This is a genomic window from Clostridium sp. NSJ-145, from assembly GCF_021044725.1.
Classification (GTDB): Bacteria; Bacillota; Clostridia; order Clostridiales; family Clostridiaceae; genus Clostridium; species Clostridium disporicum_B.
This window is the reverse complement of record NZ_JAJNOS010000001.1, coordinates 57,672-115,342: the sequence shown is the minus strand read 5'-3', so window position 1 is coordinate 115,342 and position 57,671 is coordinate 57,672. Positions and strand designations below refer to the sequence as shown.

The 57,671-nt window shown below is 28.6% G+C and carries 52 protein-coding genes and 1 other annotated feature (2 of these 53 cut by a window edge); of the genes, 46 read left to right on the top strand and 6 right to left on the bottom strand.

Going from position 1 to position 57,671, the window contains the following annotated elements; translation table 11 throughout:
* The 6 genes from ytxC to pheT all read left to right on the top strand — a co-directional run.
* Positions 1 to 101 carry the 3' portion of a putative sporulation protein YtxC gene (gene ytxC / locus LQE93_RS00610; RefSeq protein ID WP_231071626.1) on the top strand. Its footprint begins 790 nt before the window's first position, so 101 of the gene's 891 nt are visible here — the last part of the coding sequence; its start codon lies beyond the left edge, outside the window; the stop codon is at positions 99 to 101.
* 248 nt (positions 102 to 349) lie between these two features.
* Complete coding sequence (locus LQE93_RS00605) at positions 350 to 1,696, top strand: TrkH family potassium uptake protein (RefSeq protein ID WP_055265956.1); 1,347 nt, start codon at positions 350 to 352, stop codon at positions 1,694 to 1,696.
* Between the two features lie 10 nt (positions 1,697 to 1,706).
* Positions 1,707 to 2,378 (top strand): potassium channel family protein, encoded by a 672-nt coding sequence (locus LQE93_RS00600; RefSeq protein WP_055265954.1) that lies wholly within the window; start codon positions 1,707 to 1,709, stop codon positions 2,376 to 2,378.
* Positions 2,379 to 2,389: 11 nt separating this feature from the next.
* Entirely contained in the window at positions 2,390 to 3,172 is a 783-nt protein-coding gene (locus LQE93_RS00595; RefSeq protein ID WP_055265952.1) for a TrmH family RNA methyltransferase, read from the top strand.
* A 61-nt stretch (positions 3,173 to 3,233) separates the two neighbouring features.
* Positions 3,234 to 3,454, top strand: a binding site (T-box leader).
* A gap of 70 nt (positions 3,455 to 3,524) precedes the next feature.
* Positions 3,525 to 4,544, top strand: coding sequence for a phenylalanine--tRNA ligase subunit alpha (gene pheS, locus LQE93_RS00590; protein WP_055265949.1), 1,020 nt, complete (start codon positions 3,525 to 3,527; stop codon positions 4,542 to 4,544).
* A 17-nt stretch (positions 4,545 to 4,561) separates the two neighbouring features.
* On the top strand, positions 4,562 to 6,940 hold the full coding sequence (gene pheT / locus LQE93_RS00585; RefSeq protein WP_055265947.1) for a phenylalanine--tRNA ligase subunit beta: 2,379 nt from the start codon (positions 4,562 to 4,564) through the stop codon (positions 6,938 to 6,940).
* Between the two features lie 276 nt (positions 6,941 to 7,216).
* On the opposite strand, the gene LQE93_RS00580 is transcribed toward pheT, so the two are convergent.
* The gene (locus tag LQE93_RS00580; RefSeq protein WP_055265946.1) at positions 7,217 to 8,098 is read right to left on the bottom strand and encodes a DUF2156 domain-containing protein; all 882 of its coding nucleotides are present in this window, start codon (positions 8,096 to 8,098) and stop codon (positions 7,217 to 7,219) included.
* A 201-nt stretch (positions 8,099 to 8,299) separates the two neighbouring features.
* Between LQE93_RS00580 and LQE93_RS00575 the strand changes: the two genes are divergently transcribed.
* Positions 8,300 to 8,836, top strand: a complete 537-nt coding sequence (locus LQE93_RS00575) for a hypothetical protein (RefSeq protein WP_055265944.1) — start codon at positions 8,300 to 8,302, stop codon at positions 8,834 to 8,836.
* A gap of 79 nt (positions 8,837 to 8,915) precedes the next feature.
* Here the strand turns inward: LQE93_RS00575 and LQE93_RS00570 are convergent, their stop codons facing one another.
* Positions 8,916 to 9,833 carry a radical SAM protein gene (locus LQE93_RS00570; protein ID WP_055265942.1) on the bottom strand — a complete coding sequence of 306 codons (918 nt, stop codon included), beginning with the start codon at positions 9,831 to 9,833 and terminating at the stop codon, positions 8,916 to 8,918.
* Between the two features lie 144 nt (positions 9,834 to 9,977).
* On the opposite strand from LQE93_RS00570, the gene zapA reads away from it, so the two are divergent.
* From zapA to LQE93_RS00540, 6 genes are all read left to right on the top strand, one after another.
* Positions 9,978 to 10,868: a cell division protein ZapA gene (gene zapA / locus LQE93_RS00565; protein ID WP_055265940.1), complete on the top strand. Its 891-nt coding sequence runs from the start codon at positions 9,978 to 9,980 to the stop codon at positions 10,866 to 10,868.
* Positions 10,869 to 11,007: 139 nt separating this feature from the next.
* Entirely contained in the window at positions 11,008 to 13,362 is a 2,355-nt protein-coding gene (locus LQE93_RS00560; RefSeq protein WP_055265938.1) for a DUF3656 domain-containing U32 family peptidase, read from the top strand.
* A gap of 11 nt (positions 13,363 to 13,373) precedes the next feature.
* On the top strand, positions 13,374 to 13,715 hold the full coding sequence (locus LQE93_RS00555) for a hypothetical protein (RefSeq protein ID WP_055265936.1): 342 nt from the start codon (positions 13,374 to 13,376) through the stop codon (positions 13,713 to 13,715).
* Between the two features lie 18 nt (positions 13,716 to 13,733).
* A complete protein-coding gene (locus LQE93_RS00550) occupies positions 13,734 to 16,091 on the top strand; it encodes an endonuclease MutS2 (RefSeq protein ID WP_231071625.1) in 2,358 nt (785 codons plus the stop codon).
* A gap of 122 nt (positions 16,092 to 16,213) precedes the next feature.
* Positions 16,214 to 16,663: a DUF523 domain-containing protein gene (locus LQE93_RS00545; protein ID WP_055265932.1), complete on the top strand. Its 450-nt coding sequence runs from the start codon at positions 16,214 to 16,216 to the stop codon at positions 16,661 to 16,663.
* Positions 16,664 to 17,680, top strand: coding sequence for a hypothetical protein (locus LQE93_RS00540; RefSeq protein WP_055265931.1), 1,017 nt, complete (start codon positions 16,664 to 16,666; stop codon positions 17,678 to 17,680). It begins immediately after the preceding gene.
* 48 nt (positions 17,681 to 17,728) lie between these two features.
* Here the strand turns inward: LQE93_RS00540 and LQE93_RS00535 are convergent, their stop codons facing one another.
* On the bottom strand, positions 17,729 to 17,893 hold the full coding sequence (locus LQE93_RS00535; protein ID WP_172675755.1) for a hypothetical protein: 165 nt from the start codon (positions 17,891 to 17,893) through the stop codon (positions 17,729 to 17,731).
* A 22-nt stretch (positions 17,894 to 17,915) separates the two neighbouring features.
* Positions 17,916 to 19,742, bottom strand: a complete 1,827-nt coding sequence (glmS, locus tag LQE93_RS00530; RefSeq protein WP_055265929.1) for a glutamine--fructose-6-phosphate transaminase (isomerizing) — start codon at positions 19,740 to 19,742, stop codon at positions 17,916 to 17,918.
* 960 nt (positions 19,743 to 20,702) lie between these two features.
* Between glmS and LQE93_RS00525 the strand changes: the two genes are divergently transcribed.
* The 9 genes from LQE93_RS00525 to LQE93_RS00485 all read left to right on the top strand — a co-directional run bounded on the left by LQE93_RS00525 (position 20,703) and on the right by LQE93_RS00485 (position 30,633).
* Positions 20,703 to 21,290 carry a 50S ribosomal protein L25 gene (locus LQE93_RS00525; protein ID WP_055265927.1) on the top strand — a complete coding sequence of 196 codons (588 nt, stop codon included), beginning with the start codon at positions 20,703 to 20,705 and terminating at the stop codon, positions 21,288 to 21,290.
* A 111-nt stretch (positions 21,291 to 21,401) separates the two neighbouring features.
* Entirely contained in the window at positions 21,402 to 23,129 is a 1,728-nt protein-coding gene (locus LQE93_RS00520) for a phospho-sugar mutase (protein ID WP_055265924.1), read from the top strand.
* Positions 23,130 to 23,368: 239 nt separating this feature from the next.
* A complete protein-coding gene (locus tag LQE93_RS00515; RefSeq protein ID WP_055265923.1) occupies positions 23,369 to 24,460 on the top strand; it encodes a tetratricopeptide repeat protein in 1,092 nt (363 codons plus the stop codon).
* Between the two features lie 18 nt (positions 24,461 to 24,478).
* Positions 24,479 to 25,225, top strand: coding sequence for a WecB/TagA/CpsF family glycosyltransferase (locus tag LQE93_RS00510; RefSeq protein ID WP_055265922.1), 747 nt, complete (start codon positions 24,479 to 24,481; stop codon positions 25,223 to 25,225).
* A complete protein-coding gene (gene murJ / locus LQE93_RS00505) occupies positions 25,212 to 26,750 on the top strand; it encodes a murein biosynthesis integral membrane protein MurJ (protein ID WP_055265920.1) in 1,539 nt (512 codons plus the stop codon). Before LQE93_RS00510 ends, murJ begins: the two co-directional genes overlap by 14 nt.
* A gap of 3 nt (positions 26,751 to 26,753) precedes the next feature.
* The gene (locus tag LQE93_RS00500; RefSeq protein ID WP_055265918.1) at positions 26,754 to 28,028 is read left to right on the top strand and encodes a glycosyltransferase; all 1,275 of its coding nucleotides are present in this window, start codon (positions 26,754 to 26,756) and stop codon (positions 28,026 to 28,028) included.
* 5 nt (positions 28,029 to 28,033) lie between these two features.
* A complete protein-coding gene (locus LQE93_RS00495) occupies positions 28,034 to 29,191 on the top strand; it encodes a glycosyltransferase (RefSeq protein WP_055265916.1) in 1,158 nt (385 codons plus the stop codon).
* Between the two features lie 2 nt (positions 29,192 to 29,193).
* Positions 29,194 to 29,826 carry a cyclodeaminase/cyclohydrolase family protein gene (locus LQE93_RS00490; protein WP_055265914.1) on the top strand — a complete coding sequence of 211 codons (633 nt, stop codon included), beginning with the start codon at positions 29,194 to 29,196 and terminating at the stop codon, positions 29,824 to 29,826.
* A gap of 24 nt (positions 29,827 to 29,850) precedes the next feature.
* The gene (locus tag LQE93_RS00485; protein WP_055265912.1) at positions 29,851 to 30,633 is read left to right on the top strand and encodes a hypothetical protein; all 783 of its coding nucleotides are present in this window, start codon (positions 29,851 to 29,853) and stop codon (positions 30,631 to 30,633) included.
* Positions 30,634 to 30,702: 69 nt separating this feature from the next.
* Here LQE93_RS00485 and pdaA read toward each other — a convergent pair whose 3' ends face one another.
* On the bottom strand, positions 30,703 to 31,446 hold the full coding sequence (gene pdaA / locus LQE93_RS00480; protein WP_231071846.1) for a delta-lactam-biosynthetic de-N-acetylase: 744 nt from the start codon (positions 31,444 to 31,446) through the stop codon (positions 30,703 to 30,705).
* Positions 31,447 to 31,923: 477 nt separating this feature from the next.
* Between pdaA and LQE93_RS00475 the strand changes: the two genes are divergently transcribed.
* The 22 genes from LQE93_RS00475 to LQE93_RS00370 all read left to right on the top strand — a co-directional run bounded on the left by LQE93_RS00475 (position 31,924) and on the right by LQE93_RS00370 (position 54,539).
* A complete protein-coding gene (locus LQE93_RS00475; RefSeq protein WP_055265908.1) occupies positions 31,924 to 33,660 on the top strand; it encodes an ABC transporter ATP-binding protein in 1,737 nt (578 codons plus the stop codon).
* Between the two features lies 1 nt (position 33,661).
* Positions 33,662 to 35,449: an ABC transporter ATP-binding protein gene (locus tag LQE93_RS00470; protein WP_231071623.1), complete on the top strand. Its 1,788-nt coding sequence runs from the start codon at positions 33,662 to 33,664 to the stop codon at positions 35,447 to 35,449.
* Between the two features lie 292 nt (positions 35,450 to 35,741).
* Complete coding sequence (gene ychF, locus LQE93_RS00465; protein WP_055265905.1) at positions 35,742 to 36,839, top strand: redox-regulated ATPase YchF; 1,098 nt, start codon at positions 35,742 to 35,744, stop codon at positions 36,837 to 36,839.
* Positions 36,840 to 37,126: 287 nt separating this feature from the next.
* Positions 37,127 to 37,555, top strand: coding sequence for a division/cell wall cluster transcriptional repressor MraZ (mraZ, locus tag LQE93_RS00460; protein ID WP_055265903.1), 429 nt, complete (start codon positions 37,127 to 37,129; stop codon positions 37,553 to 37,555).
* 12 nt (positions 37,556 to 37,567) lie between these two features.
* Positions 37,568 to 38,500, top strand: coding sequence for a 16S rRNA (cytosine(1402)-N(4))-methyltransferase RsmH (gene rsmH / locus LQE93_RS00455; protein WP_055265901.1), 933 nt, complete (start codon positions 37,568 to 37,570; stop codon positions 38,498 to 38,500).
* A 35-nt stretch (positions 38,501 to 38,535) separates the two neighbouring features.
* Positions 38,536 to 39,006 carry a hypothetical protein gene (locus LQE93_RS00450; protein ID WP_055265900.1) on the top strand — a complete coding sequence of 157 codons (471 nt, stop codon included), beginning with the start codon at positions 38,536 to 38,538 and terminating at the stop codon, positions 39,004 to 39,006.
* Positions 39,007 to 39,128: 122 nt separating this feature from the next.
* Positions 39,129 to 41,324: a stage V sporulation protein D gene (locus LQE93_RS00445; protein WP_055265898.1), complete on the top strand. Its 2,196-nt coding sequence runs from the start codon at positions 39,129 to 39,131 to the stop codon at positions 41,322 to 41,324.
* Between the two features lie 85 nt (positions 41,325 to 41,409).
* Positions 41,410 to 42,855, top strand: a complete 1,446-nt coding sequence (locus LQE93_RS00440; RefSeq protein ID WP_055265896.1) for a UDP-N-acetylmuramoyl-L-alanyl-D-glutamate--2,6-diaminopimelate ligase — start codon at positions 41,410 to 41,412, stop codon at positions 42,853 to 42,855.
* Positions 42,856 to 42,869: 14 nt separating this feature from the next.
* The gene (locus LQE93_RS00435; RefSeq protein ID WP_231071621.1) at positions 42,870 to 44,237 is read left to right on the top strand and encodes a UDP-N-acetylmuramoyl-tripeptide--D-alanyl-D-alanine ligase; all 1,368 of its coding nucleotides are present in this window, start codon (positions 42,870 to 42,872) and stop codon (positions 44,235 to 44,237) included.
* 41 nt (positions 44,238 to 44,278) lie between these two features.
* Positions 44,279 to 45,241 (top strand): phospho-N-acetylmuramoyl-pentapeptide-transferase, encoded by a 963-nt coding sequence (gene mraY / locus LQE93_RS00430; protein ID WP_231071619.1) that lies wholly within the window; start codon positions 44,279 to 44,281, stop codon positions 45,239 to 45,241.
* Positions 45,242 to 45,264: 23 nt separating this feature from the next.
* Positions 45,265 to 46,389 (top strand): stage V sporulation protein E, encoded by a 1,125-nt coding sequence (gene spoVE / locus LQE93_RS00425; RefSeq protein ID WP_055265889.1) that lies wholly within the window; start codon positions 45,265 to 45,267, stop codon positions 46,387 to 46,389.
* Between the two features lie 144 nt (positions 46,390 to 46,533).
* The gene (locus LQE93_RS00420) at positions 46,534 to 47,307 is read left to right on the top strand and encodes a cell division protein FtsQ/DivIB (protein WP_055265887.1); all 774 of its coding nucleotides are present in this window, start codon (positions 46,534 to 46,536) and stop codon (positions 47,305 to 47,307) included.
* Positions 47,308 to 47,318: 11 nt separating this feature from the next.
* Positions 47,319 to 48,038, top strand: coding sequence for a DUF881 domain-containing protein (locus tag LQE93_RS00415; protein WP_055265885.1), 720 nt, complete (start codon positions 47,319 to 47,321; stop codon positions 48,036 to 48,038).
* Between the two features lie 15 nt (positions 48,039 to 48,053).
* Positions 48,054 to 48,404, top strand: coding sequence for a small basic family protein (locus tag LQE93_RS00410; protein WP_055265883.1), 351 nt, complete (start codon positions 48,054 to 48,056; stop codon positions 48,402 to 48,404).
* Complete coding sequence (locus tag LQE93_RS00405; RefSeq protein ID WP_055265881.1) at positions 48,405 to 49,139, top strand: DUF881 domain-containing protein; 735 nt, start codon at positions 48,405 to 48,407, stop codon at positions 49,137 to 49,139. It abuts the gene before it with no gap.
* A gap of 126 nt (positions 49,140 to 49,265) precedes the next feature.
* Entirely contained in the window at positions 49,266 to 49,916 is a 651-nt protein-coding gene (locus LQE93_RS00400; protein WP_231071845.1) for a YggS family pyridoxal phosphate-dependent enzyme, read from the top strand.
* An 18-nt stretch (positions 49,917 to 49,934) separates the two neighbouring features.
* Positions 49,935 to 50,375 carry a cell division protein SepF gene (locus tag LQE93_RS00395; protein WP_442870527.1) on the top strand — a complete coding sequence of 147 codons (441 nt, stop codon included), beginning with the start codon at positions 49,935 to 49,937 and terminating at the stop codon, positions 50,373 to 50,375.
* An 18-nt stretch (positions 50,376 to 50,393) separates the two neighbouring features.
* A complete protein-coding gene (locus tag LQE93_RS00390) occupies positions 50,394 to 51,161 on the top strand; it encodes a YlmH family RNA-binding protein (RefSeq protein WP_055265877.1) in 768 nt (255 codons plus the stop codon).
* A 19-nt stretch (positions 51,162 to 51,180) separates the two neighbouring features.
* A complete protein-coding gene (locus LQE93_RS00385) occupies positions 51,181 to 51,783 on the top strand; it encodes a DivIVA domain-containing protein (RefSeq protein ID WP_055265875.1) in 603 nt (200 codons plus the stop codon).
* A gap of 126 nt (positions 51,784 to 51,909) precedes the next feature.
* The gene (locus tag LQE93_RS00380) at positions 51,910 to 52,818 is read left to right on the top strand and encodes an RluA family pseudouridine synthase (RefSeq protein ID WP_055265873.1); all 909 of its coding nucleotides are present in this window, start codon (positions 51,910 to 51,912) and stop codon (positions 52,816 to 52,818) included.
* An 11-nt stretch (positions 52,819 to 52,829) separates the two neighbouring features.
* Positions 52,830 to 53,366: a bifunctional pyr operon transcriptional regulator/uracil phosphoribosyltransferase PyrR gene (gene pyrR, locus LQE93_RS00375; RefSeq protein WP_055265871.1), complete on the top strand. Its 537-nt coding sequence runs from the start codon at positions 52,830 to 52,832 to the stop codon at positions 53,364 to 53,366.
* A gap of 15 nt (positions 53,367 to 53,381) precedes the next feature.
* Complete coding sequence (locus tag LQE93_RS00370; protein WP_055265870.1) at positions 53,382 to 54,539, top strand: THUMP domain-containing class I SAM-dependent RNA methyltransferase; 1,158 nt, start codon at positions 53,382 to 53,384, stop codon at positions 54,537 to 54,539.
* Between the two features lie 135 nt (positions 54,540 to 54,674).
* Here the strand turns inward: LQE93_RS00370 and LQE93_RS00365 are convergent, their stop codons facing one another.
* Positions 54,675 to 56,411: an Rqc2 family fibronectin-binding protein gene (locus LQE93_RS00365; protein WP_055265868.1), complete on the bottom strand. Its 1,737-nt coding sequence runs from the start codon at positions 56,409 to 56,411 to the stop codon at positions 54,675 to 54,677.
* Between the two features lie 166 nt (positions 56,412 to 56,577).
* Between LQE93_RS00365 and LQE93_RS00360 the strand changes: the two genes are divergently transcribed.
* Positions 56,578 to 57,579 (top strand): hypothetical protein, encoded by a 1,002-nt coding sequence (locus LQE93_RS00360; RefSeq protein ID WP_055265866.1) that lies wholly within the window; start codon positions 56,578 to 56,580, stop codon positions 57,577 to 57,579.
* A gap of 78 nt (positions 57,580 to 57,657) precedes the next feature.
* Positions 57,658 to 57,671: the start of a GspE/PulE family protein gene (locus LQE93_RS00355; RefSeq protein WP_231071617.1), read on the top strand. Its footprint extends 1,408 nt past the window's final position; only the first 14 of its 1,422 coding nucleotides appear in the window; it begins with the start codon at positions 57,658 to 57,660; the stop codon falls past the right edge of the window.

Sequence of the window (57,671 nt, the reverse complement as noted above, 5' to 3'; positions counted from 1 at the left end):
ATAATAAAGAGTTCATAAATACAATAATTAATGTCTTTGGCGAAAGAGCATATTGTTGTAAAGGATGCAGTGAGTGCAAAATAGTTAAGACAAAAATCTAGTTATGTTATTATTAAGAAAAATATAGTTTCTAATTTTTAGATTTAGGAATTATTAAAATAGATTATTTTAAGGCGACTAGGATAGTCGCCTTTATTATATTACTAATAAAATTTTATACAGTACTATGAAAATAAATGTAAAGATGGTAAAATACATGGAGGACAAATATTACTACCCAACAAATAAAAATAATATATGTAGAGCAAAATAATAAAAGTAGTTAAAATGAAACCTACGAGGTGAGGATATGCAATTTAATTTAAGAAAAAGTAATAAACTTAAAGGAGTACAGATTTTAGCATTAGGTTTCTTAGTAGTGATATTAATAGGTGCTATAATTTTAACGTTACCGATATCATCTGCTACTAGACAATATACTAATTTTTTAGATGCACTATTTACATCAACATCAGCTGTTTGCGTAACAGGGTTAGTAACGCTAGATACTGGAACTCATTGGAGTATGTTTGGTCAAACAATTATTATGCTTTTAATTGAAATCGGTGGCTTAGGATTTATGTCTTTTACAACACTGATAGCAATTATATTAGGTAAAAAAATAACATTAAGAGATAGGTTGATATTACAAGATGCTATGAATACATTTAATATTCAGGGACTTGTAAAGATGGTTCAATATGTATTAACATTTACTATAACTGTTCAACTATCAGGGGCACTTTTATTTTCAACACAGTTTATTCCTAAATATGGAATAGGTAAAGGGATGTTCTATAGTTTATTCCATTCTATTTCAGCTTTTTGTAATGCTGGATTTGACTTGTTTGGTAACTTTTCAAGCTTAACAAGTTATAGTAGTAATTGGGTAGTTATATTAGTAGCTAGTGCTCTAATTATTATTGGGGGTATTGGTTTTGCTGTTTGGATTGAAGTATATAACTTTAAAAGTATGAAAAAACTTTCTATACATTCTAAAATGGTTATTTTAGTTACTGCTATTTTGGTTGTAGGAGGAACAATACTTATGTTTATTTTCGAACATAATAATCCAAATACATTGGCAAATATGAATATAGGAGATAAGCTTGTAAATTCATTTTTTGCAGCTGTAACTCCAAGAACTGCAGGATTTAATTCTATTTCTACAGATGGAATGACAAATGCAGGTAATTTATTAACAATTATACTTATGTTTATAGGTGGATCTCCAGGATCAACAGCTGGAGGAATTAAAACAACTACAATAGGAGTATTAATAGTAACTGTTATTTGTGTTATTAGAGGTCGTGAGGATGCAGAAGCATTTAAAAAAAGATTTCCTAAAGAGTTAGTATATAAGGCTTTTACATTATTTTTTATAGGTGGAGTTTTAGTGATGAGTGCTACTATGCTTTTATCATATACAGAACAAGGAGCATCATTCCTTTCACTTTTATATGAAACTACATCAGCTTTTGCAACAGTAGGATTAACTGTAGGATTAACTCAACAGCTTACTGAAGTAGGTAAGGTTTTAATAATGATAATGATGTATTTAGGTAGAGTTGGCCCATTAACAGTAGTTCTATCATTAATGAGAAACAAAAAAAATAATGGTGTAAAATATCCAGAAGGAAAAATTCTAATAGGTTAGGAGAGTAATTATGTCAAAAAATAAACAATTCGTAGTTATAGGGTTAGGGAGATTTGGAGAGTCTGTTGCAAAGACACTTTATGGATTAGGCCATGATGTATTAGCTATAGATATGGATGAAGATATGGTTCAAGAGATTTCAGACTCTGTAACACATGCAGTACAAATGGATGCAACTGATGAGTCAGCTCTTAGAACGTTAGGGCTAAGAAATTTTGACGTTGCAGTAGTAACAATAGGTTCAAATATACAAGCTAGTGTTATGGTAACACTTCTAGTTAAAGATCTAGGAGTTAAATATATAATAGCAAAAGGACAAAGTGATTTACATGCTAAGGTATTATATAAAATAGGTGCAGATAGAGTAGTATTACCAGAAAAGGATATGGGAGTGAGAGTAGCTCATAATCTTGTATCTGCAAGTATTTTAGATTATATAGAACTTTCACCTGATTATAGTATAATGGAAATGAAAGCTTTAGAAGAGTGGAATGGAAAGAATCTTACAGAGTTAAAGCTTAGAAGTAGGTATGGAATTAACGTAATGGCTATAAAGAAAGATGATGATATAAATATTTCTCCAAGTGCTGATGAAGTTATTTCTTCAGATGATATAATAGTAGCTATTGGATCAGCAGAAGACTTAGCTAAAATAGAAGAAATTATGGCTAAACAAAAATAGAGGTGTATAAGTTGATATCAATAGAAAGTAAAGAAAATGCTTTTTTTAAATTAGCTAAAAAGTTAAAAGATAGAAAAGGTAGAAGTAAAGAACAAAAATATATAATCGAAGGTTTTAGGTTGATACAAGAAGCATTTAAAGCAGGATGCAAAGTAGATTCTATTGTTGTAAATAATGATGGTGCAAAGAAAATAAATCAATATTTAGAACAGTATATAGACTGCGTAAAAGTATATTTAATGGAAGATAGCCTTTTTTCGCAGCTTACTTCAACTGAGAATCCACAAGGTATAATTGCATTATTAGAAATTGAAGATAACAGAGAAAATTTAAATGGTGATTTTTATCTTCTATGCGATAAAGTTCAAGATCCTGGTAATTTAGGAACTATAATTAGAACTGCTCATGCAGCAGGAGTAACTGGAATAATATTAACAAAAGGTACTGTAGATATATATAACGATAAGGTTATTAGATCTACTATGGGTTCTATATTTTATGTTCCAATAATACATGATAATGATTTAACTTTTTTAAAAGGACTAAAAGATGATGGATTTAGCTTAGTTGCTACATCTCTTCAAGAATCTAAGGATTTCTTTAGAGAGGACTTAAGTGGAAAGATAATTCTTTCAGTAGGAAATGAAGGAAATGGTATCAGTGATGAAATATTTGAAATGGCAGATATCAAAGTGAAAATACCAATGCCAGGTGGAGCAGAGTCATTAAATGTAGCTATAGCAACATCAATAATTTTATTTGAAAGAGTTAGACAAAATATATCAAATAAATAAATTTACATAAAACTATTGAAAATATTGTCTTTTAGATGTATAATCAGTTGTAATTTAATATAAAAATACTATGATTGAGAGAGTAGATATAAAGACTTTTTCAGGGAGAAAAGGTCATGACTGTAAGCCTTTTTATTAGAATTTATATTGAAGTTCGCTCAGGAGTACTAGCTGTGAAACAAAGTAGTAGCTAGCGGTTTTTGCCGTTATTAAAATTAAGTTGGATATTTGTTTTATAATAAATATCAATTAGGGTGGTAACGCGGATATTCCGTCCCTTTGTAGGGGGCTGAATATCCTTTTTTTATTGAAAAAAATACCATAATTTAATTCGTTAGAAGGGAGAATACAAATGCAAGAAAAATTATTAGCAATTAAAGAAGCTGCTTTTGATGAAATATCTGCTGCAGAAAATAGTGGAGCATTAGAAGAAATAAGAGTTAAATACCTTGGGAAAAAAGGGGAACTTACTACTATTCTTAGAAGTATGGGAGCTTTATCAAAAGAAGAAAGACCAGTAGTTGGGAAGTTAGTTAATGAAGCTAAAAATGAAGTAGAAGAAAGATTAGAAGAGGTTAGCAAAAAGATTAAAGAAAAAGAAAAGAATGCTAAACTTGCTAGTGAAGTTATAGATATATCGTTACCTGGTAAAAGAAATGTTATAGGGAAAAGACACCCATTAGATTTAACATTAGAAAGTATGAAAGAAATATTTATTTCAATGGGATTTACTGTAGAAGAAGGTCCAGAAGTTGAATTAGATCATTACAACTTTGAAGCATTAAATATACCTAAAGACCATCCAGCGAGAAGTGAACAAGATACTTTTTATATAAACGATAATATAGTACTTAGAACTCAAACTTCTCCAGTTCAAATTAGAACTATGGAAAAACAAGAACCTCCTATAAAGATGATATCTCCAGGGAAGGTTTATAGATCAGATGCTGTAGATGCTACTCACTCACCAATATTCTATCAAATGGAAGGTTTAGTAATTGATAAGGGAGTTACTTTTGCAGATTTAAAAGGAACTTTAGAATTATTTGCTAAAAAGATGTTTGGAGATAAGGTAGTAACTAAATTTAGACCACATCACTTCCCATTTACAGAGCCATCAGCAGAAATGGATGCAACTTGTTTTGTATGTGGTGGTGAAGGTTGTAGAGTATGTAAAGGAAGCGGATGGATTGAAATACTAGGATGTGGAATGGTTCATCCTGAAGTATTAAGAAATTGCGGAGTAGACCCAGAAGTTTATAGTGGATTTGCCTTCGGATTTGGTGTAGATAGAATGGTTATGCTTAAATACGGAATAGATGATATCAGATTATTATACGAAAGTGATATGAGATTTTTAAATCAATTTTAATTAGGAGGTAAAGTGAGATGAAAGTACCATATAATTGGTTAAAAGATTATGCAGAAGTAAATGTAGATGCAGTTACATTAGGTGATAAATTAACTCTTTCAGGTTCAGCTGTAGAAGAGGTTATTATACAAGGTGACAATATAAAAAATGTTGTGACGGGTAAAATTACTAAGATTGAAAAGCATCCAGACGCTGATAGATTAAGTGTATGTCAAGTAAATATTGGGGCTGAAGAAGAAATACAAATAGTTACAGCAGCAACTAATATGAAAGAAGATGATGTAGTTCCAGTTGCTCTTCATAAATCAATTTTAGCTGATGGAACTGAAATTAAAAAAGGTAAGATGAGAGGTGTAGTATCTAACGGAATGTTCTGTTCTGAAGAAGAATTAGGAATTGCTGGAGATGAACCAGTTCATGGATTAATGATATTACCACAAGATGCACCTCTTGGAATGGATATAAAAGAATATTTAGGATTAAATAAAGCTATATTAGATTTTGAAATTACTTCAAATAGACCTGACTGTTTAAGTATAGTTGGTATGGCTAGAGAAACAGCAGCAACGTTAAGAACTTCTTATAAGATGCCAAATATGAGCTATGAAGTTAAGTCATCAGCTAATATTAATGATGAATTAAAAGTTGAAGTTAGAGATGATTTATGTAGAAGATACATGGCTAGAGGTGTTAAAAATGTAAAGGTAATGCCATCGCCAGGTTGGATGCAAGAAAGACTTTTAGAAGCAGGGGTTAGACCTATTAATAACATAGTTGATATAACTAATTTTGTTATGTTAGAGATTGGTCAACCAATGCACGCTTTTGATGCTAGACAAATAGAAAGCGGTAAAATAGTTGTTGAAAAAGCTAAAGATGGAGAAAAGTTCACTACTTTAGATGAAGTTGAAAGAGAATTAACTTCAGATTTCTTAATGATTAAAGATGGAGAAAAGTCTGTTGCTATAGCTGGAATTATGGGTGGATTAAACTCAGAAATTCAAGATGATACAACAGAAGTTATTTTTGAATCAGCAAACTTTGAAGGAACTAATATAAGAGTTAGCTCTAAGAAGTTAAACTTAAGATCTGAAAGTTCTTCAAGATTTGATAAAGATATAGATCCAAACTTAGCTAAACTTGCAATAGATAGAGCTTGTGCACTTATTTGCGAACTAGGTTGCGGAAAAGTTATGGAAGGAACTATAGATGTTTATAATCAAGTTAAAGAAGAAGGTTCTATAACTGTAGACTCAGCTTGGATTAATAAGTTCTTAGGAACAGAGATATCTAAGGAAGAAATGAAAGAAGCTTTAGATTCTCTAGATTTAAAAACAGAGATTAACGGTGAAATGTTAGTAATAACTATACCAACATTTAGAATAGATATAGCTATAAAAGAAGATATTGCTGAAGAAGTAGCAAGAATTTATGGATATGATAAGATTCCAACAACAGTATTTAAGGTATCAACTGAGAGAGAACCTAAATATAAGAATGAATTACTAACTGATAAAGTTGTAGATATAATGATTGGTAGTGGTGTAAATCAATCTATTAGCTACTCATTTGTATCACCTAAGGTATTTGATAAAGTTAATATACCTGAAGATAGTGAACTTAGAAATGTTGTAAAGATAAAGAATCCATTAGGTGAAGATTACAGTGTAATGAGAACTACTACTTTACCATCAATAATGGAATGTTTAGCTAGAAACTACTCTAGAAATAATGATTATGTTAGATTATTTGAAATAGGAAGAGTATATATTCCTAATGAAGTAGAAACTGAGCTACCAACAGAAAAGAATATTTTAACTATAGGTATATATGGAGATTGCGATTACCTTGATCTTAAAGGTATAGTTGAAAATGTAATCGAAGGATTAGGGATAGATAAAGCTAAATATGCTCGTGAAAGTGAAAATCCAAGCTACCATCCAGGAAAAACTGCTGCATTAATGGTTAGAAATAAGAAAGCAGGAGTATTTGGAGAAGTTCACCCAGATGTAACTGAAAATTATGGTATAGATGTAGATTGTTATGTTGCAGAATTAGATTTAGATATGTTATTCCAAGCAGCAACAACTGTAAAGGCATATAAACCATTACCAAAGTTCCCAGCTGTAACTAGAGATATTGCACTTTTATGTGATGACTCTATATTAGTTGCAGATATAGAAGATTGTATAAGAAGAGCTGGTGGAAACTTAGTAGAGAAAGTACAATTATTTGATATCTATAAGGGAGCACAAATACCAGAAGGTAAAAAGTCAATTGCTTACGCTATAGCTTACAGAGATGAAAAGAAAACTTTAGAAGATAAAGATATATCTAAAGTTCACGATAAAATTCTAAAAGCATTAGAACACAAACTAGGAGCTGTGTTAAGATAAGTAAGCCTCCAAATCTTAGATTTGGCAAGGCGAACTTACTCCTTCGACCTAAGGAGAAGGAGTTTCTCATAAAAAATTAAATCACAGATTTAGCTAGTGAAAGTTATACAGAGTATAAATGACGATCCAAATCTTGAAGTTGGATATCGGAATTTATGCATAGCTAAGTAAGCCTCCAAATCTTAGATTTGGCAAGGTGAACTTACTCCTACGAACGTATGTGAGTAGGAGTTTCCTTTTAACTTAAAAACAAAGTAGTAATTCGCTTTTGAATTACTACTTTATTTTTATAAAATATTTATTTAAAACTTTATAAGGGTGATAAGATTCTTTTGATTTTTGCAAACCTTCATGACCACAATCTTCTTCTCTATTTACGTAGATAGTATCACTAAAGCTTGTTTTTAAAAATTCATTATTAATAAAAGCATATACACCACGATAGTTTGCATTACATTTTTCGATATGGATTATTGCTGAATCTTTAAATTTTTCTCCAATTGAAAAACCAACTAACTTGTTATCAACATATAATGCTATAGATTTCAAAGATAAATCATCAAGTGAATATAAAATATTTTTTACAGCTATAGGTTCTATCAATAGCTCTTTAGAGCAAATACATTTTTTATTTTCCCATTTATTTAGAAGATCTAAGCAGTCTTCAATAATTTTTTCATTATTAATAGACGAATAATTGTAGTTGTATAAATTAATAAAATTATTGTAATGATTTCTTTTTTTATGATACTTCTTCCCTTTAAGGTTTATCAAATCACTAGTAAGATAGATATATTCAAATGATTTTTTATTTTCAAGTATTTCTAAGTCATAATTGTTTTTTAGTAGCTCAATATGATCACTATCAATATCACCTAATAGATATTGATAATTTTCATAGTTTGATTTTAAATAATCTAAAGTTTTATATAATGATTCTACATTTTTATAATAAGGCATCATGAAGAAAAAGCCTTTTTCATCATCATATTTTTGAATTACTAAGGTATCGTAAATAGTAGTTAAATTAGTTTTACAAAGGTCTTTCCATAAATATAGTGAATTAAAAGAATATTCATATGAAGATGTATTTATAAAATTAGAATAGTAGTTTATCAAGTTTTTATCTTTATAAGAAATTGGATGTAAATCTAACAAAACTGTCCTCTCCTTTGTGAAAAAATATATATAGTTTATAATATTTTTTTAGAAAAGAGATGGTGATAATTATAATGATATTTAGAAAGATAAATAGAAACTTGTAATTATATATGAATATATGTAAAATATAAAAGAAAAACTATTAAGTATTAATTAATAAATTTCTATTATGAAGAAATAGACATTAAGGAGTAGACAATGAGTAGTATAAATAATAAAGTTTTAGAAGAAAAAATTGGACAACTTAAAAAAGCTATTGAGATAGTTGGTGGACAAGAAGAAATAATAGATAAGTGGAGTAATAATGACAAAATAATGAATTATATTATTACTAAACTTTTTGAAGAAGGTAAAGTAACATTTAATGTTTGTAATAAAGAATACTCTATAAATGAATTATTAGGTATAAAATTAGATTATGAGAAATATTTCTTAAAAAATAAAAATAAAACTATTGAGAATATAATTTATAAGATTAAAAAGTATGATACTAGTCTTGATTCATTAATAAGAAAATATAAAAAGACAAGAGGAATTGAAGAATATAATAAAATGTTCTCTACATTAGAAAAGACGTATAGAAGAGATATTAATATGATAATTTTAAGAGAAGTTGATAATGTTGCAGTAGAAGCATTGTTTGCTGGTGAAGAAGAAAAGTACTATGGGGAATACTTAAATCAAAAAAAGAAAGCATTACTAGATGGAGTTATCAGTAAGATGGGAATAGTTTAATTAATAATTAAGAATTAGTAAACAAGAATTTATTTATAAAAGTCAGCGAAAGCTGACTTTTTATATTAATTATTAATCTTTAACTATCTATAGATTTTACTCCTTCATTTTTAAAGCTAGGAACGTAACTTTCGGAACTAGTACCTTCCTCTTGGATAAATCCGTTTTTTACACCTATACTTATTGCATAATTTACAAGTGAATCATAAATTTTAGGATTTATAGATTTATTTATTTCCGGAAAGTTCTTAGCATTATGTAAAGGAGTGTATTGATTCATAAAAGATATATATATATCATCTCCGAAGTTGTTATAAAGTGTATCTATAACCTTCTTAGAATCAAACAAAAGACCAGGTAGTAATAAATGCCTTACTATAACTCCTTTTTGAATTATATCATCTTTGAATTGTGGCTTACCTACTTGTGAAACCATTTCTTTTATGATTTCTAATGTATTTTTGCTATAACCTTGAGCCTTTGAATATTTAATTGCATATTTATCATCAAAGTATTTAAAATCTGGTAGATAAACATCTATATATCCATTAAGCATTTTTATAGTTTCTAATGAATCAAATGAATTAGTGTTATAAAGTATAGGAATATTAAGTCCTTTGCTTTTTGAGATTTTTAAAGCTTCAATTATTTGAGGTACATAATGTGTTGGTGTAACTAAGTTAATATTATGGGCTCCTTGAAGTTGAAGTTCTAAAAATATTTCTGACAATCTTTCTATAGATATTTCTAAGCCATTTCCTTCTTGTGATATAGAGTGATTTTGGCAAAATACACATTTTAAGTTACAATTAGAGAAGAAAACTGTACCAGATCCGTTATTTCCAGAAATACATGGCTCTTCCCAATAATGAAGTTTAGCTCTTGCTATTTTTAATGAAGCAGTAGAATTACAAACACCTATTTGGCCATTAAGCCTATTTACATTACAGTTTCTTACACAAAGAGTACATTTTTCTAATAAAAAATTATAGTTCAATATAAACACCTCTATGAAAGTATATCAAGGTTAAGAAAATTTATCAAATAATCTCCTAAACTGTGGTATTAACTAAGGAAGGTATAGTTATTTAAAGCTTAATATGGTATAATATAAGTAATTATAGTAAACGAGGGGTGTAACATGAACACGGTAACGGTTAAGATAAATGGTGTGGAATATAATTTAAAAGGCAAAGAAAATGAAAAATATCTGTTAGCAGTAGCAGAGTATGTTGATGGTAAGTTCAAAGAAATATCAGCAAATAATAATAAGCTAAGTACCACAGCTGTTGCTGTATTATCAGCCTTAAATATTGCTGATGAATATTTTAAGTGTGAACTAGATAATGAAGAATTAGTTAAAAGAAAAAATTCTTTAGAAGAAAAGTGTATGGCTCTAAAAGAAAGACTTAAAGAAGTTAAGGTAGATTCTGAAGAGTATAACAAAACAAAGAACAATGAGATTGATAATTTAAAAAGTATTATTTGTTCTATGGAAGAGAAAATTAAAGAAGTTGATAATTTATATAGTACAATAGATAATTTGCATAAAGAATTAGAAGAAACAAAGCAAAAGTTACAAGCTGAAAAGGAAGAATTAGAAAAGAATTTTGTAACAAAAACAGAAGAGTTAAAACAAAATTTTGCTTATGAAAAAGATAGTTTAACAGACTCTTATGATAGAAAAGTAGAAGAATTAAAGAATGCTTTAGAAGGTAAAAAACAAGAACTTACTTTACTTAATTTAAAAAATGAAGAGTTGAAAAAAGCAGAGGTTTCTTTAAAAGATGAAGTAATATTAAAGGAAAAAGAAATTGAAGAGTGTAAATATAATAGTGATGAAATTAAAAAACTAAAGAGTAGAATAAATAGTATAGAAAATGAAAAAGAAGTTCTTAAAAAGAGTAATAAAGAGTTGAAGTTCAAATTGCAAAATTCAAGATATAAATTATTAGACTTAGAGAAAAAATTAAATGATGCAAATTTTAACCTTGCAATAGAGAAAAAAATAAAAAATCCATTGTTAAAATAAGAGTCTGTCCTATTGCGGACAGGCTTTTCTTTTAGAAATATGGTTAAGTTAAGATGGAAAAGTAAATATATTTATGATATAACAAAATAAGTACAAAATAAACAAAAGAGTAAATTTAAATTATATAGGAGAGATTCTTATGAAAAGAGTGGAAGTTTTAGCTCCGGCTGGTAGCATGGAAAGTCTTTATGCTGCGATAAATAAAGGTGCTGATGCAGTATATCTTGGAGGAAATAAGTTTTCAGCAAGAGCATATGCATCAAATTTTGATAATGATAATATGATTAAAGCTATAGATTATGCTCATAGTTATGACGTTAAGGTATATGTAACATTAAATACTATTCTTAAGGAAAATGAAATAGATGAGGCTGTAAAATATGTAGGATTCTTATATGAAATAGGAGTAGATGCTTTAATAATACAAGATGTAGGCTTGCTAAAGAGGATAAGAGAAGATTTTAAAGATTTTGAATTGCATGCATCAACTCAATTAACAGTACACAATGGAGAAGCAGCTTTATATTTTAAAGACAAGGGGTTTCATAGAATAGTTTTATCAAGAGAATTAAGTTTAGATGAAATTAAATATATATCTAAAGATTTAGCTATAGAGACAGAAATGTTTGTTCATGGAGCATTATGTATAAGTTATTCTGGACAATGTTTAATGAGTTCTATTATAGGTGGAAGAAGTGGTAATAGAGGTAGATGTGCTCAACCGTGTAGAATGGAATACACTTTAAAGGGTGAAAAGTCTGGTGAAAAAAGAGGATATCTATTAAGTCCTAAAGATATGTGTACTATAGAAGATGTAAATGAAGTTATAAATACTGGTACGTATTCATTAAAGATTGAAGGTAGAATGAAGAGAGCTGAATATGTGGCAGGTGTAGTTGATAACTATAGAAAAGCAGTAGATAAAGCTTTATTTAACTCAAAATATGATAGTCAAGCTGGAAAGAGACAGTTACTTCAATTATTTAATAGAAGTGGATTTACAAAAGCATTCTTACAAAAAGATACAGGCAAGGATATGATGAGCTATAATTCACCTAAAAATGCAGGAATTCCATTAGGAAAGGTTGATAATAATGGTGAAGTAGTGCTGAAAGAGGATATTAAGCTTGGTGATGGAATTAGATATAGAGATAAAGGATTTACATTAAGTAAGATGCTTTTAAATGGTAATGAGATTAAAGAAGGTAAAAGAGGAGATAAAGTAAAAATATTTCCAATAGATTATAAAAAAGGTGATGAATTATTTAAAAGCTTAAATAAAGAGTTATTTGATGAATTAGAAGGATATTTAAAACCATTTTATAAGAAGATACCATTAAAAGCTAATGTAAGATTTGAGATTGATAAACCTTTTTCTTTAGAAGTTACTTACAATGGAAAAGACTACAAATTCTTAGGAGAAGTCGTTCAAAGGGCTGAAAAAAGACCATTAGATAAAGAGAGAATAGAAGATGCTTTAAAAAAATCAGGAGATGTTCCTTTTAAATTTGAAGAAGTAGTTTTTGAAAATTTTGAAGATGGATTTTTAAGAGTAGCTGATTTAAATAATTTAAGAAGAGATGCGTTAGAATCTATAGCTAAAAGCATAAGTAAGAGTTATAGAAGAAGAAGACCTGATAAGATAATATATAAAGATAATATAATTAATAAGGAAAATATAAATGAAGTATTTAGCTGTATTACAAAAGAACAGGCAAATGCATTAATAGAATGTGGAGCTAAGGATATAGCATTTGATTTATTTAGTAGAGAATTAAATGCTTTGAGATCAAAGGATTTAATAGAGCTTAGTGAGAAATATAAAGGTGATATTAGATTTTATGTAAAGACATCTACTATAGTTAAAGGTGAATTTAACTCTGTATGTGAAACTATAAATAAGGTTAAACCTTATATTAAAGGTATAGTTAGTTCTAATGTAGGGATAATAAATGTATTTAAGGATGAGTTATATATAATTGGTGATTATAAATTAAATATAATGAATTCAGAAAGCTTAAAATTTTATCAAAAGGATATAGAGTTACCTACTTTAAGCTTAGAACTTAATAGAGGAGAAATAAAAGCTCTTGCTAAAAAAGCAAAAGGAAATATGGCTATGATAGTTTATGGCAAACCAGAGCTAATGATAAGTGAATATTGTCCTATAGGAAGTACTTTTGGTGGAAAAAATTCAGAACAGAAGTGTAATATTGCATGTTCAAAGGATAAATTTACACTTATTGATAGAGTTAATGAAAGATTAAGAGTTATGACTGATCTTTATTGTAGAAGTTATATATTAAATCCTGTTCCATTAAACTTATTTGATGAAATAGATTCTATAAAAGAATTTGGAATAACATCATTCAGATTTGATTTTAGAGATGAAAGCTATGATGAAGTTAAGAAAGTTTATAATATTTATAAAAATAATTTAGACTTTGAAAGTAAAGATTATACAAAAGGACAATTTAGAAGAGGAATAGAGTAAGAGGGATGGTCATGAAAATAATTGCTATATTATTACTTTTTATAGGATGTATCTTTAGTATATATGAAATGATAGATTCTAATAAATTAATAAGATATGAGTGGTTTAAAAGTCTTGATAGAAGTAAAAAAATTAATGCCACAGCATTGTTAAAAAATTTTTGGAAGAAAAATATAATTTTAATAGCATTGATGCTGGGAATGATTTTAATAGTATTATCTACTTTTAGCAAGATTGGGAATAGATACGAAAATATTATAAGTATAATATCAATAATTTTTGCTGTGCTTTTTATAATCTTTAGTATTTTAAGTAGAATAAAATATGATAATAAGATAAACGAATTTAAGTAGGTAAATAAGGAGAGAGTTATGAAAGAAAAAACTCTAAGAGTGCTAGAATTTAATAAAATTAAACATAAATTAAGATCATATGCAATAACAGAGAGTGGTAAGAGATTAGTTGACGAACTTGCGCCATATAAGTCTATATTTGAAGTGAAGAATAAATTAGAAGAAAGCAATGAGGCTTTAGATATACTTATAAGAAAAGGAGCACCGCCATTTGAAGGGTTATTTGATACAAGAGAAGCTTTAGAAAGAGCGGGAAAAGGTGGAGTTTTAACAGCTGGTCAACTTTTAAGAATTGGTGGAATGCTTAGATGTTCTAGGAGATTTAAAGAGTATATTGAAAGAAAAGAAGATGAGATATCATATAAGCATTTAGAAGACTTGGCATATATTCTTACACCGATAAGAAAGTTGGAGAGTGATATTGAAAATGCTATAGTTTCTGAAGAGGAAATAAGTGATAAGGCAAGTGGAACTTTATATGGAATAAGACGAAGTTTAAAAGAGAAAAATTCATCTGTAAGGGAAAAGATTAATTCTATAGTTAGAGCTAATTCTAAGTATTTACAAGATTCTATTTATACAATGAGAGGAGATAGATATGTAATACCTGTTAAGGCAGAATATAAAGGTGCCGTTCCAGGATTAGTACATGATCAAAGCTCTACCGGAGCTACTTTGTTTATTGAACCAATGAGCTTAGTTAATTTAAATAATGAAATAAAAGAACTTATGCTTAAAGAAAAGGCGGAAATAGAAAGAATATTATCTGAACTTTCTTCAAAAGTATATGATAATATCGAAGAAGTAAGGAACAATTATAAAATTTTAACAGAGCTAGATTTTATTTTTGCGAAAGGTAAATACGCATCAAATCTAAATGCAGTAATACCTACTGTTAGAGAGGATAGAAGCTTTGATATAATTGGAGGAAAACATCCTCTTATTGACCCGAAGGTAGTTGTTCCTTCGGATATATATTTAGGGGAAGAATTCACAACACTTATGATTACTGGTCCTAATACTGGTGGTAAAACAGTAACTTTAAAGACTGTTGGACTTTTACACCTTATGGCATTAAGTGGATTGTTAATACCAGCAAGAGATGGATCAGCAGTAGGTTTCTTTAAAGAAATATTTGCAGATATTGGTGATGAGCAAAGCATAGAGCAATCTTTATCAACTTTTTCATCTCATATGACTAATATAGTATCAATTTTAGAAGATGCTGATGAAGATTCATTGGTGTTATTTGATGAATTAGGTTCAGGTACAGATCCAACTGAAGGGGCTGCTTTGGCTGTAGCGGTAATTGAAACACTTAAAAATAGAGGTACTAGACTTATAGCAACAACTCACTATAGTGAGTTAAAAGGTTATGCGCTTAGAACAGTAGGAGTTGAGAATTCATCTGTAGAGTTTGACGTTGAGACTTTAAAGCCTACATATAGGTTGTTAATTGGTATTCCAGGAAAGTCAAATGCATTTGAAATTTCTAAAAGACTTGGATTAGGTGAAGATATAATTGTAAAAGCTAAAGATTATATGTCTAAAGAAAATCTTCAATTTGAAGATCTTATTAGAGATTTACAAGAAAAGAGCATAATTGCTAATAAAGATGCAAGAGAAGCAAAGAGAATAAAAGAAGAAGCAGAAGAGCTTAAAAAGAAATACGAAGAAAAACTTCAAAAGTTAGATAAAGTTAGAGATAAGGCATATGAAGAAGCAAGAAGAGAAGCTAAAGATATAATAAGCAGAGCTAAAGATGAAGCCGATGAAATAGTTAAGGCTATGCGAGAACTTGAGAAAATGGGAATTGCAGAAGGTGGAAGAAATAGGCTTGAAGCAGAAAGAAGAAAGCTTAAGGAAAGTCTTGAGGAAAAAGAAGCTGCAATGATTAAAGTAAGAGAAAACAATGGAGAGCCTTTAAAAAATGTTACACTAGGAATGGAAGCATTTTTACCTTCTTTAAATCAACGAGTTATTGTAATTTCAATGCCTGACAATAAAGGTGAAGTACAAGTTGAAGCAGGTATAATGAAAATAAATGTTAAACTAAAGGATTTAAGAAAAGTTGAAGTTACTCCAGTAAAGAAAGAAAAGAAAAAAAGAGAGGTAAAGTTAAATTTAAAATCTGTTGAGAGTAGAATAGATTTGAGAGGAATGGATGCTGAGGAAGCGTGTTATAGAACTGATAAATATTTAGATGAAGCATATATGGCTAATTTAGGAGAAGTTACTGTTGTTCATGGAAAAGGTACTGGAATTCTTAGAAAAGCTATAAATGATATGTTAAAAAGACATCCTCATGTTAAATCATATAGACTAGGTGTATATGGTGAAGGTGGAGATGGAGTAACTATAGTTGAGTTAAAATAGATACTAGTTGGGGTAAAGATTTTATATATCTTTGCTCCAATTTTTATGGATAAATTAATTGTTATGTAATTTAAAAGATAAATAGACTATGCTATAATTGTAGTATATTGGAGGGATATTGTATGTATTTAATTAGTGCTTGTTTATGTGGTGTAAATTGTAAATATAATGGTGGTAATAATTATTCTAAATATTGCGATGATTTATTTAAAAGTGGTAAGGCAATACTTATTTGTCCTGAACAATTAGGGGGATTACCTACTCCTAGAGTTCCTAGTGAAATGAATAATGAAGCTGAGGAAATATTAAAAAGAAGAGGTAAAATATTAACTAAAGATGGAAGGGATGTTACAGAAGAATTTGTAAAAGGCGCAAAAGAAGTTGAAGAAATTGCTAAAAAGCTTAATATAGAAGGTGCTATATTAAAAGATGGTAGTCCTTCGTGTGGTGTTAATTATATTTATGATGGGACTTTTAAGGGAAATAAAATAAAAGGTAGAGGTATTACTGCAGAAATTTTAGTTCAAAACGGAATTTCTGTTATAAGTGAAAATGATATAGGAGGAAAATAGATGGGGATATTTGATTTTTTCAAAAATAAAGAACATAAAAGAGTAGAAGATGAAGAAAAAATAGAATATATAAATGAAGAAGATAGTTATGGGGAAAATGAAGAAATAAAAACAATAGAAAGCATCCAATATAATTTTAAAATAGAGGAAAGTTTTGATGAAATAAAATCTAAAGAGGTAGAGCAGAACTTTGAAGAAATGTCTCCAGAGAGATTAGATTATATAATCACTGAAGAAATTTTAAAAGTAATTGAAAACTATACAGATTTTGATTCTGTACAAAACACTGTTAAAGAAGCTACAAGAGCCATTGGTGTAAGAAACGTTGAGCATGTTAAAGATTATTTAAAGGGAAGAGTATCAAAACCACAAAGATGGAAGATGAAATATGAAGAATTAGGACAATGGGGTAGGACGGTTGAAAATGCGGTTCTAACCATTTTATATGGATTTGGTGAGGATGGTGTTGATGAGTTATTAAAGATATCTGTAATGCCGTCAGAAGTAAGCTTTAAAGCTATTAATTTGCTTTGTAAGCTTGCAGCAAGAGATATTGAAAGACAAAAAATTATTGATTCAATAATATATATTATGAAACCATTAAGAGAAGATGAAATTATTAGAGTTTTAACTTTCTTATCTCAAATTAAGAATAGTGCAAAAGTAGATAGACTATTAGAGTTATATTATAAAAAATATTTATTAGATAATAATTTAGAATATGCTTATGATACTGTAATTAATAGAATTAATTTAAGAGGAAGTTATATAGAAGATGAGCTTATATTTTTTAAAGTGTTAGCTCTTTATGATGGAAAATTAGACGCAGATTTAATACTAAAAGGTGAAAAAGGCATTATAGATTTTACTAATGTGCCAGACGATATTAGAGTTAAAGCAGCTGTAAGTTATTATTCATTAAATAAAGATGATAATGAAATAAATTATAGATTATTGTACTTAAAAGATAACTCTTTAGATTTAGAATTACGAAAGTTTTTATCAACTGTAATTTAATAAAGAAATATGAAAATAGCTAGAGATTTTATCTCTAGCTATTTTTATCTATTTAGATAAAGTTAATAAACTTTCTAAGTCAGCAATTATTGTTTTAATTAAATCTATTTTACCTTGAGCATAATCTTTTTCATCTAGAAGATTAATATATTGGTTCATTAATGCTTCGGTTTCTTTATATTGGTTTAAAAGTCTCAATACCTCTTCGTGCATTTTAATACCTCCAACAAAACAACTACTCAACTGTTACAGACTTAGCTAAATTTCTTGGTTTATCAACATCGCAACCTTTTTGTTTAGCTATATAGTATGCAATAAGTTGAAGTGGAACTACACTTACAAGCGGTGTTAATAAGTCTATAGTTTTTGGAATATAAACTAAATCATCACAAACTTCTTTAGCTATAGTATCACCTTCATTAACGACAGCAAATATATTACCACCTCTAGTAGATACTTCTCTAACATTACTAATCATCTTATCTTTTAAGAATTCTTGTGTTAAAAGAGTAATAACAGCAGTATCTTTTTCTATTAATGCTATAGGACCATGTTTTAATTCTCCAGCAGCATATGCATCACAATGAATGTAAGATATCTCTTTTAACTTTAATGAACCTTCCATTGCAACTGCATAATCTAACCCTCTACCTAAGAAATACATATCTTTATGGTTATAGTGTGATGATGCAAATTTTTGTAATGAATCTTTCATAGTAAGAGCTTTTTCTATTTTATCAGGAATTTGTAATAATTCAGACTTAATAGTTTCAATCTCTTCATCACTTAAAGTGTTTTTTAATGATGCAAAATATAATCCAAGAATATAGAAAGCTGCTAATTGAGTTACATATGCTTTTGTTGAGGCAACTGCGATTTCAGGTCCAGCTAAAGTATAGAATACATCATCAGCCTCTCTTGAAACAGATGAACCAACAACATTAGTTATTGCTAATATTCTTGCACCTTGTTTTTTCCCATCTCTTAATACTGCAAGTGTATCAGCAGTTTCACCAGATTGAGAAACTACAATTATTAAAGTTTTATCTGTAATCATAGGATCTCTATATCTAAATTCTGAAGCTATATCTACTTCTACAGGGATTTTTGCCAGTTTTTCAATAACTGTTTTACCAACTACACCAGCATGGTAAGCAGTACCACAAGCTACTATATATATTTTATCAAAGTTTTCAAGATCTTCTTTAGTGAAGGTTATATTATCAAGAGTAATCTCTTTATTTAATGATATTTTACCTAATAAAGTATCTTTAACAGCTCTTGGTTGTTCATGAATTTCTTTTAACATAAAGTCTTCATATCCACCTTTTTCAGCTGCATCTACATTCCAAGTAACATGATAAATTTCTTTATCTATCTTTTCGCCTTCCTCAGTTTTAAGCTCTACACCATCTTTTGTTAAAATAACAAATTCCTTATCCTCTAAAAGATAGACATTTCTAGTGTAATTTAAAACAGCAGGAATATCTGAAGCTATAAAGAATTCATCTTCACCTAAACCAACTATTAATGGACTATCTTTTCTTACTGCGATAAGTTTATCAGGTTCATTTTTATTTATAACACCTATGGCAAAGCTTCCTTCTAATTTTGAAGTTGCTTTAACAACAGCATCAAATAAATCACCATCATAATAAAAATCTATTAAATTTGGTATTACTTCTGTATCTGTTTCAGAGAAAAAAGTATATCCTTTAGAAATTAGCCACTCTCTTAATTTAATATAATTTTCTATTATTCCATTATGAACAACACTTAAAGTTACATTAGCATTAGAGTGTGGATGAGAATTAACATCAGATGGTTCTCCGTGTGTAGCCCATCTTGTATGACCGATTCCAATATTACCGTTTATAGGCTTTTCATTTAAACTATTTGCAAGATTTTGAAGACGACCTTTAAACTTTCTAACTTCTATTTCTCCATCGTTAATTACTGCAATACCTGCAGAGTCATATCCTCTATATTCTAATTTTGATAAACCTTCTACTAAGACAGAAGAAGCCTGTCTTTTTCCTACATATCCAACTATTCCGCACATAAATTTAATCTTCCTTCCTATTCTCTTATAATAATTAAGTTATAACTATTGTTTTCAAAAAGGGTATAAAATCCCTATAAATCCAAAACCAATAGGTGGTTTTAACACCAAGTTAGTGTTGTCCTACAAATCACTTCATAGATTTACTAACTGTTAACGGTAGTGCGATACCGTGGGGCACCCGCCGAAGAATTCGATACTCCCCATCCTCGTCAACTTAAGTGAGATCCTAAATCTTTGATTTAGTTGGTGGAACTTACTCCTACTGTATAGGAGTTTCTCACAACCTAAATAAATCTCTGATTTGGTTAGGCGAACTTACTCCTACACAGTAGGAGTTTCCTATTCAATCTAACAAATCTTTAATTAGTTAGATGAACTTACCTGATTTTTAGCTGAAATTTTTATATGAAAATCTTAGATTCAGTTCGCCTATATCACTCGGCATAAGCTGAGCGGCTTAAAAAATCCAAATCTACGATTTTTCATCTTACTAATTTTATTTATTAGTAAGGATTATCACACTTAAGTTCTGGCGCTTTTTATTTTTGTGATAAAAATTAAACTCTATAATATTGTCCTCCTTTCTTTGAAAAATTATTTAACGACTTAATTCTATCATAAAAATTATTTTTGTCTAGAATAAATATTTCAAAAATTGGAATCTTAATTATAATATAGTACAAAATTTGCAAGTTGTTACATGAAAAAAATGATGAAAAAACTCAATAAAAATATCATTATATTTTATAAATAGTTTTTTATAAAAAATTTTCAGTTTATTAATGTTTATATGGATTGATTAGATAAAACTTTAAATGAATGGAATGAAGTTCAGTAATTAGAGGAATTTATTCATAGAAATATATTGTTTTTTTGGATAAACGTAAAAGAAATGAATAAAAGATAGATTTTTTGTTAAGAATATTCAAGAGAGTTTTATTGATAGGAGGAATTATTTTGTCAAGTTTAGAATTGAAAATAAGAGATAAAAATATACCAAATAGTGCAAAAAAATCTAGAAAGAATGGGAATATTCCTGGAGTGCTATATGGAAAAGCAATAAATAATTTAATGTTTGAGGTTGGAGACTTAGAATTTATACATGAAATATCTTCAACTGGTGAGCATGGAATAATTGATGTACTTTTAAATGGAGAAAATCATAAAGCTTTAATTAAAGAGATACAAAGAGACCCTGCAACAAATAAAATTATTCATTTAGATTTAGAAGAGTTAAAAGGTAAAGATAAAATTGTTTCATCTGTACCAATACACTATGTTGGAGAAGAATATATAAATCGCAGAGGAACAGTATTACAAAAGGAAAAAGATAGCGTAAAAATCGAATGCAATGTAGATTCTTTACCAAAATTTATAAATCTAAATGTTGGTGATGGAACAGTAGGTTCTGTATATAAGCTTGGAGATTTAGAAGTTGCATCAGAAATATCAATTTTAGATGATTTAAATTCAGTTGTAGCAGCAGTTAGTTATGAAAGAAAAACTGTTTCAGATGATATGGATGCAGTAGAAGAAGCAGAATAAAATTATGGAGTATGAGCTATAGCAATAATTGCTAAAAAAGCTCATACTTTTTATTTGAAAATTTCCAAAAATGTTATATAATATACAAGATAACATTTAGGAGGTATAAGTATGGGATACAAAGAAAAGTATAATTTATGGTTAAACTCAAAAGACATAAATGAAGAAATTAAGGAAGAACTAAGAAGTGTTACTAATGAAAAAGAAATTGAAGATAGATTTTATAAAGATTTAGATTTTGGTACTGGTGGATTGAGAGGGATTATAGGAGCTGGTACTAATAGAATGAATGTTCATACAGTGTCTAAAGCAACACAAGGATTTGCAAATTATTTAAATAATTCATTTGAAAATCCATCTGTAGCAATAGCATATGATTCAAGAAATATGTCAAAGGAATTTGCTGAATCTGCAGCATTAACACTTTGTGCTAATAATATAAAGGTATATTTATTTGAAAGTTTAAGACCTACACCAATGCTTTCATATACAGTTAGACATTTAGAGTGTAAGGGTGGAATAGTTATAACTGCTTCTCACAATCCAAAAATATATAATGGATATAAAGTTTATGACGAATTTGGTGGACAAGTAACTGATGAGAAGGCTAACATAATAATAAATGAAGTAAACAATGTTTCAGATTTTAGTCAAATCAAGATAATTACTAACGAGGAAGCAGTTAATAGTGGACTTTTAGTATATATAGGAGAAGAAGTTGATAAGGCTTATATAGAAGAAGTTAAATCATTAACTATAAGAAAAGATTTAGTAGCTAGCAAAGCGAAAGATTTAAAAGTTATATATACTCCAATACATGGTAGTGGAAATATGCCTGTAAGAAGAGTTTTAAAAGAGCTTGGATATGAAAATGTTGAAATTGTTAAAGAGCAAGAGATGCCAGATGGAAACTTCCCAACAGCACCATATCCAAATCCAGAAGATCCAAAGGTGTTTAAATTAGCTTTAGATATGGCAAAAGAATCTAATCCAGATATAATCTTTGGAACTGACCCAGATTGTGATAGAATAGGTGTAGTTGTTAAAGATAGTAAAGGTGAATACCAAGTATTAACTGGGAACCAAACAGGATTATTATTAAGTAACTATATATTATCAGCATTAAAAGAAGAAAATAGACTTCCTGAAAATGGAGTTATTATAAAGACAATAGTTACTTCTGAAGGAGTAAAAGAAATAGCTAAAGCTTATGATATTGAAGTGATGGATGTACTTACAGGATTTAAGTATATTGGTGAAAAGATAAGAGAATTCCAAGAATCAGGAGATAAAAAATATATTTTTGGATTTGAAGAAAGCTATGGATATTTAGCAGGTGAATTTGTAAGAGATAAAGATGCAGTAATAGCTTCTATGTTAATTGCAGAAATGACTCTTTATTATAAAGAAAAGGGAATGAGTCTTTATGATGCCCTAATAGATTTATATAAAGAATTTGGATTCTTTAAAGAAGATTTAATTTCTATAGAACTTAAAGGTAAAGAAGGTCAAGAAAAGATTGCTGCATGCATAGATTCTTTAAGAAACTCAACATTAACTGAGGTTGACGGAGTTAAGGTAAACACTAAACTAGACTATAGATTAAGCAAAGAAGATGATTTAGTTAATAATACAGAAAAAGTAATCAACTTACCAAAATCTAATGTTCTTAAGTTTATACTAGAGAATGGTTCATGGTTTGTTGTAAGACCTTCAGGTACAGAACCAAAAATGAAAATATATCTAGCTATTAAAGGTAATGGATTAGAAGATTCTGCTGAAAAATTAACTAGATTTAAAGAAAGTGTTATGACTATAGTTAATGAAAAGTTAGTTTAAGTTGAAAACTGAATTTTTATATTAGTTATTTAAAAATAATTAGAAGTTAAAAATAAAAGCTACTGGGAAACCGGTAGCTTTTATTTAATTTAAGAAATAAGACTGTTAACTATATTGGGGATAATTAAGAGAGGTTAATAAATAAAAGAACAAAAGATTCACTTTATGGTTTTATTTGAAAGTTTTATAGGAATAATGTATTATGATAAAAGAAATAATCTACTAGAGGAGTGTAATATATGGATTATAATGCAATGATTAAAGAAAAATTAGGTAAACTTTTATTTTTAGAGATAAATATTAAAGGATTTAAAGAAAATATAGGTATCCCTGAATATGTTACATTGAAAAATAATGAATTATATATGCCAATAGATTCAAAATATATAAGTTCAAATATACAAAATGAAATAAAATTAAAGAATATTCCTATATATTGTTTTATTGAAGGTATGTTTACTGCTATAGGCTGTGATGAAAACTTAAGATTTAATGATGACTATGAACTAATTTTAGATTACATAAAAGATACAGAAACTTGTATAAAATCTTTAATAAGCAAAGCTATAGAAAAGGATGAGCTTTTAGAGGGATATCTTTTACTAAAAGGTTATTATAGATATTCAAAGGATTTAGATGTTTATAAAAAGCTTTTATTAGTAGGAGAAGCAATAAGAGAAAAGGATAGCTCATTTAGTGAAATACTTATGGGGGATATAGAGTATGCAGAAGAAAGGCTTTTAAAGATAACAGAAGGTTACTTATATAAAGCTATGATATTAAAGGAAAAAGGTGAATTTGAAGCAGCGAGAGTAGCATTAAATGAGTATTTTAATAAAGGTGGAAAAGAGACTGAAGAAATAAAGATTTTAAATCAAGATATTAATAATATTGCTGATTATGAAAAAGCTATAGCTTTACTAGAAAATAATCCAACTAAATCTATAGAGATTTTACTTAGCTTATGCAATGAGTTTGATGAGAATCCATTGATTTACTACTATTTAGGAATAGGATTCAGAAAGCTAGAAAATTATGACAAAGCGATTTATTACTTAGAAGAGAGCATAAGAAGAGAAAGTGGTATTTTAGAGGTGGTAGTAGAACTTGGTCTTAACTATGCTTGTATTGGAGATTATGAAAAGGCTATTGGATTATTTAAAAAAGCTTTTGAAGCATCAAGGGATGTAGAAATTTGTACAAATATAATAATGTGTTACTTAAATATAGGAGATATGGAAAATGCTAATCTTCATTTAGAAATTGCTAAGAAGCTTAATCCTGAAGATGAAATAGTTAAACAAATAGAGAACATTATAAAAAATAAGTAATTTAAAGAGGAATGTTATATGATAGAAAATAGAGAGGGATATATAGAGATTTTAGGGTATAAAATTTTTTCTGGAACTAAAAAAGAATGTTTAGATAAGGTCTTTTCCTATGAGAAAGTTCATGTTATATCTGGTAATCCAGAGGTGCTATACACAGGACTTAGAAATGAAAAGTTATTAGAAAATTTTAAGTCAAATAAAGTACTTATTATTCCAGATGGGGTAGGAACACAAATTTCAGGACGGATTTTGAAAACACCAGTAAAAGAAAAAATTGCTGGAATAGAATTAATGAAAGAAATAATTAAAAGATGTAATGAGAATGGTGAAGGAATTTATCTTTTAGGAGCTTCACAGGATAGCTTAGATGCTTGTAAAGATAAACTTTTAGAAGAGTACCCACAGGTAAAAATAGTTGGTGCTAGAAATGGATTTTTTGATATTGAAAATGCAGATGAAATTATAAATGATATAAAAGATAAAAAGCCATTAGCATTATTTGTTGCTATGGGATGTCCAAGACAAGAGAATTTTATAGTTAAGTATATGGATGAGCTTCCAGTGAAGATTTTTATGGGTGTAGGTGGAAGTTTTGATGTAATAGGTGACAAAGTAAAAAGGGCACCGAGGTGGATGATTAATATAGGGATGGAATGGGCATATAGAGTTATAAAAGAGCCTTTTAGAATTAAAAGGCTTGGAAGTATTCCTAAGTTCTTATGGCTTGTTGTGAAAGATAGAGGAACAAGTTATGAAGGGAAATAAAATTTTTAAAGCAACCTTTGTTGTTATGATTGTTACTTTACTTAGTAGAGTTTTAGGGATGGTTAGAGATATCTTGGTTGCATCTAATTTTGGAGCTGGAGTGTATACTGATGCATATAAAGCGGCTGTTTCTATTCCTGATAATCTATTTACTATTATAGGGCTAGCAATATCAACTGTATTTATACCGATGATAAGTAAAGTTAAATACGAAAAAGGTAAGGAGGAAATGTTTAAATTCTCTAATAATATAATAAGCATTCTCTCAGCTATTTCGGTATTGCTTTTAGTATTTGGACTTATATTTACAAAAGATTTAGTTAAGATTGTAGCAACAGGTTTTGATCAAGAAAGAATGGATTTAGCGATTACATTAACGAAGATTAGCTTAATCAATTTATTATTTTTATCGATAAATGTTTGTTTTCTTTCTATGCTTCAGGTTTGTGAAAAGTTTATTTTACCTTCGATTTTAGGATTATTTTTAAATTTACCTATGATAATTTATTTAGTTTTATTTAAGGATATAAGTATATTAGGGTTAACTGTAGCTAATGTAATAGGAAATGCCTTACGTGTAGTAGTTCAAATTCCAGCCCTTTACAAGGAAGGCTATAGAATTATTCCTCATATAAATTTAAAAGATGAGAGGATAAAAAGAGTACTGATATTAGTTGTGCCAGTAATTATTGGAGCTGGAGCTAATTCGTTAAATATGATAGTTGATTTAAATATATCTTCAACTTTAGATGTAGGGTCTATGTCAGCTTTAGATTATGCTCAAAAGATTATAGTATTTATTAATACGGCCATTACAACGTCGATCGTATCTGTATTATATCCTGTTATGAGCAATAAATTAAACGAAGGTGATAATGAAGGATTTTTAACATATTTATGCAAATCAATAGTTATAATATCTCTATTATTAATTCCAATTGCTTTTGCAATAATACTGTTAAATAAAGAAATAGTTACAGCTTTTTATGGAAGAAATCAGTTTGGAGCTAGTGCGATTACATTAACATCTATAGCTCTTTTAGGTTATTCAATGCAAATCCCATTTTTAGGAGTACGTGATATATTAAATTCATCACTATTTTCAATGCAAAAAACGAAGATAACGACTATAAATGGTGTTATAGGAGTTGTAGTTAATATAGTTTTAAGTATAACATTATCGAGAAAAATTGGACTTTTAGGAGTAGCTATAGCATCTTCTATTGCGTCAGCTGTAACTGCAATTTTACTATTCTATTCCACTAAGAAGGTTATAGGAAACATTGATTTAAGAGATATGTTAAAAAGCTTATCTAAGATTACTATATCTGCATTTATTATGATATTTATAGTGAAGATAGTTAATGATTTCTTAGGTATTAGTAATCCTTTTATGGTCTTAATTATAGATGGTGCTATTGGTAGTATAGTCTTCTTTACAGGATGTATTGTACTAAGGGTTAAAGAGTTAAAAGAAATATTAGATATGCTGCTTAAGAAGTTTATAAGAAAAGAGGTTAGATAGGATATGAAGATATTATTTATTGCTTGTTATTCTCCTTTGATAAATAATTCTGCGTCTATAGAAACATTACAATATTTGAATAACTTAGCTAAAGATAATGAAATTGATTTATTAACAGTAAATTTTCCTGAAAATTCGATTTATTATGATGAGTATATTTTAAATATGCTAGATAAGAAAGTTAATCTTCATATTATATCTGGAGGTAAGATTTTCGAAAAGATAATGCCTAAAAAAACTCTTAATAAAGATGAAGATAATAATGGCTCAAATAAAAGTAGTTTTTTAAAGAAGAATTTAAAAAAGGCAAAAGCTATAGTTGCTGTACCTGATATGTACTTAAATTGGGCTAGGAGAGCATCAAAGTATGGAATTGAATTAGTGAAGAAGAATAATTATGATGTTATTTTTTCGATGCATGAACCACCATCAAGCCATATATGTGCTTTAAAAATAAAAGAAAAGTTTAAAGATATACCATGGGTTACATATTGGAGCGATCCTTGGCTTAAAGATTCTACAAGAGAAGGTATTGGAAGTATAAGAAAGAGCATCGAAGGACGTTGGGAAAAGAGAGTGGTTGAGCTTTCAGATAGGTTTATTTTTGTAACTAAAGCTAATAGAGATGATTATGTTAAAACATATAATATACCAATAGAAAAAACTTACATACTTACTAGAGGGTATGATAGTAATTCTTATAGAGATATTAAAGCTTTAGGAATTCCAGAGAAAATAGATAATTTTAAAGTAAATTTTGTTTATGCGGGTGAAATTTTTAGTAAATTAAGAGATGTAAATCCATTTATAGATGCTGTAAATCAAATTAAAGAAAAAGATATTGAATTATTTAACAGTCTTAATATTTTATTCTTTGGGAATATAGATGACAAATCAGTAGAGAGTAAATTAAAATCTGTAGAAAATGTAAATGTATCACCGAGAATTCCTTATAAAGAAGCTTTATCTTATATGTTAAATAGTGAAGTGTTACTTTTATTTGGAAATAAGAATTCTAAACAAATACCAGCAAAAATTTACGATTATTTTGGAGCAGAAGGTAGAATATTTGTAATACTAGGAGACGAAAATGATCCTATAAAAGATGTAGTATTAAATAATGATAAATGTATAGTTGTAAATAACAATGAAGATGAAATCATAGAAGGTATAAATAAAATTATTGAGTTGGTTAAGGAAAATAAATTAACTAAACCACTAAAAGAATATGAGTGGGCAAATATTTCAGAAAGATTAAATAAAATATTAAGGGGGTAGACAATATGCATATAATGTTTATACCTTCTTGGTATGCAAATGAAAGAAATAAGGTTCATGGCAGTTTTTTTAAAGAACAAGCATTAGCACTACAAAGTAAAGGTGTTAAAATAACAGTAGCTTATAATGAGATATGGCCACTTACATTAATAAATAAGGTTAAAGAAAAAAGTGGATTATATTTTAATATAGAGGATAACTTAAGGACGTACAGATATAAGAATTATAATTTTATTCCTAAAAGTCCATTGATGTTTAAAGTATTCAATAAAAGAATGGAAAAATTGTTTAAAGAGATTGAAAAAAAAGAAGGAAAAATTGATATAATTCATGCACAATCATCATTATGGGGTGGTATTAGTGCTGCATATTTATCGAAAAAGTTTAATGTCCCTTTAGTTATAACAGAACATTCATCTGTTGAAAGAGGTCCTTATATAAGAAAAAGCTATATTCCATGTATTGTTGATTCTTATAATACTGCGAAAGAATTAATAGCAGTTGGAAATGGGCTGAAGAGAGAATTAGAAGAATTAACTAAACGTGATGATATTAAAGTTATAGGTAATTTAATTCATTTTTCTGATTTTCAATTAAAAGATAGAAAACCAAATGATAAGTTTATATTTTTTTCCTTAGCTTTTCTTGAAGGTGAAAAAGGATTTGATACTTTAATAAAAAGTTTTAGTAAAGCATTTAAAGACACAAATAACTGTGAATTAGTTATAGGTGGAGATGGTAGTCAAAGAGAGTGGTTAGAATTGTTAGCTAATAAAGAGGGAGTTAGTAATAAAGTAACATTTCTAGGTGCATTATCAAGACATGATGTGTCTAAGTGGATGAAGCAGGCTGATGCTTTTGTATTACCATCTAGATATGAAACTTTTGGTGTTGTGTATATAGAAGCTTTAGCAAGTGGAACCCCTGTTATTGGAACCTTTAATGGTGGAGCAGAGGATATAATAACTAAAGATAATGGGTATATAGTTAATGTTGATGATATTAATGCTTTAGCTAATGCTATGGAGAAAATGGCTATGAATAAAGATAAATTTATCCCAGAAAAATTAAGAGAAGATTGTTTTAATAGATTTAATCCAGATGTTATTGCAGATAAGATAATATCTGTGTATAAGAATATCATAAAAGAAAGTGAGTTTTAGCTATGGATTTTAAACAATATAAAATAGATGAGTTTATAGGGGATTTAGCAAGTGATTTATCATCACCAGGAGGGGGAAGTGTTGCTGCTTTAGTAACAGCTTTAGCTTCTGCATTAAATTCTATGGTGTATTCATTTACTATAGATAAAAAAACTTTTGAAAGTCTTAATCAAGAAGAGAAGAAAAAAATGATAGAGCTATCAGAAGAAAGTAAAAAACTTATACAAGAGTCGTTAACTTATATGGATAAGGACAGAGAAGCTTTTACAAACCTTATGGATTGTTATAAGTTGCCTAAAGAAACAGAAGAAGATAGAGATATAAGAGGTAAAAAGATATTAGATAATACGATATTATCTATGAACGTTCCCTTAGAACTTGCTGAGAAAGCTATAAAATTTTATGATAATATAGAATTTGCTATAAAATATGGAAATAAAAACTTGATATCAGATGGAATTGTTGCAGCGATTCTTTTACATAGTTCTATTGAATCTGCTATAGTTAATGTAAAGGTCAATTATTTTAGTATAAAGAATAAAGAATCTGTAAGTTTTGTTCTAGATAGGTGCAAAGAACTTATGAATGAATCTTTAGAAAGAAAAAATAAAATAGTTGAGAGTTTTGAAGGCTAAACTAAGGTTTTTAGGAGAGAAGATATGAGTTTACTAATAAAGGTTGAAAAGGCTGTAGATCTTTTAAAAACTAAGTGTTTGATGAAGTTCAAACAAAGGATATATAGTGGTAAGAAATATAATATTAAATACCTATTTGAAGAAAAAAAAGGCTCAAAAGATTTATTGATTGGTTTTACGGCTTGTACAAAAGTTGGTCAAAAGGCAAGATATAATTATATTAAGACTTTAGAGGAATTTAAATGTAATAAACTTTTTATTTTGGATGATTTTGGGTTTGATGAAAGAGGAGCTTATTATTTAGGAAAAGATAGAGATTTCGCTATAGAAAAAGATGTGGAATCTTTAATTAATGATATTTGTAAGAAAATAGAACCTAAAAAAGAGTTTTATATTGGGTCAAGCAAAGGTGGATATGCTGCACTTTACTTTGGAGTTAGAAGAAAAGATACTTATATTGTAGTTGGTGCTCCACAGTATAACTTAGGTAATTATTTAAATTTACCTGGGCATACAGAAATTCTTAAGTATATTATGGGAAATTGTAACCAAGAATCTATAAGTATATTAAATGAATTATTAAAAGAGGCATTAATTAAAAATAAAGAGAATAAAAATAAGATTTTTCTTCATTATTCAGATAAGGAAGAGACTTTTGAATCAGACTTAAAACCACTTATAGATGAATTAATAAACTTGAATTATGAGAGTGAATTTGATTTAGAACATTATGAGAGTCATGCAGAACTTACTAAATATTATCCTCAATATATAAAAAAGATACTAAGTAAAAATCTTAGTAGATGAAAATGTGATTAATAGTTTAAAAATCTCCTTGTATTTTGCAAGGAGATTTTTGTTTGTTATATTAATATTTTAAGGAAGTTGATCTAAAGATTTAAATTCATATCCATCGGCTCTTATTTGATCTATTACAGCACCTAAAATATTTGTATTTGTTTTAGAAACTGCATGTAATAACATTATGCAACCAGGGTGGACACCGTTTGTAATTTTCTTCATAGCGTACTCTTCTGATGGTTGCTCGTCTTTTAGCCAATCTTTATAGGCAAAGCTCCAAAAAATACTTTTATACCCTAAATCTTTTGTCATCTTTAAAGAGTTAATTGAATATTTACCCATTGGAGGTCTGAAGAATTTAGGCATATCTGTGCCAACGACTTCTCTATAGGCATCTTCTACTTCAGTAAACTCGCTTTTGAATTTTGAAGGATCTGTTATAGATGCCATTGATGGATGGTGAGAAGAGTGATTACAAACTAAATGGCCTTCGTCAGCCATTCTTTTAATTATTTCTGGATTTTGAGTAATATACGGCTTTACTACGAAGAATGCCGCTGGAACACCTTTTTCCTTTAAAATGTCTAATATTTTTTCAGTATAACCATTTTCGTATCCTTCATCAAAGGTTAAATAAATAACTTTACTCTCTGTATCACCTAGGTAGTAAGCATCATAATCTTTAAGAATATTTACAGATTCTTTTGGACCTTCAGGAAGTGTATCCTTACCTCTATTTACAAAATACCAATTTAGTTCAGAGTTTTCTGGGACAACACTAGCATTTGCAGTATATGCAAATGTTGATGTTAAAGTTATTAATAGTGTTGGAATAATTTTTCTTATTAATTTTTTTGAAAACGTCAATATTATCACCCCTTATAAATTATTCATTATATTTTTTTACTTTAAGTTAAATAATATTCACAATAAAACGTATGGAAAAATAAAACTGATTTTTAAAATATTGACAATGAATGATTTGATGTATATAATGGGAATATATAGAAATAGAAGGAGGTAGGATTATGTTCAACTTTAATAACATTAAATTAGAAATAAAAATGAATATGAAGTATGTATATAGGTATAACCCTGTCTCTTTAGGTATTAATAATTAGTTAATTAAGAGTAATAATTTACTTGGTGAGATCGCGATATATATCCGCGATTTTTTTTATTATTATTTTTACGTATTAAAGGCTGTGGATATTCACGGCTTTTTTTATTTAACTAATTATTTGTCTAAAGAGAATAGAGATTTACTTTATTTTAAGAAAAGTGAGGTGTAGATGGATGAAGAGAATTTTACAATATGTATGGAAGTATAAAGGAAGTTTAATATTTGGAACAATATCAATGATTATAATTATAGGAATAGATTTGTTCAGCCCGTACTTACAAAAGATATTTTTAGATCAAGGCATTATAGAAGGAAAAGTGTCTTTAATAGTACCTATTTTAATAGGATTTGCTATTATTTCTATAGTTAAGGCAGTATTAGGATATGGAAAAGAATATATATACGACAGATTAGCTAGCTTTGTACAGGAAGATATTAAACATACTTTGTTTAATCATATTCAAAAATTGGAGTTTAAGTATTTTGACAATATAAATACTGGTGAACTTATGTCTAGAATTGGTGAAGATGTTGATAATATATGGGATACCATAGGTTTTGGGCTTAGGCTTTTTGTGGAGAATATTATATATTTTGTCGTTTCAGCTATTATATTATTTTGGCTAAATTGGCAATTAACTTTAATATGTATGGCTGTAATGATTCCTATAGGATTTATTGGAGTCAAGCTTGAAAAAGAATTTGGGAAGTGTTATGACGAACTAAGTGATAAAACAGCTGAAATAAATACAGCAGCAGAAGAAAATATTGCTGGGGTAAGACTTGTAAAAGCCTTTACTAGAGAAAAACATGAAATATTAAAATTTTTATCTATGAATAAAAGTTATTATGATTTGAATGTAAAACAGGCAAAAGTAATAGGGAAATACTTTCCGCCAGTAGAGTTTTTAACTAATATATCACTAGTTATAATGATAGTTATTGGTGGAATTTTTGTAATGAATGGGAATATGACTTTAGGTACTTTAGTTGCTTTTAATGGTTATATTGGTAATGTAATATGGCCATTAAGAATGTTAGGTAATTTATTAGATTTATTATCTAGAAGTAATGCTTCAGCAAAAAAGATATTTAAAATAATAGATAGGAAATCAGAAATTTTTACGATAGAAAGTAGTTATAAGCCTGATAAAATTGAAGGAGATATTGAGTTTGATAATGTTAGCTTTAAATATAACGATGAAGTTGTGCTTAAGGATATAAATTTGAAAATTCCTTCAGGTAGCACAGTTGCTTTGATGGGAACTACAGGATCAGGAAAATCAACATTACTAAATCTTATAGGTAGATATTATGATGTTTGTAAAGGTGAAGTGTTAATAGATGGAGTAAATGTAAAAGAATATAACTTAGATAAGTTAAGAAATAATATGTCTGTTGTAATGCAAGATATATTTTTATTCTCAGATTCTATAATTAACAATATAAAATTTAGTAATGAATTTGCAACAATTGAGGAAATTGAAGAAGTATCTAAGACAGCGTGTTGTTTTGATTTTATTAAAGAGTTAGCAGATGGTTATGAAACAGAAATTGGTGAAAGAGGTATTGGACTATCAGGAGGGCAAAAACAAAGAATATCAATTGCTAGAGCACTTTTGAGAAAATCACCTATTCTGATATTAGATGATGCCACATCTGCTTTGGATATGGAAACAGAATATGAACTTTTATCAAATCTGAACAAGAGAAAAGATAAGAGTACAACATTTATAATAGCTCATAGAATATCTGCTGTTAAAAATGCAGATATAATTTTATATTTTGAAGATGGAAGTATAAAAGAAAAGGGGACTCACCAAGAATTATTAGAACTAAAAGGCAGCTATTACAATGTATATTGCGAACAATTTAAAGATTTTAATGTTTTAGAAAGAGAGGTGATATAGTATGGGTAGTAATGCAATAAATAAAGATGAACAAACTCTAAAAAGAAGTAAGATTGAGATAATAGAAAGATTATTTGTATATTTAAAACCTCATAGATCTAAAACTATAATTGTAATATTGCTTATGATATTCGTAATGATGTGTAGCATAATAAATCCATACTTATTACAGATAGCAATAGATGATTATGTAGGAAATAAAAATGTTAATGGATTGCTGGGTATTGGAGTAATTCTTGTTATAATTAATATTTTTGCATGGATTTTATCGCGAATTAGATGGAGGATGATTTCAGAAGTTACAAACACTGTGTTAGTAGATATTAGAAAAGAACTTTATAGTCATATTCAAAGTTTATCTTTTGACTTTTTTGATTCAAGACCTGTTGGAAAGATACTTGCTAGAGTAGTTGGAGATGTAAATGCACTTAAGAATTTATTTAATCAAAGTATACAAACTGTAATACCAGAAGGGTTAAGTTTAATTTGTGTATGTATAGCAATGATTATTATGAACTTCAAACTTGCAATTGCATGTATGACATTGCTTCCTTTATTAGCAATATCTATGTTTTGTATTGAAACAAAATCTAGAAAAAGGTGGAATGATTTTAGAAATAAAAGGTCAAACTTAAACGGATTTACTCATGAAAATTTTTCAGGAATAAAGGTGGTACAAGCTTTTGCCAAGGAAGATTCCACAGAAAAGACTTATAAAGAAATGGTTAGAAAAGAAAAGGATGCATTTTTAAAAGCTATAAAATTGAATGATCTATTTTGGCCATTGGTTGAATTGTCTTGGGGAGTTGGTACATTAATAGTATTTGCTGTAGGATATAGATTAATTCAGTCTGGAGAAATACAAATAGGTAAATTGATTGCATTTTCAATGTATACAGGAATGTTCTGGAGACCTATTACAAATCTTTCGAGTTTTTATAATACAATGATAACTAATTTTGCTGCTGCAGATAGAATATTTGATATTTTAGATATAAAACCAGAGATAGAGAATATACCTGAAGCTATTAATATTGGTAAAATTAGTGGGCAAGTTGAATTTAAAAATGTAAGCTTTGCTTATAATAACAGTTCCGAAGTTTTAAGTAGAGTAAATTTTAAAGTTAATAGGGGTGAAAAAGTTGCTTTAGTAGGTGCTACAGGGGCAGGAAAGACTACGATAATTTCTTTGTTAAGTAGATTTTATGATCCTACTAATGGCGAAATTTTAGTAGATGGTAAGAATATCAAAGGAGTTAATTTAGAATCATATAGATCACAGATGGGAATAATGCTACAGGATACCTTCTTGTTTTCTACTTCTATAATGGAAAATATAAGATATGGTAGATTAGATGCCACTGATGAAGAGGTTATAGAGGCTGCGAAGGCTGTAAATTCTCATGACTTTATTATGAGAATGGAGAAAGGATACTTAACAGAGGTTAATGAAAGAGGTTCAAGGCTTTCTTTGGGACAAAGACAATTAGTTTCTTTTGCAAGAGCTTTGCTGGCTAATCCTAGAATACTAATTTTAGACGAAGCAACTTCTAATATTGACACAGAAACTGAAAAATTGGTTCAAGAAGGAATAGAAAAATTATTACAAGGTAGAACATCATTTGTTATCGCTCATAGACTTTCTACTATTAGAGATTGTGATAAGATAATGGTGGTTGAAAGTGGTGGAATAAGTGAAATGGGAACTCATGAAGAACTTTTAGCTAAGAAAGGATCTTATTACAATCTTTACATGGCACAGTATAGATTTATAAGTGAAGGAGCATAGTTGTTTGCTTCGTAAAGCGGAAAAGATTCCCAGTAGCATGGAGAAAAGTTTGCTGGCGAAAATGATAAAAGATGTTAGATGATATAGGGAAAAATGTTGTGCAAAGAGAAAATTATGAATGAGATATAGTGAAAAGTTTTAATGTATTACAGGTAGGAATCTAAGTATAGGGTGAATTTATAGTATTAAGGTATATTTATATATGGTTGTATATTTTAAATGGTTGAAATAAAAATGTTTGTAGAGTATAATTTTAAAAGTATTAGTATACGGAAGAAAGGAATGTACTTAGATGAGATTAGGAATTGTAGGATTACCAAACGTAGGGAAGAGTACTTTATTTAATGCTATAACAAAAGCAGGAGCAGAATCTGCTAACTACCCATTCTGTACAATTGAACCAAATGTAGGTGTTGTTAGCGTTCCAGATAAAAGATTAGATGTACTTGAAAAAATGTATAACACTAAAAGAAAAGTTTATACTGCTGTAGAATTTTATGATATAGCTGGACTTGTAAAAGGAGCTTCTAAAGGAGAAGGATTAGGAAATAAGTTCTTATCACATATAAGAGAAGTTGAAGCTATAGTACATGCGGTAAGATGTTTTGATGATGGAAATGTTGTTCACGTAGAAGGGTCTGTAGATCCAATTAGAGATATAGAAACAATTAATTTAGAGCTTATCTTTGCTGATTTAGAAGTTTTAGAAAGAAGAATGGAAAAAGGAGTTAAGCTTGCAAGATCAGGGGATAAAAAGGCGAAAGCAGAATATGAAATAATGGAAAAAGTTAAGGCTCATTTAGAGGCTAATAAACCAATAAGAACTTTAGAAGTAACAGAAGAAGAAGATGCATTTATCAAAACTTTATTTATGATTACATCTAAGCCAGTTTTATATTCTTGCAATATTTCTGAAGATGATATGATGAGTGGTAATCTTGAAAATGATTATGTAAAGAAAGTTAAAGAATATGCTGAAAATGAAAACTCAGGAGTAGTTGTAGTTTGTGCTAAACTTGAAGAAGAACTTTCAGGATTAGAAGATGATGAAAAAGCAGAAATGCTTGAAGAATATGGATTAGAAGAGTCTGGGTTAGATAAGCTTATAAGAGCTTCATATAAACTTTTAGGTTTAATAAGTTATTTAACTGCTGGTGTACAAGAAGTAAGAGCTTGGACTATAAAAGAAGGAACAAAAGCTCCTGCTGCTGCAGGTAAGATTCACTCAGATATCGAAAGAGGATTCATTAGAGCAGAAATAGTTGGATATGATGATTTAGTAGCATGTGGTTCAGAAGCGGCTGCTAAAGAAAAGGGCTTATATAGATTAGAAGGAAAAGAGTACGTTATGAAAGATGGAGATGTTGTAAACTTCAGATTTAACGTATAATAATTACTTTATAGTGTATATGTAATTTGAAAAGATTATATATGCACTATTTTTTTCTCAGAAAAATGTAAAGAAAAGTACGAAAAATGATTTGAAAATTATTTAAAATAATTACAAGAAATTACAAAAAGGCCTGAAGCATTGAAATTACTAGCTTAAAAAATGAAAAACTCATTAAAAAGTAGCAAAACTACTTGAAGAATGCATAAAAGTTTTATAAAATATATATAAAGTGGTTAAAAGTGGTGAAAAGTGGTTAGATGTAGAGTGAATTTCTGAGGTGCAAAATGTTCATAGGAGAATATCAACATAGTCTAGATAGCAAAAATAGAATAGTTGTACCTTCAAAATTAAGGGAGGGCTTAGGAGAGAAATTTATAATCAGTAAAGGGTTAGATGGATGTCTTTATGCTTATCCTATAGATGAATGGCAGAAGTTCGAAGAAAAATTAAAAAATTTACCACTAACTAATAGAGATGCTAGAGCTTTCGTAAGATTCTTTGTTGCTGGTGCAACAGAAGTTGAAACAGACAAACAAGGAAGAGGTTTAATTCCGGCAAATCTTAGAGAATATGCAGGCATTGAAAAGGAAATAGTAACTATAGGTGCTTTAAATAAGGTTGAGATTTGGAGTAAGGAAAAATGGGAAAGCTATAATGAGTCAGATATCGATTTTGATAGTATAGCTGACAAAATGGGCGATTTAGGAATATAAGGAGTTTTTAAAATGGAATTTAATCACGTTTCAGTTCTTTTAAACGAATGTTTAGATGCTTTAAATATTAAGGAAGATGGAATTTATGTAGATGGCACACTTGGTGGTGCTGGTCATTCTTCAGAAATTCTTAAAAGACTGTCAGAAAATGGTCGTTTAATTGGTATTGACCAAGATACTGACGCTTTAAAAGCAGCAGCCATAAGGTTGCAGAATTTTAATAATGTAACATTCGTACATAATAATTTTTATAATATTAAACAAATATTAGATGATTTAGATATTGAAGAGGTAGATGGAATACTAATGGATTTAGGAGTTTCATCATATCAGCTAGATACTGGAGAAAGAGGATTTAGTTATATGAAAGATGCACCTCTTGATATGAGAATGAATAGAGAAAATGAATTATCTGCTTATGAGGTTGTAAACACATATTCAGAAGATGAATTATATAGAATTATAAGAGATTATGGTGAAGAAAAGTTTGCAAAAAGAATAGCTACATTTATAGTTAATGCTAGAGAAGAAAAAAATATTGAAACTACGTTAGAATTAGTAGAAATAATAAAAAATGCTATACCAGCAAAAGCTAGGAGAGAAGGACCACATCCGGCAAAAAGAACTTTCCAAGCTATAAGAATTGAGGTTAATAGTGAGTTATCAATTTTAAATAGAGCTATAGAAGATGGAGTAAGTAAGCTGTCTAAAGGTGGAAGAATGGCAATTATAACTTTCCATTCATTAGAAGATAGAATAGTAAAAAATAAATTTAGAGATTTAGCTGTAGCTTGTAGATGTCCAAAGGAATTTCCGATTTGTGTTTGTGGAGAAAAAGCTAAAGTTAAGGTGATTTCTAGAAAAGCAATAGATCCATCTAAAGAAGAAGTGGAAATGAATCCAAGAAGTAGAAGCGCAAAATTAAGGGTAATTGAAAAATTATAAAAAGGGTAAATTAATGTGTGGGAGATGTGAATAAAATGGTTGTGAGAGAATATGATTATATAAGAGGAAATACAGCGCTTGCACCTGAAAGAAAGATAAAGGAGCAAGAAGTTAAAAGAAAAAAGAAACAAGTAAAAAAAGAGTTTGACTGGAAAAACAACAGAATAAAAATAATATCTTCAGCAGTTATTGTTTCGATTTTAGGGGTAGCTAGTTTAACTATTGATAGCTATGTATATAAAATTCAAAAAAATTTATCAAATTTAGAAGTTGAGATGGATGTAGAATTAGCAAAAAGTGAAGCTATGAAAGTAGATTTACTTAAGGTATCTTCTCTTGATAATATAAATAATGTAGCTATAAATGGATTAAATATGACTTATCCTGATAAATCAAGCAGTATAACAATTGATATGTCTAAGAATTATTTTGATCACATAAAAGATAAAAAAGAAACTAATACAAAGACAGGCCTAATAGCAAAAATAGCAAATTGGATGAATTAATGAATAACTTATAGAATTCCTTTATAGGATTTCTATAAGTTAAAATTGCTTTAGAAAGAATAAGTATTAGATATTAACTTTTTCTTTTATTCATTAATTCATCAGGGTATGGGGGAAGAGTTATGAGTAAAAGATCATTCAAAGACCGAGCAGTTATGAAGAAAAGAATGACAATCGTTATTGGTGTGATAACTTTGACATTTTTAATTCTTAGCTTAAGATTAGCCTACATAATGATTGTTAAGAGAGAAGATTATGCTAAGAGAGCTGAAGAACAATGGACAAGTGAAGTAAGGATTGATGCAAGGCGTGGTAGAATCTTAGATAGAAATGGAGAAGAACTTGCTGTTTCTGCTGATGTATATAGGGTTGATTTTGACCTTAATTCAATTAGACAAAGTCTAAACAAGAAAGGGTTGGAAACAAAGGATATAGCGCCATTAATTGCTAATGCTTTAGATTTAGAAAGTGATGAAGTACTTGAAAAGTTAGAAACTAAATTGCCAAGTGGAGCTGATGCTGGATCTGCTAATCTTGTTAGAAGAATAGAGAAAGAAGCAGCGGATAAAGTAAAAGCTTTAGAAATAAGTGGGGTAATTGTATCGCCAGATACAAAAAGATATTATCCAAATGGTGAGTTTTTAGCACATGTTCTTGGAAGTACAAATGTAGATGGACAAGGATTGACAGGTGTAGAGTTACAGTATAATGAATATTTATCTGGAGTTCCAGGAATAAGAATATCAGAATTAGATAGGAATAGTGCAAATGTTTCGTATACAATATCTAAGTTTACAGCGCCAATAACAGGTAAGGATGTTACCCTTACAATAGATAAAAATATTCAAGCTTTTGCAGAAAAAGCTGCAGAAAAGGCTTTAGTAGATAATAAAGCAGCTAGAGTTTCAATATTAGTAATGGATCCAAATAATGGAGAAGTTTTGGCGATGGTAAATAAACCAGATTTTGATCCTAACAATCCGTTTGATGGATATTCTGATTTTACTGGAAACACTGATGCTGAAAAACTACAAAAAATGTGGAGAAATAGCTTAGTGAATGATACATTTGAACCAGGTTCTATATTTAAGGTTGTAACTATGGTAACAGCATTAGAAGAAGGTCTTGTAAGTGAGACAGATAAGTTTACATGTGGAGGAAGTTTGCAAGTAGGACCTCATACAATAAAATGTTGGAAGCATGGGGGACATGGTGAGCAAACATTACCAGAAATACTTCAGAATTCATGTAACGTAGGATTTATGAAGTTAGGTGAAAAGATTGGTAAGGAAAAATTAACTGAATATATAAAGAAATTAGGTTTTGGACAGGTTTCAGGAATAGATTTACCAGGTGAAGCAAAAGGTATAATAAAAAGTGCTGAATCAATAAAAGAAGCAGATTTAGCGACAATTTCTTTTGGACAAACTAACACTGTAAATGCAGTACAATATATGACCGCATTTAATGCATTAGCTAATGGTGGATCCCTTATTCAACCACATATAATGAAAACTGTAACTCATACAACATCAACAGGAGAAGAGGTTGTTGACGAGGTTTTTGAACCAACAGTAAAAGAAAATGTTTTATCTGAAGAGATGACTGCAGTTTTAAGAGATTATCTAGAAAGAACAGTTAATAAAGGCGGTTCTAATAGATCATATATAGCTGGATATCATATAGGAGGTAAAACTGGTACAGCACAAAAAGTTAACCCTGTTACTGGGGGATATGAATCAGGAAAGTATATATCATCTATGGCTGCTATGGTTCCAACTGACAATCCAAAGGTTACGGTTTTTGTTAGTATAGATGAGCCTAGTAATGGTGATTACTATGCAGGTGTTGTAACAGCTCCTGTAGCTAAAGTGTTGATAGATGATATTATAAATTATATGAATGATGAAATTTTTAAGGATAATGATTCTATTTTAAGAGAAGTTGTAATTCCGGAATTAAGAGGACTATCATTAGATGAAGCTAAAAAGGTTCTCAAAGATAACAATTTAGAGTATAATATTGAAGGAAGTGGGTCTATAATAACAGATATAAAACCATATCCTGGATATGTAGTAAAAGAGGGATCAAAGATTAATCTTTACACTGATGGAGATGGAAATTATAATAGAAATGTTGTTATGCCAGATTTGATAGGATATTCTAAAGAGGCAGCTATAGAACTATTAGAAAGCTTAGGAATTAATTATACTCTTCAGGGAGATGGGGTTGTTAGCAATCAAAGCACTCCACAAGGAGAGGTAATTGTTATAGGTGATACGGTAAAACTTATACTTACTTCGGATTACGGAGATTAGAAGTTTGCCATTAGTTTAGCATGTGGAATATCACATGCTAAATTTTTATCTTTTAAGATATCTATTTATAAGAGGAGATGAAGTAATGAAACTATTACAATTGTTAGATGGGGTAAATTATAAAGTAGTAAAAGGAACTTTAGATAAAGAAATAGTCAATATTCAGTATGATAGTAGAAAAGTCACTAACAATGACATTTTCGTATGTCTTTCAGGGTTTGAGGTTGATGGACATAATTTTGCTAATAAGGCAATTGAAAATGGTGCAAGAGTAATAATATGTGAGAAAGATATAGAATTAGTTAATGAATCAAATGATGTAACTATTATTAAAGTTGATGAAGGAAGAAAAACATTAGCTACTATGGCAGCTAATTATTATGATCATCCAACAAAAAAACTTAAATTAATTGGTGTTACAGGAACTAATGGTAAAACAACAAGTGTATACATACTAAAATCAATTTTAGAAAAGTCAGGAGAAAAAGTTGGTTTAATTGGAACTATAGCTAATTATATAGGTGATGAAAAGATAGAATCTACTCATACTACTCCAGAATCATTAGAGTTACAAAAATTATTTAAGAATATGGTGGATAAAGGTTGTAAATATTGTGTAATGGAAGTATCATCTCACTCTTTAGCTTTAGATAGAGTATATGGCTGTCATTTTGATATAGGTATATTTACTAATATTACAAGAGATCACTTAGATTTCCATAAAACGTTTGAAAATTATTATGATGCAAAATTTAAGCTTTTTGAAAGAAGTGATTATTCTATAATAAATGTAGATAACAACTACGGATACAATGTAATTAGAGATTTAGAAAAACTAAATAAAAAAGCTATAACTTACTCTATTAGTGAAGAAAGTGATTATAGGGCAACAGAAGTTGAGTTTATAGGCCAAGATACTATATTTACAGTTAATGGTACAAGATATGAATTTGTTTTGCCAGGAGAATATAATGTCCATAATGCATTAGGATGTATAGCAGCAGCTAAGACATTAGGAATAAGTGAAGAAAATATAAAAAGCGGTTTATTAGATGTAGTAGTTCCTGGTAGATGCGAAAGAGTTGGGATCAAGTACAACCTTCCTTATGAATTAATAATAGACTTTGCTCATACACCAGATGGATTGAAAAATCTTTTAGAAACTTTAAGAATACTTACAAAAAATAGATTAATTGCTGTTTATGGTAGTGGTGGAGATAGAGATAAGGTTAAAAGAGCTGAAATGGGTAGAATAGGTAGCGAAATAGCAGATTTAGTAATTATAACATCTGATAATCCGAGAACAGAAGATCCTATTGCTATTCTAAAAGAGATTAGTTGTAATATACAAAAAACTAACTATTTAGCAATTGAAGATAGAGTTGAGGCTATAAGGTTAGCAATGGATATGGCTGAGCCAGGAGATGTAGTAGTACTTGCTGGTAAAGGTCATGAAACTTATCAAATAATGCCTGAAGGAAAGGTGCATTTTGATGAAAGAGAAGTAATTGCTGATATTTTAAATAAGTAATAAGAGGTGTAGTAATGGAAATAACTTTCAAAGAACTTTTGGATGCTATAAAAGGTGAAATTATTATAGATAGTAGCAAAAAAGAGTTTAATAAGTTTTGTATTGATACTAGAAAGATTGAAGAAGGCAATATTTTTGTAGCTTTAAAGGGGGAAAAATTTAACCCAAATAAAAATGCCATTGAAGCTATTGATAAAGGTGCAAATATAGTATTAGTAGATGAAGTATTTTTTGATAAGGCAGATATTAAAAAAGAAGGAACAATAATAAAAGTGGAGAGTTGTCATAAAGCTTTGTTAGATTTAGCTAACTATTATAGAAAAAAGTTAAATCTAAAAGTTATTGGGGTAACTGGATCAACAGGAAAGACATCTACAAAAGATTTAGTTGCAGCTTTTTTAAGTCATAAGTTTAAAGTCTTTAAGACTAAAGGGAATTTCAATAGTGAAATAGGGTTACCACTTATGATTTTTGAATTAACTAGTGAATATGATGTGGCAGTTTTAGAAATGGGAATGAGCGATTTAGGGGAGATACACAATCTTGCTAAGACAGCTCTTCCTGATATGGCTGTTATAACTAATATTGGTTTATCTCATCTAGAAAATCTTAAGACACAAGAAAATATTTTAAAAGCTAAAATGGAGATTACTGATTTCTTTGATAAGGATAGTGTTTTAGTTGTTAATGGAGAAGATAGACTATTAAACAAATTAGATAATAAATGTTTTAAAATTGAAAAAACTGGATATAATCATGAATATGATGTTTACGCTACTAATATTATATTAAGAGAGAACTCTACAGAATTTACTGCCCATCATAAGGGGAATGAATTTACATTTAAATTACCTATGGCAGGAAAGCATAATGTTTTAAATTCTATGTTAGCAATTGATATTGCATTAAACTTAGGATTATCTTTTGAAGATATGAACAAAGGACTAGAAAATTTAGAAGCAACATCGATGAGATTGCAAGTTATAAAAAAAGAAAATATAACAATTATAAATGATTGTTATAATGCTAGCCCGGATTCAATGAAATCATCTTTAGATGTTTTAGCTACTTATAACGGCGGAAGAAAGGTTGCTATACTTGGTGATATGTATGAGTTAGGTTCTAAATCTAAAGAAGCTCATGCTGAAGTTGGAAGTTATGCAACTGACAAAGTTGAATTGTTAATAGTCATAGGAGAAAATATTGAAGAATTTAGAAGTGGCTATAAAGGTAAAAGTATAGTTGCATTTAAAACTAAAGATGAATGTTTAGATAAACTAAAAGATTATATAAATAAAAATGATATTATTTTAGTTAAAGCATCTAGGGGAATGAAATTTGAAGAGGTAGTAAATGAGCTTGAATCTATCTCAATATATTAGAGGAGGTGAACTGCTTTTAGCAGTGAAAAATGGGGGATAAAATGATAAACATAATAACATCAAAATATGCAATAGCAGCGGTACTAAGTTTGCTAATTTCATTAGCATTAGGGCCTATTGCTATACCAGCATTAAGAAGATTAAAATTCGGACAAAACATAAGAAAAGAAGGACCTCAAAGCCATCTTAAAAAAGCCGGTACACCGACAATTGGTGGATTAATATTTATAGGATCTACTTTAATTACGATGATTGCTTTAAGATTAAAGTGGAATGATGAAGCTATGATAGCTTTATACTCACTTATAGCCTTTGGATTTATAGGATTTTTAGATGATTTACTTAAAATAATAAAAAAGGATAACGAAGGATTAAAAGCTTGGCAAAAGATGGTCCTATTATTGGTCTTCTCTGGAGCTATAGCGTATTATGGATATTTAAATTTAAGTACAGGTATGATAATACCTTTCTTAGGTAAAAAAGTGGCTCTTGGAATGTTTTATATTCCGTTTGTAATCTTTATTTATGCAGCAACAACAAATGCAGTTAATTTAACAGACGGTTTAGATGGTTTAGCATCTACAGTATCAGTTTTAGTTTTAACATTTTTTGCAGTAAGCGCATTTATATTAGGACATGATTCAGTTGGTCTTTTCTGTATAGCTTTAATAGGTGGATTGATAGGGTTCTTAAAATATAATGCATATCCAGCAAAAATATTTATGGGAGATACTGGTTCGTTAGCTATAGGTGGAGCAATTGCAACAATTGCAATTATATTAGAGATACCTCTACTTATTCCAGTAGTAGGAGGAATATATGTGCTTGAAACATTATCTGTAATTATTCAAGTAACATCATTTAAATTAACTGATAAAAGAATATTTAAGATGGCTCCAATACATCACCATTTTGAACAATGTGGATGGAGCGAAGTTAAGATTGTAACAGTATTTTCAATAGTAACTGTTATTTTATGCATGATAGGATTCTGGGCACTTTAGAAATTTAATATGGAGGAGTGTTTATGAGATTTAATGAACCCCTAAATAAAAAGAAGTTAGGGGAAGTAGACTATGGTATATTCTATTCTTTATTTCTATTGTTGGCTATAGGAATAGTTATGATTTATTCAGCTAGCTCTTTCTATGCTATGTTTAAATATAAAAACAGTATGTATTACTTAATAAGGCAAGGTGCATTTGCTATAATTGGTGTAATAGCATTAGTAATGATGATGAAATTTGATTATCATAAGCTAAAAAAAATAACACCATATTTATTAATAGCTACAATTCCATTGTTAATTGCAGTTTTCTTTTTTCCAGAAGTAAATGGAGCTAGAAGATGGATTAAATTAGGTATATTATCATTTCAACCTTCTGAGTTAACGAAATACGTAGTAGTTATGTTTTTAGCTATGAGTATTGATATGAAAGGTGATAGAATTAAAAGATTTTGGGATGGACTAGTACCTTATTTAGGTGTAGCAGGTTTTTTTGCTGCGATGATATTAGCAGAGAAGAATATGAGTATTGCTACGATCATTATGATTGTGACATTTATAATGCTTTTTGTTGCGGGTGGACAAATTAAGCATTTATTTGGAATAATATTTCCGGCTATGCTTACGTTAGCTATATTCTTTATTTTTAGCTCTGATTATCGTAGAGCTAGAATGTTAAACTTTATAGATCCGTGGAAAGATGCAGCTGGTGATGGGTATCAACTTATACAATCTTTTTATGCACTTGGTGCAGGTGGAATAACAGGTTTAGGATTAGGAGAATCAAGGCAAAAGATTTTATATATGCCAGAGCCACATAATGACTTTATATTTTCAATTATTGGAGAAGAGTTAGGTTTAGTTGGATGCTTGTTCATTGTGGGATTATTTTTATTTCTTATTTGGAGAGGAATAAGAGTAGCAATGAAGGCTAAAGATACTTATGGTAAATTACTTGCAGTAGGTATTACTTCAATAATTGCAGTTCAAGCAATAATAAATATTGCTGTTGTCACAGGGTCTATGCCTGTAACAGGTGTTCCTATGCCGTTTATAAGTTATGGAGGAACATCACTAGTAATAAATCTTATGGCAATGGGAATTCTATTAAATATATCATCACAAATAGAAAAAAGTGTAACTTAAGAGAGTACCTCTAAATATAGAGGTACTTTTTGTTGTTAATGTAAATAATGTAATAAAATTGTAACTAAATTTTGGGTGAAAAACTTGAAGAAAAATGATATTATTATATATAGATATATTTAGAAAAGGATGAAATATTGCAAAATGACAGAATATAAACAAAGTAATGAGATTAAGAAATATCTAAAGAGTAAAAAAAGAAAGAAAAAGTTGAAAAAGATGATAATGATAATGATTGTATTAACAATTGCTATACTTTTGTTTTTAACTAAAGCGCCTATCTTTAATATTAAAACAATCGATGTGATTGGGACATCTAAAATAAGTTCTGATAACTTGAAAGAGAATTTAAAAGTTTTTATTGGAGAAAATATTTATATTATAAATGAAAATGATATTAAAAGTGCATTAATGCAAGATAAATATGTTAAAGAGGTTAAGATATCTAGAAAAGGGATATCTAAATTAGTTATAAATATAGTTGAAGAGTCTCCTGTGTTTTATGTTGAGAATAATGGAGTTATAGAAGTTATAAATGAAGATTTAGTAGTGATAGAAGAAATCGATAGCATAGAAGGGAGAAATTTAGTGAAAATATCAGGAATAGAATCAGAAAAGATATCACTTGGTGAAAAAATTAATGATGATGAGATACTTCCTAGTATATTAAAGAAATTTTATCCTTACATAGCTCAAAATAGAGAGTCTATTAAATTTGATGAAATAAATATTGCAGATATTGTAAATATAAAAGGTCGAATTGGAAATGTGGAAATATTTTTTGGTGATGATTCCGATCTACATGAAAAAATGGAAAATGTTTATAGAATATTATTGTCAGATGAAATTAAGTTAACTAAAGGATATATAGACGTTAGCTTTGATGGACCACCTATAATTAAGAATATATCAAGCTAGGGGGAGTATTTATGAAAAAAATAATATCACAACTTGTGGTTGCTATAGTATGTGCAATTTTAGGATTTTTATTAACATACCAATTTAAAATGTTAAGATTACAAGAGGATGCAAAGTCTACTGCACAAAATCAAGATATTTTATATCAAATAGAAGCATTGAAAAAAGAAAAAGAAGAACTGTCCGAAACTAATAAAACCTTATCTGAAGAGATTAAGCGATTAGAAGAAGTTGCAGCTGAAGAAGGAGCTTTAGAAAATGAAATAAAGAAACAGTTAGATAATGCAAGGATGCATTTAGGATTGTTAGATGTTAAAGGCTCAGGAATAGTAATAACAATTACACCTAAAACAACTATTTTTGGAGAAAATACTACAGATAGTACAGTTGGGATTAGCGAAGAGGAATTAATTCATATTATAAACCTTTTATGGTATTCAAGAGCTGAGGCTATTTCAGTAAATGATATTAGAATAACACCTCAAACAGGAATTAAAACGTCAGGGAGAAGTATTTCTATAGGAACAGTTGGATTAGTTGATCCAAAATCTAAAATAGTAATAAAGGCTATAGGAGATAAAGCAAAGCTTAATGTAGGTGTAAGCTATGGTAATTCTTTAGCGTATGGAGCGTTGAAAAATTATAGTGTAGAGACAAAAACTAGTGATGATATAGTTATAAATAAGACTACACAAAGTTTAAGAAATGAATATATAAAGCCTGTACAATAAAGGAGGATTATAGTTATGATTGGATTTATAGGATTATTAGTAGGTGTACTACTAGGATTAGTTTTGAATGTGAATATACCTGATAAATTTTCTCCATATATGTCTGTGGCAATTTTAGCGTGCTTAGACTCAGTTTTTGGAGCGTTACGTGCAAGTTTATCTAAAAGTTTTAAACCGGATATTTTTATTTCAGGCTTTGTAGGAAATGCTATTTTAGCGGCAGCACTTGCGTATTTAGGCGATAAATTAGGAATTCCTATATATATAGCAGCAGTAATTGTTTTTGGAGGACGTATATTTGATAATTTCGCAATAATAAGAAGATTCTTGCTTGAAAAACTTAAAAATCGACAAAGAGGTGATTAAGTGAAGAAGCATATAGATAAAATATTGATTTTTATTGCGGCAATTATAACAGGTACGCTTATATCTATTAGTTTTGGTGATAGTAAAGTAGATACTTTTTTTTCAATGAAAAGTATAGAATATAAGGATGCAATTGAGCAACGAAATTTATTATATAAAGAAATATCTGATTTAAAAGAAAATAATAACGAAATTATGTATAAATTAAGGGATTACAATCAAGGGGAAGAAAAACACCAGAAGGTAATAGACGATATGAAGTTGCAGCTTAGTGACTACAGTGAGATTGCAGGAACTACAGCATTAGAAGGTAGTGGTATAGTAATAAAAATAAAAGATGGATATTATGATATAAGTGAAAGCACTTCATATGAAATTGATAGAAGAACATTGCATGCAACTGATGCAGCCTTATTAATAAATGAATTAAGAGCTATAGGGGCTGAGGCTATAGCGATAAATGGTTATAGAGTATTAAACGATACTGGAGTACAGTGTGAATGGGCTTTTATAGGCTTTAATGATAATAATCAGACAATAGAAGGGCAGCCATTTTATTTTTATGCATTAGGAAAGCCAGAAGAATTAGAAGCTGCTTTATTCTCGGATGGAAGTTATCTAAATAGGCTTATAATAAGAGGCTTAGAAATAGAAGTTGAAAAAAGAGAGGACTTATATTTTCCACCAACAAACAGAATCCTAGACTTTCAATATATGGAAAGAGCAGATTCTTAAGCAAAACTAATTTTTATAATAAAATTATTAAAAAAATTTTATGAAAATGTGAATTTTATGAAGGAAATTTTGGGTTTTTGGAGAATAAAAATATGTAGAAGATTCTCCATAAAGGAGGGACTAATTATAGATATAAAAGGTAAAATTAAAGAGATTTTAAATTCTATACCAGATGACGTACAACTTGTAGCTGTATCTAAGACAAAGCCAGTTGAAGATATTTTAGAAGCTTATGATATTGGTATAAGAAATTTTGGCGAAAATAAGGTGCAAGAATTAGTTGATAAATACGAAAAATTACCTAAAGATATAAAATGGCATTTAATTGGGGCTCTTCAGACGAATAAGGTTAAATATATAGTAGGTAAAGTAAGTTTAATTCATTCTTTATCTAGTATAAAGCTTCTTGAGAAAATTGAATTAGAATATGGAAAGAAAAATATTACTGCCGATGTTTTAATTCAAATTAATATTGGAAGAGAATCGTCTAAAAGTGGTATATTAGAAGAAGAATTGGATCAATTAATTGAAGCTGTAGAGAAATGTAAAAATATTAAAGTTAAAGGTATTATGGTTATAATACCAAAAGGTAATGATGAAGAAAATAGATATTACTTTAGAAGGACTTATGATATTTTTAAAACTCTAAAAAATAGTAATTATAAAAATATAACAATGGAAATTTTATCAATGGGGATGACCCATGATTACAAAATAGCAATAGAAGAAGGATCTAATTTAATAAGAATTGGAACTGGAATTTTTGGAGCAAGATAAATTGTAGGAGGAGTTATAATGAGTATGTTAAGTAAATTTAAAGAAATGGTTTTTGGAGAATATGATGAGGATTTTGAAGATATAGAAGAAAATGAAGAAGAGGAAGAAATAGAAGAAGTCGAGTCTATTATATCTAAGCAAAAGGGTAATAAGGTTGTTAATATACACAATAGTGCTTCACCAAAGATTATGGTTGTAAAACCATCAAGTTATGAAGAAGCTAAAGAGATTGCAGATGCTCTTAAAAATAGAAAGATTATAGTTGTTAATACTACAGCATTAGAGGCAAAAGTAGCACAAAGATTAGTTGATTTCATAAGTGGTGCCGTTTGTGTCTTAGGAGCACAATTACAAGAAATTGAACAAAGAGTATATCTTTTATCACCTTCAAATGTTGAAGTTTCTAGCGAATTAAAAACAGAAATAAGCAGTAAAGCTTTATTTAGCTGGAATAAATAGAGGAGCTAAAAATAGCTAATGATAAAAAAAGAAGAAGTAATAAGAAACTTTAGTAAAGAAGAAAGAGATGAAGTTGTAAAAATATATGAATGGATGGAGTTAGCTTATGAAAAGGAAATACCGTTGTTTTCAAGAAGTTTTTGTACTCCAAACATATGGTTATATTTTGTTAACAATTTTAATTCGAAAAATTTTAAGGTAGAAGCTAATGGATACTTTGAAGAAAGTGATAGAAGGGTACTATCTTTTAATAATATATATGGAAGTGATTATCCATATAAGTTAATAAAAATTGAAAAAAAATCAAAGTTTGATTCTTTATCTCATAGAGATTATCTAGGCTCAATTATGGCCTTAGGTATGGAGAGAGAGAAGTTTGGGGACTTAAGAGTTTATGAAAACTATGCAGTTGTTCCGGTTTATGAGGATGTTGTTGAGTATGTTATATCATCATTAAATTCCGTAGGTAAATCACCGGTTAGCTGTGAAGTGATAAATGACACAACATTATCTAAGGTTAACTTTTTAGAAGTTATAATTAATGTATCATCGTTAAGATTAGATAGTATTGTGTCTAAGCTTTCAAATATATCAAGGTCAAAAGCGTTGGACTTAATAAATCAAAATAAAATTTTAGTAGATTACTGTAAAGTAAATAGCAAAAGCTTAGAAGTTAAAGAAGGACAAAGGATAACTATCGCTGGAGTAGGTAAGTATATTATGGGGAATATTGTAGGTAATACTAAAAGCGGTAGGTTTAAAGTTAACATAAAGAAATATATTTAAAGAACGAGGTGGGGGAAAAATGAAATTAACGCCAATGGATATTAATAATAAAGAATTTAAGAGGGGAATTAGAGGATATAATCCCGATGAAGTTGATGAATTTTTAGATGAAGTTGTTGAAAATTATGAAGAGTTATATAAAGAAAATTCAAGACTAAAAGAAACTGTTACAAGACTTAAAGATAAAGTTGACCATTATGAAAGACTTGAGGCTACAATACAGAATACATTATTATTAGCTCAAAATGCTGCAGAGCAAGCAAAGGAGAGTTCACAAAAAGAAGCAGACTTAATTGTTAACAATGCAAATGAAACTGCTCAAAAAATTCTAGATAAAGCACATAGTGATGTTATCGGAATAAATGATGAATATGAGAGAGTTAAAGAAGAGTTTATTAAATTTAGAGCAAAATTTAGAGGCTTTATGAATACACAACTTCAAACTTTTGATGAGTTAGAAAAAGATTTAACTAAAAACTATAATGTTTCAGAAGTTATACAAGAATTAGAGTTAGGTAGTAAAGAGATTGAGACGAAGTCAAACGTAAATGAGGAAAGTGAGAGCAATACTGTTAAAGATGATGATATTTCCGAAATCAAGAGTTTCTTCGCAAAAAACTAATACATATTAAAGAGACGGAGACGTCTCTTTTAATTTTATATGATTTATTATTGTATAATACTTGAGTAACATATATAGATATATTATAATGTGGTAAGAATTATTATAAACGGAGAAATAAATTATATGGAAGAAATAATATTGAAAGTTACTGAAGAAAATACTGGAGAAAGGATAGATAAATATTTATCTACTGTTATTGAAGGAAAAACTAGATCATTTATTCAGGGTCTTATTGAAGAAAAAGCTGTAACGGTAAATGGTAAAATAATAAAGAGTAATTATAAAGTGAAGATAAACGATGAGGTAGTAGTGATTTTACCAGAACCTATAGAGCTAGATGTAAAAGCTGAAAATATAAAATTAGATATAGTTTATGAAGATAGTGATGTAATTGTAGTTAATAAACCTAAGAATATGGTAGTACATCCTGCACCAGGTAATTATAGTGGAACTTTAGTTAATGGGCTTTTATATCATTGCAAGGATTTGTCAGGTATAAATGGTGTTATAAGACCTGGTATAGTACATAGAATTGATAAAGATACTACAGGAATTTTAGTTGTAGCTAAAAATGATGAAGCACATAATTCTTTAGCAAAACAATTTAAAGATCACTCTATAAAAAGAGAATATTATGCATTAGTTGAAGGTAGGTTTTCTAAAGAGTCAGGTACTATAGATAAACCTTTAGGTCGTAATAAGAAGGATAGATTAAAAATGGATATAGTGGAAGACGGAAGGAGAGCTGTTACTCACTATGAAGTTTTAGAACAATATGATAAAGGTGTATCTTTAATAAAGTGTACTTTAGAGACAGGAAGAACTCATCAAATTAGAGTACATATGGCATCAATTGGACATCCACTAGTAGGTGATCAAACATATGGATTCAAAAAACAAAAGTTTAAAATTGAAGGGCAAGCATTACATGCAAAAACCTTAGGGTTTATACATCCTAGTACAGGTGAATACATAGAGTTTACATCAGATCTTCCAGAATATTTTGAAGAGTTAATAAGAAAGTTAAGATAGGAGGATTAACTATGAAATTAAAAGCTAACTTATTAGATCAAAACGCTATAAGAAGAAGTTTAATAAGAATATCTCATGAAATTATAGAAAAAAATAAAGGTGTTGAAGATATAGTATTAATAGGAATAAAAAGAAGAGGTTATCCTATTGCTAATAGAATTTCTGAAAATATTGAAAATATTGAAGGAATAAAAGTTCCAGTAGGTTATGTAGATATTACTTTATATAGAGACGATATATCAGAAATAATGGATATGCCAGAGGTTAAAAATATAGACTTAGGTGTTGAGGTTAAAGGCAAAAAAGTTATAATTGTAGATGACGTTTTATACACTTGTAGAACTGTAAGAGCTGCTATAGATGCGATAATTCATGCTGGTAGACCTAAATCAATACAATTAGCTGTGTTAATTGATAGAGGGCATAAAGAGTTGCCAATAAGAGCTGATTATGTTGGTAAAAATATTCCTACATCAAAATCAGAAATTGTAGCAGTAGAGATAACAGAGATAGATGAAGATGATTCAGTGAAAATATATGAATCATAAAAAAGGAGAAAAAGAATGGAATATAATTTAGTTGCAACTACTACCTTTGGATTAGAGGGAATAACGGCTAAGGAATTAAAAGCGTTAGGATATGAAGATTTAAAAACAGAAAATGGTAAGGTTCATTTTGTAGGCGATGAAATGGATATTGCTATAGCAAATGTTCATTTAAGAACTGCTGACAGAGTTTTTATAAAAATGGCTGAATTTGAAGCTAGAACCTTTGAAGAATTATTTCAAGGTACTAAAAAAGTTAAATGGAGTGAAATCATTCCTAAAGATGGGGTAATGCATGTAGTGGGTAAATCTGTGAAATCTACTTTATTTAGTGTTCCAGATTGTCAATCAATTGTTAAAAAGGCTATAGTAACAAGTATGAGTGAGAGTTATGGAATAGATAAGTTTGAGGAAGATGGACCTGTTTATAAAATTGAGGTTTCTATATTAAAAGATGTAGTTACACTATCTATAGATACAAGTGGTGTTGGTTTACATAAGAGAGGATATAGAGAGGAAGCTGGAATAGCACCGTTAAAAGAAACTTTAGCAGCAGCAATGGTATTAATATCTAGATGGAGAGGAAATTATCCTTTAGTTGATACTTTTTGTGGATCAGGAACTATATTAATAGAAGCTGCTATGATAGCTCAAAATATAGCACCAGGATTATGTAGAAATTTCGTATCAGAAACTTGGCCAACAATAGGTAGTGAAATCTATGAACAAGTTAAAGAAGGTGCTGAAAGAAGCATAAAGCATAATGATATTAAGCTTATTGGTTATGATATAGATGGTAGAATTTTAAGAGTTGCAAGAAGTAATGCTGAGAAAGCTGGTGTTTCAAAATATATAGAATTCCAAAAAAGAGATTTTAGAGAATTTAAGACTTCAGATAAAAATGGATTTATTATAACTAATCCGCCTTATGGAGAAAGATTAGGAGATAAGGATGAAGTAGGAGAACTTTATAGAATATTTGGAGAATATAAAAAGATACATAATACTTGGGATTTTAATATATTAACTTCTTTTGAAAACTTTGAAAGACCATTTGCAAGAAAAGCAAGTAAGAATAGAAAATTATATAATGGTAAAATAAAATGTTATTATTATCAATATTTTGATAATACATTAATTAAAAATGATGGAGATATGTTAATAAACCACATTTAATTTAATTAAAAGTTAATGAGAAAATCCAGTTTATACTGGATTTTTTTCTGTTAAGAAATTAATTAGAAGTTTATAAGATGATAATAATTTAAAGCCAGCATAAGCTGGCTTTATTAATAAAGAATTATTTTGAATTTACTTTTTTTCTAAGTTAAAAGAATTTAATTCTGACGGTTCAGTGTAAAGTGTGTAATTTGTATGATATATTACCATACCAGGCTTTGAACCAGCAGGTTTTTTTAGATTTCTGACTAAAGTATAGTCTACAGGAACTTTTGATGAAGTTTGTGCTTTGCTATAGTAAGCAGCAAGTGTTGCACCTTCAATTAATGTTTTATCAGGAACATCTGTTGAGCAAATAATTACATGAGAGCCAGGTATGTTTTTTGTATGAAGCCACATATAATTCTTATTTGCAAATTTTAAAGATAAATAATCATTTTGAATGTTATTTTTACCTACAAAAATATCAATTCCTTCAGAAGAAACAAAATGCAAAGGCTTTGAAGCTTTAGATTTTTTATCATTTTTATTTGACTTTCTATTTCTTATATATCCTGTTGAGATAAGCTCATTTTTTATATCATCTATTTCAACATAGCTTTCACAATTTTGTATATTAGTTAATACGGAATAAAGATATTGAAGTTCTTCTTCATTTTTCTCTAATTGTTCTAATGAAGATTCTTCAGATTTTTTTAGTTTATTATATTTTTTATAATAACTTTGAACATTCTCAGAAGGAGATTTATTAGGATCTAAAGGAATTTTCATATACTCTTCATTTTCGCTATAAAAGTTTAAAAGTTCAATAGAAGAACTACCAGCTTTTATTGTATAAATATATGAAGTTAATAAGTCGCCCTTTATTTTAAAATCATCTTTTCCTTCACATTTTTTTAGTAATGAATTAAGTTTTTCTTCTTTCTTTAAGCATCTATCTATATTAGTAGTTAGAAGTTTTTGAATATTGATAGATCTGCTTTTTATACGCTCCTGCTTATCTTTCTCTATGTAATATTTATCCATCATTAAGTGAGGGTTTTCAAATACAAGAGAATTGCTTTCATTTTCTATATTAGTTAATTTGATAGAAAATAAATCTATAAAATCTCTATTACAATCAAGTGTAATGTTAAATACAGAATTATTTACAAGAGTAGTAGACATATCTTTCATAAAATTATAAATAATATCTGATTTTATATCACTTTCTGATTTAGAATATTCATAATAAAAGTGGTGAGAAAGTGGCTTACTGATTCCAGTAAAAATTGATGAAAATAAATTTGCGTCAAAAGGAATATCATTTTTTTCTAAGTAAGCTTCAAGTTCATCTTTAGAAAAATTAAAAGGATTAAGTTTTTTGGATTTAGGAGGATATTTATAAGTAACTCCAGGATAAAGAATTCTATAGCTATTTACATCTGCACCAATATGTTTTATACATTCCATTACTTTATTATCTCTTTGTCTAACTAATGTAATATTACTATGACGTCCCATAATCTCAACTACAAGTATATAGATACTGTTAAACCCTAATTCATCTGTAGCTTCTATATATATATTAAGTAATCTATCACCATCAACTTGTTCAACCTCAAGTATTCTTCCACCTATTAAATATTTTCTAAGTACCATTGTAAACATAGGTGCTTGAAGAGGATTAGTTTTACTAACTTCTGTAAGATGAATTCTAGGATATTTTGAAGAGGCAGAAATCAAAAGTTTAACATTTTTTCTGTCTTTTCTTAATGTTATAATAATTTCATCTTTTTCTGGTTGATTTATTTTATCAATTTTTGAATTTGTTATTGATTTTTTTAAATCTTGGACTAAACTATATAAGTAGATACCATCTAATGCCATAAATGTTTTCCTCTCTTTTTCTGTTTTAAGGATAGTATAACATTATTATGCATAGATGTTCAAGGTAACAAGGGGTAAGGTATAAGTAAAAAAAGTTATAAGAGATTATATGTATTTAAGATATAACTTAAATGTGGGGGATAGTTTATAAGTAAATGAGGTAAAGATGAAAGTGAAAAGTAATAATTTAAAGTTTGTAGTAATAGTTATATCTATAATTATGCTAATGTTTGGGTGTGCAGAGAAAGAAAAGGAAAGGGAAACAGGAGAAGAAAAAGAGAGAATTACATTAAGTCAAGGTGCTTATAGGAACTTGGAAAGTAATAGTATATATTCTTTAAATGAAGATAATATCTATGAAAAGATAGATACAGACGAGTTGGTGATTTCATATAATAGTGAAAGTGGAAATTATATTTTTATCCAAGATGATGATGTATTTATTAAGTACTTAGGTAAAAATATTAAAATTAATGATAATAAGATAAAATCACCTAAGTTATCTAATGATGGAAAATATATATTTTATTTTTGCGATAATGGAATATTAGAACCAAAAGTTATTGATTTGGAAAATGAAACAGAAGTAATTATTGATAATAAGGTTATGATTTCAGGTCAATTTGCTGATTGGGTAGCAGATAATACACTTATTTATTATGGAATAAGAAATGAAGATAAAAAAAGTGGAATTTTTACGTATGACTTATCAAATAAAACAGAAGAGCTAGTATATGAAATAAATAAGGGATATGTTTCATTTTTAAAGGCTATAGACGATGAAGTTGTGTTTATAGAAGATAATATGGAAAATAGGAAAATATTAATTTCCTTAGAAAAAAATAATAGCTTTGAAGAAATTACTGAAAAAATAATAGATATAAAAGATATAATAAAAATAGATGAAAATATATACATATTAGGAAAAGTAAAAGATGATGTATATTCTATTTATGAAATTTTAGGTAATGATTTACATAGGGTAGTATATGATTTTCCGCTTATGATTAATTTAGAAAAAGGTTTATCTGTAAGTCCAAAGGGTGAATTATTGTTTATGGGAAGTAATGAAGATTATAATGAACAAAATATATACAGTTATTCTGATGGAACTGTAAATTTAATATCAAAAAGTAAAGGGAAATATACTTTCATTAATATGAATTAAGGGATTTTAGACTTTAAAGTCTGAAATCTTTATTTTTTTACTTTTAATATTAAAAGTAATGATTAAAGAAGTGATAAATTGGAAATTACTTT

Bases quoted from the DNA above. Each gene is read 5' to 3' on its own strand.
- LQE93_RS00515 (WP_055265923.1), top strand. From the start codon at position 23,369: ATGGATTATAATGCAATGATTAAAGAAAAATTAGGTAAACTTTTATTT.
- LQE93_RS00500 (WP_055265918.1), top strand. From the start codon at position 26,754: ATGAAGATATTATTTATTGCTTGTTATTCTCCTTTGATAAATAATTCT.
- LQE93_RS00360 (WP_055265866.1), top strand. From the start codon at position 56,578: ATGAAAGTGAAAAGTAATAATTTAAAGTTTGTAGTAATAGTTATATCT.
- ychF (WP_055265905.1), top strand. From the start codon at position 35,742: ATGAGATTAGGAATTGTAGGATTACCAAACGTAGGGAAGAGTACTTTA.
- pheT (WP_055265947.1), top strand. From the start codon at position 4,562: ATGAAAGTACCATATAATTGGTTAAAAGATTATGCAGAAGTAAATGTA.
- spoVE (WP_055265889.1), top strand. From the start codon at position 45,265: ATGAGATTTAATGAACCCCTAAATAAAAAGAAGTTAGGGGAAGTAGAC.
- LQE93_RS00485 (WP_055265912.1), top strand. From the start codon at position 29,851: ATGAGTTTACTAATAAAGGTTGAAAAGGCTGTAGATCTTTTAAAAACT.
- LQE93_RS00600 (WP_055265954.1), top strand. From the start codon at position 1,707: ATGTCAAAAAATAAACAATTCGTAGTTATAGGGTTAGGGAGATTTGGA.
- LQE93_RS00440 (WP_055265896.1), top strand. From the start codon at position 41,410: ATGAAACTATTACAATTGTTAGATGGGGTAAATTATAAAGTAGTAAAA.
- LQE93_RS00495 (WP_055265916.1), top strand. From the start codon at position 28,034: ATGCATATAATGTTTATACCTTCTTGGTATGCAAATGAAAGAAATAAG.
- LQE93_RS00475 (WP_055265908.1), top strand. From the start codon at position 31,924: ATGAAGAGAATTTTACAATATGTATGGAAGTATAAAGGAAGTTTAATA.
- LQE93_RS00410 (WP_055265883.1), top strand. From the start codon at position 48,054: ATGATTGGATTTATAGGATTATTAGTAGGTGTACTACTAGGATTAGTT.
- LQE93_RS00545 (WP_055265932.1), top strand. From the start codon at position 16,214: ATGTATTTAATTAGTGCTTGTTTATGTGGTGTAAATTGTAAATATAAT.
- LQE93_RS00450 (WP_055265900.1), top strand. From the start codon at position 38,536: ATGGTTGTGAGAGAATATGATTATATAAGAGGAAATACAGCGCTTGCA.
- LQE93_RS00470 (WP_231071623.1), top strand. From the start codon at position 33,662: ATGGGTAGTAATGCAATAAATAAAGATGAACAAACTCTAAAAAGAAGT.
- LQE93_RS00520 (WP_055265924.1), top strand. From the start codon at position 21,402: ATGGGATACAAAGAAAAGTATAATTTATGGTTAAACTCAAAAGACATA.
- LQE93_RS00605 (WP_055265956.1), top strand. From the start codon at position 350: ATGCAATTTAATTTAAGAAAAAGTAATAAACTTAAAGGAGTACAGATT.
- LQE93_RS00510 (WP_055265922.1), top strand. From the start codon at position 24,479: ATGATAGAAAATAGAGAGGGATATATAGAGATTTTAGGGTATAAAATT.
- LQE93_RS00395 (WP_442870527.1), top strand. From the start codon at position 49,935: ATGAGTATGTTAAGTAAATTTAAAGAAATGGTTTTTGGAGAATATGAT.
- mraY (WP_231071619.1), top strand. From the start codon at position 44,279: ATGATAAACATAATAACATCAAAATATGCAATAGCAGCGGTACTAAGT.
- mraZ (WP_055265903.1), top strand. From the start codon at position 37,127: ATGTTCATAGGAGAATATCAACATAGTCTAGATAGCAAAAATAGAATA.
- LQE93_RS00365 (WP_055265868.1), bottom strand. From the start codon at position 56,411: ATGGCATTAGATGGTATCTACTTATATAGTTTAGTCCAAGATTTAAAA.
- pyrR (WP_055265871.1), top strand. From the start codon at position 52,830: ATGAAATTAAAAGCTAACTTATTAGATCAAAACGCTATAAGAAGAAGT.
- LQE93_RS00490 (WP_055265914.1), top strand. From the start codon at position 29,194: ATGGATTTTAAACAATATAAAATAGATGAGTTTATAGGGGATTTAGCA.
- LQE93_RS00560 (WP_055265938.1), top strand. From the start codon at position 11,008: ATGAAAAGAGTGGAAGTTTTAGCTCCGGCTGGTAGCATGGAAAGTCTT.
- LQE93_RS00380 (WP_055265873.1), top strand. From the start codon at position 51,910: ATGGAAGAAATAATATTGAAAGTTACTGAAGAAAATACTGGAGAAAGG.
- LQE93_RS00415 (WP_055265885.1), top strand. From the start codon at position 47,319: ATGAAAAAAATAATATCACAACTTGTGGTTGCTATAGTATGTGCAATT.
- LQE93_RS00435 (WP_231071621.1), top strand. From the start codon at position 42,870: ATGGAAATAACTTTCAAAGAACTTTTGGATGCTATAAAAGGTGAAATT.
- LQE93_RS00370 (WP_055265870.1), top strand. From the start codon at position 53,382: ATGGAATATAATTTAGTTGCAACTACTACCTTTGGATTAGAGGGAATA.
- LQE93_RS00390 (WP_055265877.1), top strand. From the start codon at position 50,394: ATGATAAAAAAAGAAGAAGTAATAAGAAACTTTAGTAAAGAAGAAAGA.
- LQE93_RS00540 (WP_055265931.1), top strand. From the start codon at position 16,664: ATGGGGATATTTGATTTTTTCAAAAATAAAGAACATAAAAGAGTAGAA.
- LQE93_RS00555 (WP_055265936.1), top strand. From the start codon at position 13,374: ATGAAAATAATTGCTATATTATTACTTTTTATAGGATGTATCTTTAGT.
- glmS (WP_055265929.1), bottom strand. From the start codon at position 19,742: ATGTGCGGAATAGTTGGATATGTAGGAAAAAGACAGGCTTCTTCTGTC.
- rsmH (WP_055265901.1), top strand. From the start codon at position 37,568: ATGGAATTTAATCACGTTTCAGTTCTTTTAAACGAATGTTTAGATGCT.
- LQE93_RS00445 (WP_055265898.1), top strand. From the start codon at position 39,129: ATGAGTAAAAGATCATTCAAAGACCGAGCAGTTATGAAGAAAAGAATG.
- LQE93_RS00385 (WP_055265875.1), top strand. From the start codon at position 51,181: ATGAAATTAACGCCAATGGATATTAATAATAAAGAATTTAAGAGGGGA.
- murJ (WP_055265920.1), top strand. From the start codon at position 25,212: ATGAAGGGAAATAAAATTTTTAAAGCAACCTTTGTTGTTATGATTGTT.
- LQE93_RS00535 (WP_172675755.1), bottom strand. From the start codon at position 17,893: ATGCACGAAGAGGTATTGAGACTTTTAAACCAATATAAAGAAACCGAA.
- LQE93_RS00575 (WP_055265944.1), top strand. From the start codon at position 8,300: ATGAGTAGTATAAATAATAAAGTTTTAGAAGAAAAAATTGGACAACTT.
- LQE93_RS00420 (WP_055265887.1), top strand. From the start codon at position 46,534: ATGACAGAATATAAACAAAGTAATGAGATTAAGAAATATCTAAAGAGT.
- zapA (WP_055265940.1), top strand. From the start codon at position 9,978: ATGAACACGGTAACGGTTAAGATAAATGGTGTGGAATATAATTTAAAA.
- pheS (WP_055265949.1), top strand. From the start codon at position 3,525: ATGCAAGAAAAATTATTAGCAATTAAAGAAGCTGCTTTTGATGAAATA.
- LQE93_RS00550 (WP_231071625.1), top strand. From the start codon at position 13,734: ATGAAAGAAAAAACTCTAAGAGTGCTAGAATTTAATAAAATTAAACAT.